We start from the raw sequence: 53,152 nt of genomic DNA on the forward strand, positions 1-53,152 counted from the left end.
CGGCATCGTTGGCCCGGTCATCGGTGATGGTCAGGCTGACGAAGCGCGGCTGGATGCGCTCCGACACGTTGGAGCCGTTGACCGTGATGCGCCAGATCGGCGTGAGGTGCGCGGCGGGGCGCCGGCCGTAGTTGCTGGCGCCGCTGACGGTGACGGTGGGCAGCGTGCCGGCGATGGTGTCGACGTCGGACATTCGCTCAGTCGCCGCTCACGCCCAGCGCCTGGCCGAGCGTGCCGCTCGCGTCCTGCAGGATGGCGCCCAGGTCGCCCATGGCGTCGGAGATCAGCTGCTGTGCGACTTCCTTCTCGTCTTGGTCCACGCGCTGCAGCGTGACGCTGAACTCGATGCGGCGCGCCTCGCCGTTGGAATGGAAGAGCGTGCGGGTTTCCTGCAGCTCGGTGATGACGAACGCACCGTAGATGGTGCCGGTGCCTTCGACCAGCACCCAGGCCGCGCCCTGGTCGGCCATGAGGCGCAGCACCGTGAGGCTGGCGGGCATGCCTGCGAATTCGGGAATCACCACGCCATTGAGCGTGATGATGTCGTCGCCCGGCCCCAGGTACTGCATGGCGTTGCGGGCACCGACGAGCGCCTGCGACGCGTGCTTCCAGCTGCTGCGGCGCTGCAGCTCCTGATAGCTCAAGGTATCGAGGGTGAAGACGAAGAGGCCGAGGCACAGCATGGCAGCGATCAGTTGTCGTAGTCGATGAAGGAACCGCGCATGCGGGCCCGCTTGTCGGCATCGCGCCTGTCCAGCTCTGCGCGGATAGCTCGGGCGAGGGCTGGCGCATCGGCGCCGGGCGCCGCGGTGATGTGGATGGTGATGGTGTCGCCCTGCACCACCACGCCGGCGCCCGCACGACCAGAAGCGGAGGCGGAAAGGGGCGGGCGGCTGTCGAAGCTGCCGGCCGCGAGCGGAAAGTCGCCGGCCATCGCAGGCATGGCCCCGGCTGCGGCACCGGCGAGGCCGAGCGCCGCGGCCCGAAGCATCGGACGGCTGCGGTCGATGCCGATGGCTGCTCCCTCGACGATGTTGTCGCCGGCTTCCATGAACACGCGCGACGGGCTGCGGATGCCGAGCTTTTCCTTGAACCAGTTGACCGTGGATTCGGCCGCGCCGCTGATGGCCTCGCGCACCACGCTGAGCGCGGTGGTGATGCCGTTGACCATGCCTTGCATCATCTGCCCGCCGAAGGTCGTGAACTTCGCAGGCAGCTCGACGCCGAACCACTGCATCACGGCAGCGAAGGCCCGATAAAAGAGCCCGATGGGCGACCAGTTGAGGATCGCCGCGCTCACGGTCGCCAGTGCGGCGGGAATCGATCCCCCAAGGTATTGCCAGAACGACGAGAAGGCGGTCTTGACACGGTCCCATAGCCCGATGAAAAACCCGCTGATCGGCCCCCAGAACTTGTAGATCAGAAACGCTGCAGCGGCGATGCCTGTCACCGCGAGGCCGATGGGATTCATCAGCAGCGCGCGACCGAGCCACATTACTGCCGACGCCGCGAATCCGAGCGTGCGCGTGAGCAGCCCAAGCACGGGCGACAGCACGGCCGCCTTGATGCCGAACAGGCCGAGGCCGTAGCGCACCACGGCGAAAGGACCGAGCAGCGCAGCAGCGCCCAAGCTGAGCGCGCCGAAGCCCGCGGCTAGCAGACCAACCCACAGCACGGCCTTGCCAATGAAGGAGGCAAGCATGGGGTTCTCGCGCGCGAAGTTGCTGACGCCCTGCATGGCACTGGTCACCGTCTCAAGCAGACTTAGATAGGTGGGCAGGATCGCCTGCCCCGCTTCCTTCATGGCGTCGTGGTAACGAGCCATGGTTTCCACCTCGCGACCGCTGAGCGCGTTGCGCGCGCTGGCGTCGAGCTGATCGATGCCAAACGCGCCGGCGTTGAGCTTGGCGTTCTTGTGGATCTGCTCGCGCATCTGGAACATCATCCCGAACAGACCCGAGGCCGTGCGGTTGCTGAAGATGCCGCCGATGGCGTCGAGAACCTGCTTCTCGCCGGTGATGCCTTTCTCTGCCAGCGTGGGCAGTAGCACCTTTTCCATCCATTCGAATTGGCTCTTCTGGAATAGCTCCGCGCCCTTGATCGCACCGACGCCGAGCTGCGCGATCTGGCCGGCCTTGTCGTGCGTGACCTTGGACGGGTCGGCGATCAGGCCGAGTGATTCCATCATGTTGGCCGCCCGCTTCGTCGTCTTGCCCTGGTACACGTTCTGGTAGGCCGACATCGTCGCCGTGCCCACGCGGTTGCCGCCCATCGCCTGCACCAGCGGCTCCAGCTGGTAGTACATGGCATCGTCGCGCAGGCCGCGCGCGGCCAGGCCGCCGGTCTTGAGGAAGTCGAGCCACTGCGTTGAGTCCACGCGTCCACCGGTGGCCGTGATGACGCGCTGGACCATGTCGGCCTGCTTGATGAAGTCGGCTTCGCTGTTCAGGCCGTTGCGCGCCTCGATGACCTTCAGCATGTCCATGAACTTGGCTTCGTTCTCCTGCCCGTTCTCGGCGCCGAAGACGGCCTTGTTGGCGAATTTCATCTTGGCCAGCGTCGGCATGACCATCTCGGCGTGGTGCACGTCAGCAAAGGCGGTCGTGGCGTCCAGCATCAACCCCATGTTGTCATTCATGCTGGTGCCGAAGGTCTTCATTCGCTTGGCGTACTCGATGGCCTTGGCCGTGTCTTCCGGCTTCAGACCGAGCGCCGCAATCCGCGTCGTGCTGGTGTCGAACTCGCGGATCTGATTCAGCGGCTCGGTAACGGCGCGGCGCACGCCGTAGCCCGTGGCCAAGCCGCTGGCGCCCGCCATGGCCAGATGGCCAGCCGTGGCGCGTGTGTTGTTGAAGCCCTGGCGTAGCTGCGCCTTGCGCGCGCTGACATTGGCCAGGGCTTCGAGCCGCGCCTTCTGCTGCGCGATGCTGGTGTTGGTCGACGTGATCTCGCTGCGCAGCCGGCTCTGATCGGCCGTGAGGTTCTGGATGCCGCTGGCGGTGGCTGCGGTGCGCAGCTGGATCAGTGAGCGCCGTTGCTTGTCATAAGAGGCGGTGGCCTTGTCGACCTGCGCCTGCAGCGCTCGCGCCTGGTCGCTGTTGGCGCCGTAGGTGCGCGTGACGCTATCGAGGTTGGTGCGCAGCACCTTCAAGGCGTTGCCCTGGCTGGCCAGCTCGGCCTGGTGCTTGCGCAGACCCGTGACCTGTGCAGCCTGGGCGTTCAGCATCTTGAGCGCGTCGCGCGCCTGCTTCAGCCCGGCCGCCGCGGCGCGGCTCTGCTGGTCGAGCGGCTTGAGTTCCGCAGCCGCCTTGGCGGCCCCGGCCAGGATGAGCTTGAGGGTGAGCGGGGATGCCATGGCGGTGGTGATGCGTGTGTGTCAGTCGTCGTGCTTGCTCGGGGCGTAGCGGCGGCGGGCGCCCTCGCGCCGATCCATCAGCTCGGCCAGGCTCATGCTTTCCATGTCGACCGGCCGCCAGTGGAAGACGAACGCCAGGTCATCCATGGCGTCTTCTACGTGGTCGACAAGACCGCGTCCCGTACTGCTTTCTTCAGCAAAAAACTGATGACCACGCCCCCGGCTTCGGAAAGGTCGGCCGGGTCGAGCTGCGCGCATTCGTGCGGCGTCAGGCTGGGCAGCGTGATGCGCGGCAGCAGCTTGAGCAGTTCATCGGCGTCGGCCTGGTGCAAGCGCTGCAGCGACAGGCCGCGCAGCTCGCCCGCGTTCGGCTTGCGCAGGGTGATCTCGGCGATGGTGGTGCTCCCTCGCTGGATCGGCACGTCAAGCGTGATGGTGTTGGGGACGATGGCGGCCGGCGCGGGGGGCGCCGCGACGGGGATCGTTTGCATGTGCGCGCCGGCGCCAGGGACGCTGACGTCATGGTGGTGGTCGTTGCGGCCGAGATCGTGGCTGCCGGCGTCGGCGGTCTGGTGGGCGTGGTTCATGGTGGAGTCTCAGAGGGTGGGAGGTTGGGCGGCGGGCGTGTGCGGTGGCCTGGGCTTCAGAGCGAGACGCCCATGCCGATGGCGAGGCGAATGGCGCTGTAGACGTCGGACCCGCCGACCTTGAACACCATCCCGGGCACATCGATCTCGAGCAGGTCCGCGCCGTCGACGGTGACCTTGTAGTAGCTCAGCGAGACGGTGAAGTCGTGGTCGTTGTTCTCGCCGGCCTGCGCTTCGTTCGGGTTCCACTCGCGCAGCCGGCCGCGGGCGATCACCTCGACCGCACTGACCAAGCCCGTGGCGTCATCTTGGTAGGCACCGGCGAAACGGAACACGTTGGCGCCGACGGTCTGACTGCCGAGCATCGCAATCAGTTGGGTCTTGAGGCCGCCGGCCTTGATGCCGAGTTCCAGCTTCTCGTGGCCGAGGTCCACTTCCACCGGGCCGTGCATGCCGCCCGCGCGGTATTCCTCCATCTTCTTGGTGATGGTGGGCAGGGTGGTGCTCGGGATCTCGCCGACCCAGCTTTCGCCGTCGCCGAAGAGAGCGAAGTTCTTGAGTTTCTTGGGCATGCCCATGGTGTGCTCCTATGCGGTGTGCGGTGTGTCGATCACGCGGCCTGGACGGCTGCGGCGAAGTTGGCGAGGAAGTCGTCGGTGATGGTCTGGTTGAAGCCCAGGTCTTCCAGCGGCGGCACGGGCGTGTAGCGGTAGCTGATGCGCAGCCGACCCTGGGCCAGCTCTTCCTTCGGATTGAGATCCGGATTCAGGAAGGCTTCGAAGCCGATGAGATAGCCACCGTTGACGAGGTCACGGCCCTTGGCGTTGATGCTGGCGAGCATGTCTTTCACCAGGCTCGGGTGCATCGGCTTGTCGACGAAGCTGAAGTGCGCCTCGGCCATCGTGTCGGCCAGCACCTGCGCGGTGCGGGTGTAGTTCTCGAAGAAGAACTTTCCGCCTTGTGCCTCGGTCGTGCGGTTGCCCCAGAAGCGGTAGCCGCTGCGGTTGACGATGGTGGTGACTTCGAGGCTGTTGAGGTAGGTGGTGTCGCTGCTCGGGCTCTGCAGGTCGAAGAAGACGTCGCTGGTCATGCCCTGCGGGCCGTTGACCACGATGTTGGACAGCGTCTTGTGCCAGCCGATCTGCTGGTCGAGCTTGGCGCGCAGGCCCAGCGCGTAGGCCGTGGCAGGCACCGCGTCGGCTTCATTGGTGGTGATGTTCCAGGCCAGGAAATTCGGCCAGATGATCATCAGTTCGCGCTTGCCGAAGGTAGCGCGGTACGCGGTGGCTTCTTCCTTCGTCGTGGCGTAGGCCATGCCGTCTTCCTTGCGCGCTGCGACGTAGCCAAAGCCGCGCAGCTGCTCTGCAACGGTGCCGATCTCGACGGCGACGGCTTCGGTGTCCAGGCCCGGCGCGCCGATGATCCGCGGCTTGACGCCCAGCTGGCCCTGCGCCGCAAGCAGTGCCTGCAGCCCGGTCTTCTGGCCGGCCGCGGTGGTCGTGCCGATGACGTTGCTGGTGGTAGCTGCAGCGTCGACGCCTGGCTCGACGCGCACGACGATGGTGAGCGCCTGCGCCTGCTGGCTGATGGCCTTGAGCGCTTGCGCCAAGGTGCCAGTGGCGCCGGCCTTGCCGACGCTGCCGGCCGGGTTGGTCAGCAGCACAGGCGTGTTGAGCGGGAACGCCTCGATGTCGGCAGCTGGCGCCGTGGCGACGATGCCGATGATGGCCGTCGACACGACACGGATGGTGGCGCCGCCTTCGTCGACTTCGAAGACGCGTACGCCGTGGTGATATTCGGTGGACATAGGTAGCTACTCCTGATGGGAAGTGGTGGCGTCGATGAGGGCCGAGACGTCGGGGTTGGAAGCGAGGAAGGCAGCGAGCTTTTCAGCGGCGCTGGGTGCGGCGGTGATCGTGGCGGCGGGGCGTGCAACCAGTTCCCACGCATGCCCGTTGTGGCGAGGCCATTTGTCGTCTGGCCAATGCACGAAGCAGGTGTAGAAGCCGGCATCGTTGCGCGTGACGGTCATCCAGCCTTCGGGCATCGGGTCGATGACCGCGCCACTCGGCACGTGATAGATGCCCTGGCCGCGCTCGGAATCGGCGATGGATTCGAGCGCCGGCACCACGTCGATGAACAGCCCGGCGCCGTTCAGCTGGTAGGCCGGTACGCGGTCGGCTGGGTCGAAGGTGTTGGGCATGTTCAGAGGGCGCGAATGATGGGCACGTAGGAGCGGGTGTTGGGGCGCGCATGGGCTTCGCCGGACGGGTTGGCCGTGGCCGTGTGCTTGTGCAAGCCGTTCGGAGATGCAGTGGCTTCGTGTCCGTGGTCGCCCGCTTCGGTGGTGCCCGAGCTGACGATTCCGGCGCCGGCGCCGAGGGTGGCGGGGAACGGGAGCGGCCCGCCCGTCGCGTTGTAGAAAACGCTTGAGGTGTTGAGCTGGTGCGAGTGTCTGCCGCCCGGCTTGACCGATACCGCATGGTCATGCCATCCGGCGTTCTCCATGGTCACGCTGTGCCAGTGCATTTTGTTCTGGCTGTCGATCCTGACGCCGAGCGCCATGGCCGGGTCGAGCCCGCGCCCCATGTCCGCGCCGCCGTCGAAGTGGCCACGATCATCAGGCACGTTGAAGGTGGTGAAGCCGTCGCCCTCGCCGTAGAAGGTGCCCAGTACGGCAAACAGCGCCGGAAAGGCGGCGCGACTTAGGGCGGCACCGTTGCGGATGACCCAGCCCGCGGGAAGGTTCGCCGTCGGCCAGTGCGCCGGCATGCCGATGGGGCCGGCGCGATCTGACTCGGCCTTGCTGTAGACGCCGAGGTTGGCGCGCGCAGTGGGGGCGTTGTCGAGGTCAGACAGGTTTTTGCTGCGCAGCAGCGGATCTGGCGCGTTGCCGGTGGGCTCGTTCTGCGCGGCGATGAGCTTGGTGCCTGCGGGATAGCTCACAGCCAGCGTCAGCCGGCTGGCAATCGTCGGGTCTTTGGTCCACTCGTCTGCACGCAGCCGCACGCCGTCGATGTACACGGCCAAGCCGCGCGTGGTCGTTGCAGTGAGGTCAATGACGGTTTGCAGGTCGGCGAGGGTTTGGGTTTCTTCGATGGTGTCGACGGTGACATTGATGGCGTCGATGTCCTGCCAATCTGCATCCCCGTCAGCATTGCTTTGCTTCGTGAGCACCTGGCCCGTGAAGCCACCCGGGAAGACAGTGGCCCCGGTGGTGTAGTTGATCACCCAGCTTTGCGTGGCGATGGTGACGTTGGGGTCGATCTGCAGCACGACCGTGTCCGCATTGCCCGGTTGAAAGGCGATGCGGATGGTGATGTCGCTGGCCGTTCCTTCACTGGGCAGCGGCTTGTAGCTGTCAGGCAGGTTGCAGACGGTGAACAGTGCGCCGGTGCTGTCGATGAGACCGCCTTCGCGGATGGTCCAGCCGCCGGCTGCTGCGGGTATGAGCGCTTCGGCGATGTAGAGCGTGGGGTCAACCGGGTCCGGGTAGACACGGTTGATGGCGCCGCGCCAACGCTCTCGAACGAGCGCAATCATTTCTACGTTCGGCGTGATCGGGTTGCCGCCCCCGTCGCCAATGACCACTTCCACCAACTCGATCTGCGAGCTGGTCGCAATAGCCCGCGCTGTTTCGCGCAGTCCGTGCGTGGTGTGGATGCTGGTGAATGCCATGCACCTAATGTGCCGAGGTCTTCTCGTGTGCGCGAGGGCCTGCATGTGTGCAGGTGGCGAGCACGGCATTCACCTCGCGAGCGACGCCATCGGACGCCAGCCCACGACGGTTCACTCATCGCATGAAGTTGTCAGCCTCGGCAAAGGAGGTGTAAGCGTTCTTGAGATACGCGTTCGTCACTGCCTGGATCGATACGTTGCTCATGACGACAGCGGTGGTCGTGTTGCTGTAGTTGTAGTTGTACTTGAAGAAGCTGACCGTGTTCCCGATGGCCTCGGTGTCGTTCAGCATCGAAATGCCCTGGCCGGTCGAGGTTCCGGGTGCTGCCGTCGACGTGACGCGACTGTTCTTGATGCTAGAGCCGACGCCACTCGTGATGCCATCCGTTCCAGCGGAGATGGTGCAGTTGCTGATGCGGCCGATGGCTGACGCATTGCCGCTGGAGTGATACAGGTTGACGCCGCGCCCGCCAGCGACGACGGTGGTCCCTTTGAGGTTCACGACTAACGCTGAGTTGCCCGCGCGGAAGACACCATCGACTGCGGCAACGATAGAACTGCTCTCGATGGATACGGTGCCCGTCGACGTGGTCTCAAAGGCGACGCCGTATTCCACTCCGCTGATATCGCAGTTGGACAGCTTCAGGTTGGTGGCGCCCAGGCACCGAACCCCTGTGCCTTGGCCGAACGTGTTCTTGATCACGACCTTCGAAAGAGACACGGCGTTCTCGGCGAAAACGCACGCTCTCAGGGTCTTGTCGGTCGGAATGGCAGCGTTGTATACGAAGGTGCTGTCGGATACCTGCGTGTTGTCCGCCGCCGGGTAAATGCGCAATGGCGCAAAGCTGGTGCTGTCGCCGTAGAAGCCGGAAATGACGCAGTTGACGCCATTCACCGAGATGCAGGTCGCCCCGGAGTTGTAGGCCTTCGAATTCGTGATCCGAGTGTTGGGGGAGAAGGTCGCATAGCTTTCGTAGCACTGCCCATTTACGACGCAGCCATCCACCACCGCGTTGGCCGCCTGCACCTTGAAGCCGCGGCCCATCGAATCCTTGACCACGCAATTTTCAATTCGAAAGATGCCACCCGCGCCGACGGCTGCATGGTCGACCTGCACCAGCCCGATACCGTCCGCGTCCTCTCCAAAAGGGGATGGGCCGCTTGTGATTCCTTCGACGTAGCAGTCGCGGATTCTGACCTGCGGCCTGCATCCCGCTCCGTTGAACGAGACGCCGATCCCGCGTGCGGCACCTGCGGCGTCTCCGACGTTTCCGTTTGCCGTCGCATGCACGCCAATGACCGTTGCCTTGATATCGAAATCGCCATCGAGGACCGGTGACCCCGAGAGCCGCACGACGATGAACCCATACGCCGGCTCCACGTTGCTGTTGTTGGAGACGTTCTTGACGGTGAGGTCGTACCGGCAGGGGCGCGTCTGCTGAAAGTCAGCGTTGACCCACACCCCGGCGCGGCAATTCGGAACGCCCGCGGCGTCAATCGTGAGGCCCGTGATGTCGCCCTGCGCCGTCTGATACATGCACGCGTTGGCAGCTCCCCCCATAGATTCGCCGACAAAGTTGAGCGTTGCCCCCGGCCCGGAAAGATTGCCACGCAGCAGCAGACCTGCTGTGCACCTGTACACCCCGGGATCTATGACCGCAGAGCCGCCGGCGGCCGCATCGAGCAGCGCCTGCATGGCCGCGGTGTCATCCACGATACCGCCGCCGACGGCTTCGAACCACGCGGAATGCATGTCGCCCGAGAACTGGCGCTCCCACGCGCCGACGCCCGAGGCGTGAGCGAAACGCGTGCCGCCGTTGCTGGCGTTCGGCGCGGCCGGGTTGTACTGAAAGACCCCGACTCTCCCGTCGGGCTTTGCGGTCACGTACACACCCGTAAGGCGGATGCCGGTCGCTCGGCCCTCGTACGCCAGTAACTCGGCGTAGTCCGTGAGAGGCAGAGAGTTGTCAAAGATCCGCTGCGCCTCTTCTGCGGTGAACGCGAAGGCCGGCAGCGTGGCCGCCGACGCCAGTTCGCTCTTCTTTGCACGCCCATCAAGCGCATCCTGCACCGTGCCGTCAGGCGTTCCGACACGCGTCGCGCCCTCCGGCAACGCCAGACCTTCCGCATCGATGTTCGGGATGAGCCATCCACCCCCAACCCGAAGATGCTCATAGGCGACGCCGCCCACAAGGATCACGCAGCGATCACCGTCTTCAGGCGGCAGTCCGCTGTGTGGCTTGGCGGTGGGCGGTGTGCTGTAGACGCCCGGGTAGATTCGATCCTCGATCGCATAGGCAGCCCCACTGGCGGTGTCTGCCGCAATCCCCCGCAACTCGTTCGCGAGCTTGCGTAGGTTTGGCATCGGCCCTTCATCGGTGTCGAGGTCGCCGGCGGCCGCGTTCAGGAACGCGTGAAGCTTGTCCACGACCTGGCCAAAGGGCACGATCTTTCCGTCGATTGGTGAGGTCATAGGTCAGTGGGAATGGTGAGCTTGGAAGGCATGGCGTTGAGAATGGCGCGCAACTCATCGGTGGCCGCTGCGGTCTCGGCATATCCGTTGACCGCCCCGTCCACCATGAGGTCCAGCGCGCTGATGCCATCGCCGTACCGTGGCGTTCCGTCGCGGACCGCCGTTTCTGTTCCCGTGAGAACGATTGATGCTGGTCTCGGCCCTCCCGTGGTGCGCACGAAGATGTCGACGCCCGCCAGGTGTGAGCGCTTGTTCTTGTAGGCGTCCACGACGCGGCGGATCTGCGAGAGTTGATTGGCGAGGAAGCCGGTCTGCTCGGCCTCGATGCGAATGCGAAAGGTGTACGGATCACCGGCAGGGCTCTGCTGAAACCACTCCTGTGTCTGGACTGGTAAGCCCATGGCTTCCAAGGCGCGCTGCACTCCGCCCGGTGTCCCTTTGGTGCGCTTGACCTCCAGAGATTGCGCGATCACCTCGCGCTTGATGTCCGTGTTCCACGTTTCGTCCCATTCGTCTACCGAGTAGGCGAAGGCGAGCCAGGGCAGGATATCGGCGGGGCAGGCGTAGGGGTTCCATACGTCGCGCAGCGGCGTGGGCGTATCGGAGATCCGCGCATCGGCCGCGGCGACAGCTCGCTCAAGCGCAGTAGCGCTGCTGGGCAGCAGAGTGGCGGCGTCGGTCATTCTTCAATCGTTGCCGTGATGACGATACCCGCGCAGTAGGCGGCCTGGCCGACGCTCATCATGATGTCAGCCTCCGGCTGGACGAGCACTGCGCGCAGCACGCCAGGCTGATGCAGCGCCCGATAGTTGCCGCTGATGCTGGGGTCGGCATCGAGGCGATGCACGCTTTCCGCATAGGCCTGTGTCGCGGTCAGAGCGGCTTGCCGCACGACCTCCGAGTCGCTTCCCCTATCGACGATGAGTTCCGCCTCGATGGTGTAGTGCACAACGCTGGCAGAAAGGATGCTGACGTTGTCCGTCAGCGGCCGCACCGTCCGACTGGACAGAGCGCCGCGCACCTTCTCGAGCAGTTCCTCGCCCGTCGTTCCGTCTCCCTCGCGCGAAAGCACGTACACCACGACATAGCCCGGCGTGGGGCTTTCAACAGAAACGTCGCGCACTTGGCCGCTGGCAGAGAGCGCGTGATACATGTACGCGGCTTCGCTGCCGGCCGTAGTGAAGGCTTCCAGTCTGAGCAGGATGCGGCGCCGGAAGTCCGCATTGGTTTCCATGACGGCTTCGACCGGTGGCAGCGCCGTCTCGTCGGCCGGCGTGACAACGAGGCGGACGACGCCCCAGTTGGCGCCGAGTTGGTCGAGATCACCGTCTACAGCATGGGCGAGCATCACGGCGCGCGCCGCGTCGTTGACACGCTGGCGCAGCAGAATCTCGCGATAAGCGCTGACCTGCAGCCACTTGTTCAGTGGCTCGGATTCCAGCGACAGCACACTCTGAATGGCTCCGCGCTGTTCTTCGGGAATTGCTTCCAGCAGTTCAGCCTTGCGCTCGGCGAGCAGCGACTCGAAGTCCAGCGGCTCGATGACGTTGGGCGCTGGGATTTGGGATAGATCGATCATGCGCCGGCTTACAGGTTGATGGTCGACGTGACGCTGTCACTGCCGCCGAGATCTCGACGCACGATGTGCAGACCGCAGCGGCCCTGCGCGTCGACGTTGACGTTGACGCGCTGCACGCGGGTGCGCGGCTCCCATTTCATGATTGCCTGCGCCGTGGCGGCGATGAGGCGCAAGCGGTTGGCCTCGGTCGCGGGGTGGTCGATCAGCTGCGGGACGTAGCTGCCGTAGTTGCGGCGCATGACCCGTTCGCCGATGGGCGTGGTGATGATGTCGGCCACCGACTGGGTGATGTGGGCGCTTCGCGCGATCTGCCGACCGACGATGTTGGATACACCGGTCATTGGGGGCCGCCCGACTGGTCGCCGCCTCGCACCACCTCGCCGTGCACGTGGGTCTTGACGCTGATGGCGCCGGCGGTGATGTCGCCATCTGCGTGCATGGTGCTGGTGGTCGTGATCTCGCGCGTGGAATTGATCGGCAGGTCCAGCCGGGCCTCTGCGGAAGCCCCCGGAACGCTGCTGCCGGCCGTACCCGCCATGCCGCCCATGAAGGAAAAAAGTCCCATCACGGTCACATTGCCTGTGGCCAGGGTCTGCGGCGCGTCGAGCGTGATCTGTCGCGCTTCGAGGGTGATTTGCTGCGAGTGGACGGTCGCGCTTTCGCTCGCGGTGACGTCCGCGGTCTTGCAGTGAACGGTGATGGAGTCGGGGACGGTGATGTCTGCCGTTCCGTCGCCGGGCAGCGTGACTTTGAGCGCATGGGCATCGTGGTCGTACTCGACGACAGCGCCGTCGGGGTACTTCGTGACGGTCTTGTTGGGGTCGGAGCTTGGCGCCGGGCGGTTCGCTGTGGGCAGGCCCGCCAGGGCGATGCCGCCTTCCGTCAGGCCGCCAGGCGAGAAGAGCAGCACGCATTCGCCAACGGTGGGTGGGTTCCACGTCCCCGTGTTGCCCGCCCGCAGCTCGATGTAGGGCCGCCAGTCGGTTCGGACGCTGTCGGTGAGCTGCACGCGCACCAGCGGCGGTGTCGCGCCGTGATCGACTTCGGCGATGGCCCCCACGCGAATGATGTTCGCGATCTGGCGCTGCAGGTCGGCGAGCAGTTGATTCGTGTCGATAGGTCCGGGCATGCGTTCACTGTGCCGGGCCTCTCGCGCGTGTGCGAGCTGCGCTATGTGTGCAGGTGGCGGGGACGGTCGCGCGTTGACGAAAGCGCGATGCCGGCGAGCTTCAGCCGCCGGCGGTGATGTGCTGCAGCAGGATGTCGGTGATGGCGTCGACGTCGGCGCCGGTGAAGCCGAGCAGTTCGCGCTGGGGGTACTTCACGACCGGGCTGCGCGGGCGGCGCCAGTCGACTTTGTCGCGCAGGCCCCGCTGGTGGACCAGCGCGATGCGTGCACTGCGCCCGCCGATTGTGAGAACGGCGGTCCCCGGGGTGGCCGACTTCTTCAGGTGCTTGGCTTGGCGCAGCTTTTCGAACATGGTTCGCCGGATGCTGCCCTTCTTGGCGCGCAGGCGTGGCTTGCGCGGTTCGTAGCCCGACCCGTCAGGGTTGCGCTGTTCGGCGATGCGTTGCGCGTTGCTGCGGCGCATGTACGTCGCGACCTGCACCATGGCTGCGCGCCGGCGCGGCACAGACAGCCCAGCGAGAAGCGGGGCGACCCAGTCGGCAAGGCGGGACAGTTCTTCAGACACGGTCAGCCCTCGATCAGTGGCTGAATGCGCCACTCAGCGGCGAGATCGAGCGCCGTTTCGACCTGGCTTGCATCCGCGAGCAGCGGCTCGCCGATGTGGCGTGTGGTGAGCCGGTTGATGCCGTCCACGGTCGAGCCCTGCACGGCCACAGCCTCTGTAAGGTCGATCTCGATGCTGATGTCGGCGGTGTCGTGGTCGATGATTTCAGACTCGAAGCGAAAGCCCTTTTCCCGGCGATCCGGGTTGTCGAAGAGGTCCGGCTGATGGCGCTTGAGCCAGGCAACGATGGGAACGATCAACACGTCGGTGCTGTCGGGCCAGTCGGTGACGACGATGTTGACCGTGTAGCGGTATTCGAACGACAGGGCCGGCGTGCCGGTGTGCACGACGTTGCCGCGCTCAATGAAGACGGTCAGCTTGTCCGGGTTGGTGGCCAGGTCCGGGCAGGCGAGGGTGATGTGATCGCGCAGCAGCTGCGGCTTCTTCATGGCTCAGGGCTCGGGTTCATCGGTTGGGCCACTCGGGTATCCCGCAAGGGCGCGATCTGCCCGGACGACGTCGGCGAGTAAGCGGAGCTGCTGGTCTCGCTCGACAACAGTTGCCCGGAGCTGTTCAGCCACGCGTCGGCCGTCTGCAAGACTGGCGTCGAGTCGGGCCGCATGGCTTGCGAGACGGCTGCGCTCGGTGTTGCCGGCCTGGGACATAGCAAGGTACTGAGCTGCGCGGCCCTCGGCGGTGCGCTGCAGGCGCTCAGCACGAGCAATGCGCTCAGCAGCATCAGCAGCGGCAGGGGCGCGTGCAGCCTGATAGGTGTCGACGGCTTCGGTGATCTGGTCGGCATGGGCGGATTCCTTGGTGCGGGTGGTGGTGGCCTGGTCTGCTTCGGCCTGCGCCTGCGTGGTCTTGTCGCCGTCCCATTGCTGCTGCACGCTGGCGGCGCCGTCATTTCGCCCGGTGCCGTAGCCGATGGCGCCCGAGGCGGCAGCGATGAGGACGGCCACGGCGGCCAGCGTGATCTTGTTCATGCGGTCGCCGGCATGGAGAGCAACGCGGCGAGCGCGCGATTGCAGCGGTCGACGCGGTCTGCATGACCCACCATTTCGGGATTGATTCCGCGGGTGACGGCTTCGAGGTTCCATGCGTCAGCGTGGGCGTTGAGGCCGTTGGCCGCCCAGTACCAAGCGCCCGTGAGCGTGGCGCCCTGGTGCTCGGCGACGATGTCGGGCTTGGCTTCGCAAGGCAGGCCGGTGCCGGCGGCGGCGCGCCGATAGTTGCCGCGTCCAGTAATCTGAATGAGCCCCCGGCCGCGGTAGGTCCAGCCGTCGCCCGACTCGACGCCGCCGTTTCCATTGCGGTCGGCGTAGGCGACGTTGGCCATGGCCTTGGGCTGTCGGACGAAGGCGCGGGCTTTCTCGACCGGGCGCAAGGCTTTGAACATCTTGGCGATGCGGACCGGGTCGGTGTAGTACAGGTTCTCTTCGAGTCGCGTGAAGGCGCTGGACTCGTGCCCGCACTGGCCGATGAATGCAGCCATGCGGCGCGGGGTGCCGATGTCGAACCGCTCGAAGGCGGCGGCCAGGTGCGGCAGGAAGGCACGCGCCACGGCGGGCGTGATGCCGGTTGCGATGAGCTGGGCGAGGGTGATGGTCATGGGGTTCGAATCTGGTGAGGACGGGGCGAAGTCACTGGGTTCCACCGGCGCACTGGCCGTAGAGGCGCGCGAGCTTTGCGGTGTAGGCGTCGAGCTGCTGCGCCGTCGGCCGCACCGGCGGCTCTGGCAACAGGGGGCAGCGTGGCGGGTTGACCGCGACCTGCGTTGTGCAGCCAGCAACCAGAGCGGCCAGGATGCAGACCATGGCAAGGGGTTTCATTTCCGGCTCTCCTGCAATCTGCGATTGGTTTCCTGCACCTGTCGCGTCACGAGGGCGGACGGTGCCGCTTGCGGACGCGTCGCCTGCTGCACGCTGGTGACGGCGGCGCCGACCTTCGCGGCGGCTGCGCTGGTCTTGTCGGCCGCCTTGCCTGCTCGCAGTGCGGCTTCGTCGACCTTGTCTGCGGCCTCGCTCGCGGTATCGGCGGCCTGCTGGGCGGTCGCGACAGCCTCCTGCACTTGGCTCGCGATAGGCCCGAGGCGGTCGATGGCCTTGCCAAGCAATACCTGCAGGTTCTGGATCTCGCTCACGCGTTCGGCGCGTTCTTGCTGGACGCCGAACCAATGGCCGACGCCCAGTCCCGCCAGCCCGCCGGCGAGCGCGAAGCACGCGATAACGACGAGCATCAAGACGTTCTTGTGTCGCTCGATCCAGCGCGCGCGGCGGGCCTCTTTCTCAAGGCTCGCGAGCTGGCTATCCGTGATTGTTGCCATCGATCTGCCCTCTCATCAGTTCCAGTTCCTGCCGCACTCGCGCGAGTTCGGCCGTCATGGCTTGCATCCGCCCGCTGAGTTCGCCCACCTGTTGCAGGGCGTCGCGGAGTTCGCGCGCGAATTGATCGGCGCGCGTTTCGGCCGCGACACGCGCCTCGCGCTCGGCCTTGAGCATTTCCTCGCGCGTCTCGCGCTCAGCCTTCAGCATTTCCTTGTAGACAGCGAGGGCCTGAATCTGGCCATCCGCGTCGGCGCCCGACATTCGCTGTTGGTTGCGCGCGAGCATCCAGTAGATGGCGGTGCCCAGGCCGATGATGACCAGGACAACGACGTAGCCGACGATGCCGTATCTGGCGCCAGCGGCTTCGGCGATGGCGAGAGTGGTGGTTGCTTCTGGCATGGCTGAATCAATCCCAGAGCTGCACGGTCTCGACGCGCGCGGTGTTGGCTGGAAGGTCGGGCAGGATGACTGCGCGGCCGAGCGGAAGGATTGGGCCGATATCGGCGAGTCCTGGGTTCAGCCGATACGCGGCTTCCGTGACGCCGGCCGTGGCGCCGAGGTGGCGCAGGCAAAGCAGGTCGACGGTGTCGTGTTGCTGAGCGATGACGGTGCGCGGCATGGCTAGATCAGCTCCACGGTGAGGCGGGTGGTGCCGAGGATGTCGCGCACGGACCATGTGGCATCGCGCCGGTGCTGCTCGGCCTGGCCTTCGCGGGTTTCTTCCTGATCGTCCTTGCGGGCGCGGCCCGTGGTGTCGTAGTCGCTGTAGCGCTCCAATAGGTTGGCTTTGGCGTGGCTGTAGACCGCGCGCCGGAAGCGTTGCACGTTGATCGACTCGCTGTCGATCTGCAGCGCGGGCACGACGGCCAGCGATGCATGGCCTTCGGCCTCGCGCTCGGAGGCCCAGATGCTGAGCAGGCCGATGGTGGTGGCCATGGCCTCCTGCACGGCGGGCAGCAGTCGCTGGGGCGTGATGGTCCCATCGAGTCGCATCGCGTCGCGCAACTTGGCCAGGTCGATCTCGGGCCACCAGCTGCCGGCCGTGACGATGCCGAGCGGCGCCGGGTCGCTGGGCGGCGTGGTGCGCACGAGTGGCGGGGCTGCGGCGATGAGGGACATGGTGGCTCGGCGGGTGTTGATAGGTGGGCGGTGGCCGTGGCGCGTTGTGGTGAGGGGTCAACTTTTCACGCTGCGCCACGGGCCGCCCGGCACGTGGGGTGCTCGGTGGCGCTACTTGCCGGCCGCACGCTTGCGCGCGGCGGGTGCCTTCTTCGCCGCGGCAGTGGTCTTGCGCGTGGCTTTCGGCGTGGCAGTAGCGGTTTGTGGGGTGTCGCCGGCGGGCGGTGCGTCGGACTTCGCTTCGCTGGCCAGGGTCGCGGCCTTGTCGGCCTTGGCGAGCGCACGCTCGATGCGCTCGATGTCTTTCTTCACACCGGAATTGCTGTCGAGTTCCAGAGCGCGCTGCAGTCGTGCCAGGGCGAGGCGCAGCGCCTCGGGCTCGATGGCCGCGAGGTCGGGCTCGTCGGCCGTCTGTACCTTGCCCAGCGCGGCGTACGCAATGGCCTTGTGCAGCTTGGCCCGCGCCTGGTCAGGTGCGTCTTGATCCGCGGTGAGCGTTTCGGCCTCGATCAGCAGCGCTGCAGCTTGCGCTCGCGCCGCGCTGTTCTCGTTGGCGTCCAGCACCACGGCCACGAGCTGCCGCGTACCGTCTTCTCCAGCCGTCACCACCACTGGCGACCATTGGCCCTTGAGGTAGGCATTGGACAGCTCGTCGATGACGATGGCCGCCGGACTGCGCTTGTAGTCGTCGGCCATCGGCATGCGGTGCTGAATGACATAGGCCGCGATCTGCAGGCCCAGCGCGTAGGCGCCGGCGTCGAAGGCCCACACCATCAGCGTGGTGAGCACCTGGTCTTGCGCACCGTTGCCGGTGTTGAGCGAGGTGTCGACCCAGTCGAAGTACTCGGGCAGCAGTCGGGCTTTCAGCTCGGCGCGGCGCTCGTGCGACTGGATCTGAGAGATGCGGCCCTTGTCTTGCGAGAGCTTGACACGCATTAGCCCGTAGGCGTCGCCCTGCAGCTCGACACCGTAGGGACTGGCGGCCTGGGCCTGTTCTTGCAGGATGCGCGCGCGGTGGCGCTGTGCGGGGCTGAGTGGGCGCATGGTGGTGTGCTTGTCTGGTGGGATGAGTGCGCGGGCCGGGTGAGGCCCGCGCGACGGACTTTCGTCAGACTTTTGGCGCGCTTAGGCGGCCAACTCGATCTTCTCGACCAGAGCCGCGCGACCGTTGTCCTCGACCACATACGCGTCGTTGCTCGACTCGTAGTTCTCGATCTGGCTGCGCTTCGGGTTGTCGATGATGTGGCGCCGGCGACCGCCTTCCTGCCAGTAGAGCGACAGGTTGTCGTACGTGGTGATCATCAGCGCGTTCGCCGGGAAATACGGTACGGCTGCGGCCTGCAGGCCGCCCACGCGCTTCTGGCTGATGACGATGTCGGCCGCGAGCATTTCCGATGGGGCCTGGTCGATGTCGACCAGCGGGAAGTACTTGTCATGCATCAGCTCGCGCCCGAGGATGACGATGAGATCGGGGTCCTGTTGATGCCAGGGGTCCAGCAGGGTGATGGCATCCATCACCGCAGCATCGAGATTGGCGAAGTCGCGGGTAGCTGCCGCACCGCCAATGATGATCTTGCCGGCGGTCTTGCCCGAACTCAGCACGTTCTGCGGCGCGTCTTCGCGCAGGTGCTGCAGCCAACCCTTGTTCACGTCCTGCAGCATGGGATTCACAACAGGGTCGGTTTGCGCTGCAGCACTGACGCCGTTGAAGCCGATCATGATGCGGTCCAGCGCTTGACGCTTCAGGATCGAATTTGCAACTCGGACCTGGAAGTCCTTGAACTTCGCCCAGGCGTCGATCTTCGCGTACTTGAGGTGCGTGTCGAAGTCGGTATGGACACAGAGGTAGCCCTTGGAGTCGATCGTGCTCAGATCCTTCGTCTGGCGGTCGGTGACATTCGTGTTGGTGCGGCTGGCCACCGGACCGGACACACCGATCCCGAGCTTTTCGCCCATCTGTTCATCGACCCCGACGACGTTGATCTTCGAGAGAAACGCGCTCGATTCCTGTTGCTTGGTCTCCAGCGTTTGCTGCACCGAGGGATCGACGCTGAAGGTCTTGCAGGTGTCGCTCACGCCGACGGCGTTGATCGTTGCCACGCGGGCCAGGTATTCGTTGAACTTGACTCGGGAAGTGTTTTTCATGGTCAGTGCTCGCTGGGAGTTGATCGAAGTTGTTGGAGAGGATTGACTTAGAAGTCGGTCTGAACGGAGCCGCTGCCGCCGGTGGCGTGGGGGCGTTTCGTACCCACGGGGGTGGTGTCGAGTGCGGCGTACTTGGCCTGCAGGTCATCGAGCTGTTTCTTCAGCTCGCCGATGGTCTTGTCGGCAGTGCTCAGCTTGGCGGTGGTGTCGGCAGCGTGCTGTTCGAAGGCTTCTCCGATCTGCTGGAAGCCGTCTACGACGGCGGCGAAGCGCGCGTCGTCGGTGTTTGCCTTGGTGCCGAACTTGGCCAGCGCGCCGCTGATGGCCGTGCGCAGCTTGGTCAGCGCGCCGTCTTCTGCAGCGTCCTCGAATTCGAGGGTGACTTCTTCGGCCGACGTGAAGAGATCGTCGGGCTGTTCCTTGCGCGCGGCGAACGGACTCGCGTCCGGGTTCTTCGCGGCAAACTCGAGCACTTCGGTCCCCAGGCTGGCAGGGTTGTCGGTGACGGCGAGGCCGACGAGATAGGCCTTTTCGGTGTCGGCGAACTTGGGTCGCACTTCCATCGACGTATAGATCTTCTGGCGCTTCTTGTTGATGGCGACCAGCTCATCGGTGGGCGAGATCTGAGCGAAGAGGGCAAGCTTCTTCGCGCCGCCGATTTCTACCTCTTCGGTCTTGAGGGCCAGAACGTCGCCGTAGGCGCGGAAGTCGCTGTTCGGGCTGTAGCCACGCATGTGCTCGACGTTGATGCGCGCGCCGTACACGGTCGGGTTGTAGCTGGCGGCCATCTGTTCGAGCCAGGCCCGGTCGATGGTGCGGCCGTCGCTGGTGGCGCCTTCGACGCCGACGCGGAAGAACTTGGAAACCGGCTTTTTCGCGGTGGTGGACATTGGCTTGACTCGCTGCTGGTTGATGGGTTGCCGCACTGGTGTTGCGACGTGCCAGCCAATGGTGTCCGGGGTGTCGTGCGCGCTCAAGCCGCTGCGCGTGTGGCAGTGGCGGGGACTGTTGGACGTGGTGGCGATGCTTCGCGCGCGCGGGCAACCTCGGTGTCATGCCCCTTAAATCCGCTGCGCCCGGCCGCGCTCGCCGGTCTGTCTCCGCTGCTGCGAAGTCCGCGCCGCACAAGCGTGGGCGGGTTGCGAGCGCTGTCAAAGTGGCGTCGCCTGCTGTCGTTGCTGACAGCGTCGCGAGCACTGAGACGGGCCAGATTGCCACGTTGACGCCGCAGGCGCAACCCCGCACCGCGGCGCGCTTCCTTGCTTGGACCGGCTGGAAGGTCAAGCAGATCGCCGAGCACCTGGGCGTGCCAGCGTCGACCGTGTACGGCTGGAAGGAGGCGGACAAGTGGGATGACGCGCAACCGCTCGACCGCGTCAATGGTGCGCTCGAAGTGCGGCTGATCCAGCTCATCCTGAAGACGGAGAAGACCGGCGGCGACTACAAGGAAATCGACCTGTTGGGGCGGCAGCTGGAGCGCACCGCGCGCGTGGAGAAGTACCAGCAGACCGGGCGCGAAGGCGATCTGAATCCGAACATCGCCGCGCGCAACGCTGCACCGAAACGTAAGCCCAAGCGCAACGAGTTCAGCGAAGACCAAATCGCGCTGCTCGAAACGAAGCTGCGCGAGTCGAACTTTCCCTTTCATCAAACGTGGTTCGATCAGCAATACCAGCGCCTGCGCGCGATCCTTAAGGCGCGGCAGATCGGGGCGACGTTCTATTTCTCTCGCGAAGCGCTGCTGTCAGCTGCGAAAGAGGGGCGCAACAAGCTTTTCCTGTCGGCCTCGAAGGCGCAGGCCCACCAGTTCCGCAGCTACATCGTCGACTTCGCGAAAGAGGTGGACGTCGAGCTCAAGGGCGAGAACATCAAGCTGTGGAACGGTGCAGAGCTGATGTTCCTGGGCACGAACGCGATGACGGCCCAGTCGTACCACGGCGACTTCTACTTCGATGAATTCTTTTGGGTTCCGCGCTTCAGGACCATCAACAAGCTGGCCAGCGCGATGGCCTCGCACAAGCACTGGCGAAAGACCTACTTCAGCACGCCATCGGCGATGTCGCACGAAGCCTATGGCTTCTGGACCGGCGACGACAGGAACAAGGGTCGGGCGAAGAAAGACCACGTTCGCATCGACACGACCCACAAGGCGCTGCGCGGCGGCGCCCTGGGGTTGGATCGCAAGTGGCGCGACATCGTCACGGTGGAAGACGCGGTGGCGATGGGCTTCGACCTGTTCGACATCGCCGAGCTGCGCGAGGAATACAGCCTCGACGAGTTCGCGAACCTCTTCATGTGCCAGTTCATCGACGACAGCCTGTCGCTGTTCACGTTGGCGCAGATGCAGGCATGCATGGTCGACAGCTGGGAGACGTGGAGTGACGTCAAGCCGCTTTGGCTTCGGCCCTACGCCCACAACCCCGTCTGGGTGGGCTATGACCCCTCGGACAAGGGCGACGCCGCCGCGCTCGTGGTGGTCGCTCCGCCGCGCACCCCTGGCGGCAAGTTCCGCATCCTGCACCGCGAGCAGTTCAAGGGCTCCGACTTCGAGGCCCAGGCCGAGGCGATCCGGCGCATCACCCAGCAATACAACGTCGTGCACATCGGCATCGACAAGACCGGCCTCGGCGAAGGCGTGCACCAGATCGTCAAGAAGTTCTTTCCCCAGGTGAAGGGCTACCAGTACAGCATCGAGGTGAAACAGCGCCTCGTGCTCAAGGCACAGCAGGTGATCCACAAGGGCCGTCTGGAGTTTGACGCCGGCTGGACCGACATCGCTGCGGCCTTCATGGCCATCAAACGCGTGCTGACGGCCAGCGGCCGGAACGTGACATACGACTCGGGGCGCTCCGAAGTGACGGGCCACGCAGATCTTGCGTGGGCAACGATGCACGCGCTCGACAACGAAACACTGGCCGGCGACGTGGTCGGCGGCAACTCTCGCATGGAGATTTTTGGATGAGCAAACGCAAGAACGGCCACGGCCGCGAATTGGTCCGCACCCCGCCGGCGGTCACGGCCGCCACGCTGATGACGCAGAGCGATGGAAGCACCGTCGAGGCGTTCAGCTTCGGCGATCCTGAGCCGGTGAGCCGCATCCAGCTGCTGGACTATGTCGAGAGCATGTTCAACGGCCGCTGGTACGAGCCGCCATTGCCGTGGGAAGGGCTGGCGAGCGCATTCCGCGCGTCGCCGCACCACGGCTCGGCGATCTACCTGAAGCGCAACCTGCTGAAGTCGCTGTTCATGCCGCATCCGCGGCTGTCGGCCGCGACGTTCGGCGCCATGGCGCTGGACTTTCTTGTCTTCGGCAATGCATACGTCGAGCAGCCGCGCGCCTACACGGGGCGGCCGTTGGAGCTGCGGCACGCGCTCGCGAAGTTCACCCGGCGCGGCCAGGAGGCAGGCCACTATTTCTTCGTGCGCGGCTGGCTTCAAGAGCACGAGTTTCCAACCGGCTCGGTCTTCCACCTGCGCGAGGACGATGTCAATCAAGAGATCTATGGCCTGCCCGAGTACATCAGCGCGCTGCAGTCGGCCTGGCTGAACGAGGCGGCCACGATGTTCCGGCGCAAGTACTACGCGAACGGCTCGCACGCGGGCTTCATCCTCTATCTGACCGAGGGGCAGGTCGACAACGATGACGCGAACGCGCTGCGCAAGGCGTTGAAGGACTCGAAGGGGCCGGGCAACTTCCGCAATCTGTTCCTGCACATGCCGGGCGGCAAGGCCGACGGGCTGAAGTTGATCCCCGTGAGCGAGGTGGCGGCCAAGGACGACTTCGCTGCGATCAAGAACGTGAGCAAGGATGACGTGCTGGCCGCACACCGCGTGCCGCCGGGCCTGCTGGGCATGGTGCCGACCAATGCCGGCGGCTTCGGCAATGCGCCCCAGGCTCTGGCCGTGTTCATCGAGAACGAGATCCGGCCGCTCATGCAGCGCTTCCGCGAGCTGAACGACTGGGCCGGCGAGGAACTGGTGCGGTTCATCGAGCCGCCAGGTGTGGCCGCCGCGGCCTGAAGCCGCCATCAACCAACCCCAAGGGCGCACGCAGCGCCCTTTTTTTCGTCCCGGTGTCTCCGCGCCCTGCCGCCGCGCACTCGGCGCGTCTACGGGCCTGCCAGGCCCCTTCGCGGACCCCTCCCGCCTTGACCGAGGCCGGCCATGGCCAGCGGGCCGCCTGCACCCCCTGGCGCGCGGTCTAGCCCCCACCGAGCCCGCGCGCTTCGGGTCGCGGTTTTTACGACCCGGTCGGCGAGTCGCCAACCCGCGGCACGACTGGGTTGGCGATCGCTTTCACATGGTGAATTTATTACGGATTCTTACGGGTTTTATGTTCTTGGAGATATAAAGGCGCCCACATTTGGAGGTTCTATGAGTGCAGAGGTCTGGGCGGCGTTTGTCGGTGGGGTGTCGGGGGTGATGTCGGCGTGGCTTACCTCGCGTCTCACGACGCGCGGAGCAGTTGCTGCGTCAGCGCGCGATGACCGGCGCCGGTCTCAGTACCTTGCTGTGCAGGTCTCGCCAGCTCTCGTAGAGTTCGCCACCATCTGCCTGACCGCAAGCTATGACGACGGATATGACGAAGGACGCCCGGCGGGGGTCGGAGGGATATGTGAGCCCACAGTTCACGTCGATGCCTTCAAGCCGGACGAGATTCAAGGCGTCGACTGGCAGTCTCTTCCTGCAGTCCTGATGGTTGACGTTCTCACGTTCGAAGAGAAGCACAAAGCCATCCGCGTCGATCTGAGCGACTGGCACACCTACTACGACCCCCCGGACCATCCTGAATATTTCTCAGATCGGCAGTGGCACTACGTTGGTCTCGGGATCGATGCTGTGCAGCTGGGCATCAGGCTTTTTAAGGAGACGGGGCACACGTCCAGTCTCCCTGGTGCCGCGGCGCTCCATGAGAGATTGCAAGCACGCAAGAATGAACTGGACAAGGAACGACAAGAGCACGCTCAGCGTGTCGCTTCATACCAGCCGCCTCCCTTGCCGCCAGCGCCTCCGACCTCGGAGCCAGCAGCCTCAATCTAGAAGAGGTCGAGCTGCGGCGGTGGCTGCGTCGGCGTACCTTTGGCTGCGCGCTTGGGCTCCCGCTCGCCGGCAGGCCTTTCTTTCTTCGGCCGCGGCGCCAATGGTGCGGGGTAGGTGTCGAGCTGGCCCATCCACTGCTGAAGGAACTGCGGTGCGTGGTGCACCGGACAGGTCAGCCAGTCGTCGTAGTCCTCAGGGTCGAGGATGACCACCATCCGCTTCTCGTCGTCGGGCCTGTGAAAGCGCGACATTACGGGGTGTCCATCTGCGTTGATCGTGATCATCGCGAAGCTGAATAGCACTTCGCCCGTTTCCGGGTTGGGCCACTTTTCCCAGATCCCCGCGAGGCCGAGCGGCACCTCGCCAGGTTGCTGGATGCGATATCGCACGGGCTTGCTTTCGGCGGTCTCGTAGTAGGGCTCGAAGATGGCTTCGGCGGGAATCACGCAGCGTTGCCCGAGGCGCCATGCGCTCCGGTAGCTGGGCAGCTTCGCGATGGTCTCGGCCTTCGCGTTGTAGGTCTTGCGCCCGTATGCCAGCTCTTTGGCGAAGCCGGGCAGCAGTCCGAACGCGCCGTCGTCGACGCGCCGGTTTCCCGATCCGTCCTCGGCCAGCCGGATAAAGGGTGCCATGCCGGTCGGCCAGGTGAGCACGGGCCGCTCATCGTCTTCACGGATGACTCCGAAGAACGACAGCAAGCGGTCTGCGCGGCTGACGGTTTCATAGTTGCTGCACATGGCGACTCAAAAGTACCCCGGCGAGCGACCGCAGGCCGTCGCGGGGTCATAGGGCATCCGGCGCGTCGGCCTCTTCGTCAGTGTCTCGGCGATGCTCCGCGCCTCAAGCGATTGCTCAAGCTCGCGTTCGCGCGCTTGGCGCCTCGATTCGGCAGGGTTGCCATACCGCTCCGCATCATCGTCAAACCCGCCACGTGGAATTACGACCGGTCGGCAAAACCACGTCTGCGGGTAGTCGTCGGACTTGATGTTTTTCGAGCCGATGCCGCGCGGCTTGATCTCGATGCCGGATATCAGGATGCCGCCCTGAATCTTCCGCAGCCGCGCCCGGTCGAGCGCTGGGATGACGTACGTTTCGCCGTCCGGCTGAAGGAGCGTCGCGAGGTAGATGCTGCGACCTGGCCGCGGGTCGTAGACGCGTTCCATGTAGTTGAGGTTGCCGACCCTGCGGGTGTGCTTGATCGCCTCCGCAGACTGGAGCTTTCCACCCTCGAAGCGGGTGCGGAAGACCTCGTAGGCGATGAGCGTTGACACTGGATAAATATACAGTACTATTTAATCCATGGACGACGAGATTCCTACCGACATATGGGTCTACTACTGCGCCCAACGCCTGAAGTCCCACTGGCGCACGGTGGACACCCAGCAGCTCGAAGAGTTGGCTGCGGATCTGGCTCGCGACGCGCATCTGCGAGCGCTTTCGCCTCAGGCAGCTGCAGCTCGTTTCCTTGAGCCCGTCGCCCACCCCGAAGATCCGGCGTAGGCGGCCGTCTCAGCGACCGCGCGCGCTGCTGTTGGGGATCGCGACAAGTCTCTCTTGTCCAAATCCCCCTCGCGCAACCAATTTAAAAGGCCCTTTGAGAAATCAAAGGGCCTTTTTCTTTGGCCGAATTCTTTTGGAAATTTCCAGTCGAAATTCGACACAAAAAAAGCCCTCGCGAAGAGGGCTTTTCTGTTTCCGGACGAGCCCCACAAAGAGGCCGGTCTCGAGAACGTGCGTCGCAGCAGCACCTGAAGACTGCGCTGACGCACAGCCCAAGCGCAGGATCAGTCCGGAATGACCGCCGTCACCTCGATCTCCACCTTCGCGCGATGCTCCACCAGCGCCGCCACCTGCACGCAGGTCATGGCCGGGAAGTTGCGGCCCAGCGCGTCGCGGTAGACCGGGCCGAGCTCGGACAGGCGCCGGCTGTACTCGTCGCGGTCCGTCACGTACCAGGTCATGCGCACCATGTGCTCGGGGCCGGCACCGGCTTCGCGCAGCACCTCGGCGATGTTGCGCAGCGCCTGGCCGCACTGGTCGATGAAGTCGTCGGATTCGAACTGCTGCTGGGCATTCCAGCCGATCTGGCCGCCGACGAACACCTGGGTGCCGCGCGCCGCGATGCCGTTTGCATAGCCCTTCGGGGGCAGCCAGCCCGGGGGCTGAATGAGTTTGTTCGTCATGATGGTGTGTTGCTGTTGAGTTGTCTCAATTTGAAGCGCTGGAGTTTGCCGGTTTCGGTGCGCGGCAGCGCCGTCACGAACTCGATCTCCCGCGGGTACTTGAAGGGGGCGATGGTGGCTTTCACGTGGTCCTGGAGGGCCTTCACCATCGCTGCGTCGCCGGTGTTGCCGGGCTTGAGCACGCAGAAGGCCTTCACGATCATGCCCCGGTCGGTGTCGGGCTTGCCGATCACGCCGCACTCGGCCACGGCCGGGTGCTTGAGCAGCGCATCCTCCACCTCCGGGCCGCCGACGTTGTAGCCGGCCGTGATGATCATGTCGTCCGCACGCGCCTGATAGAAGAAGTAGCCGTCGTCATCCTGCACGAACGAGTCGCCGGGGTAGTTCCAGCCGTTCTTCACGTAGTCGGCCTGGCGCGGATCGTCGAGGTAGCGGCAACCGACCGGGCCTTGCAGCGCCAGCTTGCCGACCGTGCCGCGCGGCACGTCGTTGCCCTGGTCGTCGACCACCTTGGCGGTGAACCCCGGCACCGCCTTGCCGACGGCGCCGCGGCGCACTTCGTCGCCGGCGGCCGAGATGTAGATGTGGAACACCTCGGTGCCGCCGATGCCGTCGAGCATCTCGATGCCGGTGGTCTCCTTCCAGAGCTGGCGCGTGGCGTCGGGAAGCGCCTCGCCTGCGCTCACGCAGATGCGCAGGCTCGGCGCCCCGTGCTGCCGGACGAAGGGCGCCATCTGGCGATAGAAGGTGGGCGCGGTGTAGCAGATGGTCGCGCCGACCTCGTTGATGAGCTTCACGAGCGCCTCGGGCGAGAAAGCGCCCTCGGGAAAGTACACCGAAGCACCAGCCCACATCGGGAAGATCAGCAAGCCGCCGAGCCCGAAGGTGAAGGCCAGCGGCGGCGTGCCGACCACGATGTCGTCGCTGCGCGCGCGCAGCACGTGGCGCGGCCAGGTCTGGCACATGGCGACCACGTCGCGGTGCGTGGTGACGGGTGCCTTGGGCTTGCCCGTGGTGCCCGAGGTGAAGGCCAGCAGCGCGATGTCGTCGGCCGCCGTGGGGCAGGCGGGGAACACACCGCTCTTGCTTGCCGCGCGGGCCGACAGCGAATCGGGCGCGTCGGGCTGGTTGAAGGCAATCACCGTCGCGAGCACCGGGTGCGCCTTCTGCGCGGCCACCAGCTCCTCGAGCAGGCGGCCTTCGCACAACGCGGCCACGGGCTGCGATTTTTCGATGATCTCGCCGAGCTCCTTGGCGCGCAGCAGCGGCATGGTCGCCACCGCGATCAGCCCGGCCTTGACCACGGCGAGCCACGAGAGCGCCATCCACACCGAGTTGCCGCCGCGCAGCAGCACGCGGTTGCCGGGCACGAGCCCGAGATCCTCGACCAGCACCTGGGCGATGCGGTTCACCTCGACGCCCGCCTGGGCGTAGGTGAGCACGCCGGCGGGCGAGCGCAGCATCGGCCGGTCGCCGAAGCCCTTGGCGACCGCCTTGTCCAGCAGCTCCTCGACCAGGTTCAGCTGGTCGGGGAACTGCAGCTCGGGCAGGTCGTAGCGAAAGACCGGCAGCTGCGCGGCAGGCGGCAGGCGGTCATGAACGAAGCGATCGACTTGGGCAGACACGGTTTCACCCCCGCAAAACGGATTTGCCGATGATCAGTTGCTGGACTTCCGTTGCGCCTTCATAGATGCGCAGCGAGCGGATGTCCCGGTACAGGCTTTCGATCTTGGTGCCGACCTTCACGCCGAGGCCACCATGCATCTGCAGCGCCATGTCGATCACGCGGCTCGCGTTCTCGGTGGCGCACATCTTGGCCATGGCCGCAGCGGCCGACACGTCGCCGACTGCCGGCGCGCCGCGGCGCTCCGCGTCGTCGCGCATCCAGGCGGCGCGGTAGGTGAGCAGCGCGGCGCTGTCGATCAGCGCGGCCATCTCGCCGAGCTTGGCCTGCGTGAGCTGGAAGTCGGCCAGCGTCTGGCCGAACATGCGGCGACCCTTGGCATGCGCGATGGCTTCGGCCAGCGCGCGGCGCCCCATGCCGAGCGCGGCGGCGGCCACCGAGGCGCGGAAGATGTCGAGCGTGCGCATCGCGAGCTTGAAGCCGCCGTTCAGCGTGCCCAGCTGCGCCGTGCGCGGCACGACGCAGTTGTCGAAGCGCAGGGTGGCCAGCGGGTGCGGCGCCATCACGTCGATGTGGGCCGAGGTGTCGAGCCCCGGCGTCGTCGCGTCGACGATGAACACCGTGATGCCGCGCGTGCCGGCCGTGGGGTCGGTCTTGGCGAACACGCAGTAGAAGTCGGCGATGCCGCCGTTGCTGATCCAGGTCTTCTCGCCGTTCAGGCGCCAGCCGTCGGCGGTGGGCTCGGCGCGCATCGCCATCGCTGCGACGTCGGAGCCGGCTTCGGGTTCGCTGAGCGCGAAGGCCGCGATCTTCTTGCCCTGGCCCACGGCCGTGAGGTAATGCGACTGCTGCTCGGGCGTGCCGTCCAGCGTGATCGCACCGCTGCCCAGGCCCTGCATCGCGAACGCGAAGTCGGCCAGTGGCGAGTGGTAGCCGAGCGTTTCGCGCAGCAGCACGAGCGCGCGTGAATCGAGGCGCTCGAGCGCGCCGCCGGCACTGCCGGGCACCGCGTAGCGCAGCCAGCCGGCGTCGCCGAGGCGGCGCACCCATTCGCGGCAGGCCGCGCGGTCGTCGCGCTCATCGATCTCCTGGGCGGCGCACCAGGGCAGCAGGTCGTTGGCGAGCGCGCGGTGCGCGTCGTCGAAGAACGGCAGCGCGAGGTGCGCGGTCGAAGGTGGGGCGGGGATCTTGGTCATCATGATGCGCATCAGTCTCCGCCGAACACCGGCTTGCGCTTGGCCGCGAAGGCCTCGTAGGCGCGCTTGAAGTCTTCGGTCTGCATGCAGATCGCCTGCGCCTGCGCTTCGGCCTCGATGGCCTGGTCGATGGTCATCGACCACTCTTGCGCGAGCATCGTCTTGGTCATGCCGTGCGCGAAGCTCGGGCCTTCGGCCAGGTCGCGCGCGACCTTGGTGGCGGCGTCGAGCAGCGAGGCGCTGTCGTGCAGTGCGTTGAAGAAGCCCCAGGCCTGGCCTTCGTCGGCGGTCATGGCGCGGCCGGTGAACAGCAGCTCCGAGGCGCGGCCCTGGCCGATCACGCGCGGCAGCAGCGCGCAGGCGCCCATGTCGGCGCCGGCCAGGCCCACGCGGGTGAAGAGGAAGGCGGTGCGCGTGGCGGGCGTGCCGTAGCGCAGGTCGCAGGCCAGCGCGATCATCGCGCCGGCGCCGGCGCACACGCCGTCGATCGCGCCGACGATGGGCTGCGGGCAGTTGCGGATGGCCTTCACGAGGTCGCCCGTCATGCGCGTGAACTCGAGCAGCTCGGGCATGCGCATGCCGGTCAGCGGGCCGATGATTTCATGCACGTCGCCGCCCGAGCAGAAGTTGCCGCCAGCGCCGGTGACGACGATCACCTTCACGTCGGTCGCGTAGGTCAGCGCGCGGAACAGGTCGCGCAGCTCGGCGTACGAATCGAAGGTCAGCGGGTTCTTGCGCTCGGGGCGGTTCAGCGTGATGGTGCCGACGCCGGCCTCGTAGCGCCAGGCAAAGTGCTCGGCCTTGTAGTCGGCCTTGGGTTCGAATTGCGCGCGCATGGGATTGCTTGCGCCGATGTAGTGCTTCATGCGGTCTCCGCCAATTGGCTGCTGTGGGAATGTTGCTTGACCTTGCCGAGCAGCTTGTGAAGCTGCGCGATCTCCTTGGGGTTGAGGCTCGAGAAAGCCTCGACGATCCAGTCTTCGTGCTGCTGCGCCATCTCGTTGAAGAGCTTGCGTCCGCGCGGCGTGAGGCGCACGCGCCAGGCGCGGCGGTCGCCCTCGACGTTGATGCGCTCCACCAGCCCTTCGGTCACGAGCTGGTCGGTGATGCCGGTGACGTTGCCGCCCGTGACCATCATGCGGCGCGAGAGCTCGTTCATCTTCAGCCCGTCGGGCGAGCGCTCGAGTTGCGACATGAGATCGAAGCGCGGCAGCGTGGTGGCGAACTGCGCGCGCAGGCCGTTGCGCACCTGCTTTTCCACCAGCTGCGTGCAGGTGAGCAGGCGCAGCCAGAGGCGCAGCGCCTCGGGGTGCTCGCTGTGGGCGCGTGCTTCGAGGTCCATGTCAGTGTGTCTCTTCGGCGTCGGCCGCGCGGCCTGCGGCAGCGGTGGCTGCGGCGATCTGCTGCTGCTTGGCGATCTCGCGGTACATCTGGTCGCGGCCGCTCAGGTACTGCTTGGGCCAATCGACGTCGCGGCTTTGCAGCTTGGCGGCCTCGTGCAGCGTCCAGGCCGGGTCGGCCAGGTGCGGGCGCGCCACGGCGCACAGGTCGGCGCGGCCGGCCGCGATGATGCTGTTGGCCTGGTCGGCGTCGGTGATGGCGCCCACCGCGATGGTTGAGATGCCGACCTCGTTGCGGATGCGGTCGGCGAACGGCGTCTGGTACATGCGACCGTACACGGGCTTGGCGGCGCGCGTGGTCTGGCCCGAGGACACGTCGATGAAGTCGGCACCGGCCTCCTTGAAGAGGCGCGCGACCACCACGGCATCGGCATCGGTGTTGCCGCCAGGCGCCCAGTCGTGGGCCGAGATGCGCACGCTCATCGGCTTGTCGGCCGGCCACACGGCGCGCATCGCGCGGAACACTTCGAGCGGGTAGCGGCAGCGTGCTTCGATGTCGCCGCCGTACTCGTCGGTGCGCAGGTTGGTGAGCGGGCTGATGAAGGCCGACAGCAGGTAGCCGTGCGCGCAGTGCAGCTCGAGCCAGTCGAAGCCGCACTCGACCGCCCGGCGTGTCGAGTCGACGAACTGGTCGCGCAGCGTGTCCATCTCGGCACGCGTGATCGCGGCCGGCAGCTGGTTCTGTTCACCGTAGGGCAGGGCGCTCGCGCCGAGCACCGGCCAGTTGCCGCTTTCGAGGGGTTCGTCGGTGCCTTCCCAGCCCACGCGCGTCGAGCCCTTGGGGCCGCTGTGGCCGAGCTGCATCGCGATCTTGGCGCTCGACTGCGTGTGCACGAAGTCGACGATGCGCTTGAACGCGGCCTGCTGCGTGTCGTTGTACAGGCCCGTGCAAGCCGGCGTGATGCGGCCTTCGGGCGTCGGGCTCGTCATCTCGACGCACACCATCGCGGCGCCGCCGAGCGCGCGCGCGCCCAGGTGCACCAGCAGGAAATCCTGCGGCACGCCGTCGACCGCGCTGTAGGTCGCCATCGGCGAGACCACGATGCGGTTCTTGAGTTCGAGGCCGCGCACCTTCAGCGGCATCAGCATCGGCGCCATCGCCTTGCCGCCTGCCAGCCACTGCTCGTAGCCGCCGAGCCATTGCGTGTCGCGCACGCGCAGGTTCTCGTGGCTGATGCGCTGCGAGCGCGTGAGCAGCGAGTAGGCGAACTGCTCGATCTCCATGCCCGTGTAGCGTGGCACGTTCTCGAACCACTCGGTCGAGTTGCGCGCGGCGTTCTGGATCTTCAGCACCTCGACGCTGCGTCGTGCTTCATAGCCTTCGAGCACATGGTCGAGCGTGCCGCCCTGTTCGAATTCGTTGGCCAGGTCGATCGCGTCTTCGAGCGCGAGCTTGGTGCCCGAGCCAATCGAGAAGTGTGCCGTGTGCGCGGCGTCGCCCATGAGCACGACGGGCACCGAGCGGCCTTCGACGTCGATGCGGTGCGTCCAGCGCTCGCAGACCACGCGCGGAAAGCGGATCCAGTTGGCCGAGCCGCGCAGGTGCGTGGCGTTGCTGATGAGCGCGTGGCCGCCCAGGTACTTGGCGAACAGCTTCTCGCAGAAGGCGATGGCCTCGGGCTGCTCCATCTGGTCGAGGCCGTGGGCCTTCCACACGGCCTCGGGCGTCTCGACGATGAAGGTCGAGGTCTTGTCGTCGAACTGGTAGGCGTGCGCCTGGAACCAGCCGTGCTCGGTCTGTTCGAAGGCGAAGGTGAAGGCGTCGAAGGTCTGGTGCGTGCCCAGCCACACGAAGCGGCAGTTGCGCAGGTCGATGTCGGGCTTGAACACGTCGGCATAGCGCTGGCGGATGCGGCTGTTGAGGCCGTCGCTCGCAATGACGAGGTCGGCCTTGTACTGCGCGGCAATGGCCTGGTCGTCGGTGGCGTCGGTTTCGAAGACCAGCTCCACGCCGAGTTCGAGGCAGCGTTCCTGCAGGATGTTCAGGAGGCGCTTGCGGCCGATGCCGCAGAAGCCGTGGCCGCCCGAGCGCACCTGGCGGTCCTTGAAGAAGACCTGGATGTCGTCCCAGTGGTGGAACTCGTTGCCGATGAGCGCGGCAGTCGGGCCGTCGGCTTCGCGCAGGTTGCCCAGCGTCTGGTCGCTGAGCACCACGCCCCAGCCGAAGGTGTCGAAGGGGCGGTTGCGTTCGACCACGGTGATCTGCAGCGCCGGGTTGCGGGCCTTCATCAGCAGGGCGAAATACAGGCCGGCTGGACCCCCACCGATGCACAGGATGCGCTGGAGGTCCGAGGCGGGCGCGAGGCGGGGGGAGGTCAAGCTGTTCATGGTTGAATAGTTTAGGCATAAACAATCTGTTGTCAACGAGGGCTTCTCTGCAGAGGCCTGCGGCCCGCGCGGCTGCGCGATGTCATGCAAATCCTTGGAAAAATCAATACCATGGACGCATGCAACACTTGATACCCAAGATCGAGTCGCAGCTGGCCTCGCTGCCCGTGCCCATCGCACTGGAGCTGCCCGACGGGCGCCGGGTCGCCCAGGCGGGTTCACGCGTGACGCTGGCTTTCAAGGAGTGGTCGGTGCTGGCCAAGCTGGCCGGCCGGCAGGTCGGGGCCATCGGCGAGGCCTACGTCGAGGGCAAGGTGCAGATCGAGGGCGCCATGCGCGACCTGATCGACGCCACCGTCGGCCTGTTGCCCGGCAACCCGGCCGAGACCGACACCACCTGGTGGAGCCGCCTGCAGCGCCGCGCCAAGTCGCGCGGCTCGCACTCGCTGCGCAAGGACGCCGCGCAGATCGAGTTCCACTACGACGTCTCCGACGATTTCTACGCGCTGTGGCTGGACCCGCGCCGCGTCTATTCATGCGCCTACTTCCGTACGCCCGAACTCACGCTGGCGCAGGCGCAGGAGGCCAAGCTCGACCACATCTGCCGCAAGCTCATGCTGCAGCCCGGCGAGCGCTACCTGGACATCGGCTCGGGCTGGGGCGCGCTGCTGCTGTGGGCGGCCGAGCACTACGGCGTGGACGCCACGGGCATCACGCTGTCGAAGAACCAGCACGCGCATGTGCAGCGGCTCATCGAGGAAAAAGGGCTGCAGGGTCGCGTGCGCGTGGAGCTGCGCGACTACCGCGAACTGCCCGACGACCAGCCCTTCGACAAGATCTCGTCGGTGGGCATGTTCGAGCACGTGGGCGCGGCCAACATGCCGACCTATTTCCACAAGATCCACACCTTGCTCAAGCCGGGCGGGCTGGTGCTCAACCACGGCATCACCTCGGGCGAGCTGAACTACCGCCAGCTCGGCGCGGGCATGGGCGACTTCATCGAGAAGTACATCTTCCCCGGCGGCGAGCTGCTGCACGTGACGCACGTGCTGCGCGAGACCGCGGCGGCCGGGCTGGAGATGGTCGACACCGAGAGCCTGCGCCCGCACTACGCGCGCACGCTGTGGGCGTGGTCCGACGCCCTCGAGGCGCAGCTCGATGCCGCGCGCGAAGTGCTGGGCCGCAGCGGCGGGCGCCAGGGCGAGAACGCCGAGCGCATTCTTCGCGCCTACCGCCTGTACCTCGCGGGCTCGGCGATGAGCTTCGAGCAGGGCTGGATCTCGCTGCACCAGATGCTGTCGACCAAGCCCGACGGCAAGGTCGAACACGGTGCCTTGCGCGGTGCGCAATCGGTGTACCCTTTTGCCCGTGACTACATCTACAAATAAGTGAGGACACCACCACCATGCTCTACCGCTTCAAATCCCGGGCCGCCCCAGACTTCGTGATGCTCGAGGTGCATGCGCGCCAGCTGCTCGACATCGTCGGCAAGCCGGCCGCGCCGCAGGGCATCATCACGGTCGAGCAGATCCCCGGCGCCATTGCCGCCCTCGAAGCCGCACTGGCGCTCGAAAGCAGCAAGCCCGCGCCGCACAACCACGACGAACACGTCGTCGAAGGCCACGACGCCGATGCCGAGAAGCAGCATGTCGGCCTGCACCAGCGCGCCGCGCCGCTGCTGCACATGCTCAAGGACTCGCAGGCCGAGAGCAAGGATGTGACTTGGGGGACCTGAGCCCCCCGGTCCAGACGATCAGTCCACTTTCGCGCCCGAATCTTTCACGACTTTGGCCCACTTCACATGCTCACTCGCAATGAGCTTCGTGAAGTCCGCCGGCGAATTGCCGCTCGGGATCGCGCCCTGGGCCAGCATCTTTTCCTTGATCGCCGGCGTGCCCAGCGACTTGGCCACTTCCTGCTGGATGCGGTTCACGATCTCCGGCGACGTGCCGGCCGGCGCCAGCAGCCCGAACCATGAGCTCGCCTCGTAGCCCTTGAGCGCGGGGCCGCCGGCTTCTGCCACCGTCGGCACATCGGGCAGCGCGGGCGAGCGCTGGGCGCTGGTCACGGCCAGCGGCGTGAGCTTGCCGCCCTTGATCTGCGCCATCGACGAAGGCAGGTTGTCGAACATCAGGTCGGCGCTGCCGCCCACCAGGTCGAGCAGCGCCGGGCCCGAGCCCCGGTACGGGATGTGCGTCATGAAGGTGCCCGTCATGCTCTTGAACAGCTCGCCCGCCAGGTGGATCGACGTGCCGCTGCCGCTCGAGGCCATGTTGAGCTTGCCCGGGTTGGCCTTGGCGTACTTGAGGAAGTCCTGCACGTTGCGGATGTTCAGCGACTTGGCCTTTTCGGCGTTCATCTCCATCACGTTCGGCACCGCGGCCACCAGGGTGATCGGCACGAAGTCCTTGATCGGGTCGAAGGGCAGCTTGGGGTACAGCGCGCGGTTGATGCCGTGCGTGCCCACCGTGCCCATCAGCAGCGTGTAGCCGTCGTTGGCCGAGCGCGCGACGATCTCGGCGCCCACGTTGCCGCCCGCGCCCGCGCGGTTGTCCACGATGAACTGCTGGCCGAAGGCCTTCGAGAGTTCGGGCGCCACGGCGCGCGCCAGGATGTCGGTGGTGCCGCCGGCCGCGAAGGGCACGACGATGCGCACCGGCTTGGTCGGCCAGGTGGCCTGCGCGTGTGCGGTGCCGCCCAGCAGCGCAAGGGTGGCCGCCGCCGTGGCGACGAGCGCGAAGCGGCGGGTGGATGAAGTGACGGAAGAAGAAGAGCGGGAGATGGAAGTCATGCGCGCCTTTGTACAGGGGGGCGCCAAAGGCGTCGCGAGTAAAAACCCCGGCCTTCGATGGACATCGCCGCTCAGCCCACCTGCATCCGCTGCGCGAACTGCGCCTCGCGAAAGCGCGCCAGCACGAAGTCGACGAACACCCGCGTCTTGGGCGGCAGCAGCTTCTTGCTCGGGTAGTAGATCCACACGGCGCCCGAATCCTGGTACCACCCGGGCAGCAGCCGCACCAGCGCCCCGCTGCGCAGGCCGCGTTCCACGAAGGGCATCGGCAGCATCGCCACGCCGAGCCCCAGCAGCGCCGCCTGCGCGATCGCCTCGGGGTCGTTGAAGATCGCGCGCGGGCGCGCCGGCAGGTCGACCATGGTTTCCTCGCCGCTCGCATGCCGCAGCGTCCACGGCCGCAGCCGGCCCGTGGGCGAGGAGCGGCGCAGCAGCACGTCGAAGCGCGCCAGCTCGGACGGGTGCGCGGGCAGCGCACGCCCCGCCAGGTAGGCCGGCGCCGCCACCGCGACCACGTGGATGCGCGCCAGCTCGCGCGCCACCACGCCGGGCGACAGCGCAATGCCGCCGCCGATGGCCGCGTCGAAGCCCTCGCCGACCAGGTCGACCTGCTGGTTGTCGAAATGCCAGTCGGGCACGATGCCCGGGTAGCGCGCCAGGAAGTCGCCCATGAACGGCAGCACATGCTCGCGCCCGAAGGCCTGGCCCATGCTCACCTTCAGCGTGCCCGAGGGCTGGCCATCGTCCTGCGCGAGGCCGGCCACCGCGTCCTGCAGCGTGGCCAGCGCGCCGCCGACCTGCGCCAGGAAGCGCTCCCCGGCCTCGGTCAGCGTGAGCCGCCGCGTGCTGCGCTGGAACAGCCGCACGCCCAGCCGCGTCTCGAGCCGCGCCACGTTCTTGCTGACCGCCGCGGGCGTGAGCCCCAGGCGCCGCGCGGCCGCCGAGAAGCTGCCGCCCTCGGCGCTCTGCACGAAGGATTCGAGGTGATTGAGCGGTTCCATGCCGTGATTCTGTCGCTCATCTTCAACTTTGGGTTGAATCTGATCGGGCCGATTGATGGCTACCGCAAAGGGAATGGAATTCCGACACTGAAGGCCTTCCTCCTCCAACTGATCGGAAAAATCATGGCTTCCACCTCTGTTTCCTCCTCCCCCGTCCTGGCCGGCAAGGTCGCCTTCGTCACCGGCGGCTCGCGCGGCATCGGCGCCGCCATCGTGCGCCGGCTGGCGCGCGACGGCGCGGCCGTGGCCTTCACCTACGTCAGCGCCCAAGCCGAAGCCGACAAGCTCGCCGGCGAGATCCAGGCCGCCGGCGGCCGCGCGCTGGCCATCCGTGCCGACGCCGGCGACGCCGCCGCGCTCACGGCCGCCATTGCCCAGGGCGCGCGCGCCTTCGAGCGGCTCGACATCCTGGTGAACAACGCCGGCGTGTACCTCGGCGGCGAGCTCGACACCTTCTCGCTCGAAGACTTCGACCGCACCATCGACGTCAACGTGCGCGCCACCTTCGTGGCCGTCCAGGCCGCCGCGCGCCACATGGGCGACGGCACGGGCCGCATCGTCAACATCGGCAGCATCAACGCCGAGCGCGTGCTGGACGCGGGCGCCAGCGTCTACGCGATGAGCAAGGCCGCCATCGTCGGCCTCACGCGTGGCCTGGCGCGCGACCTCGGCGCGCGCGGCATCACGGTGAACAACGTGCAGCCCGGCCCGATCGACACCGCCATGAACCCCGCCACCGGCCCGCGCGCCGCTTCGATGCACGACGTGATGGTGCTGCCGCGCCACGGCCGCGCCGAAGAAATCGCCGGCATGGTTGCCTACCTCGTGGGCCCGGACGGCGGCTTCGTCACCGGCGCCAACCTGAGCGTGGACGGCGGCTACACCGTCTGATCGGTCGCGCCGGGATCGGGCGCGCGTTCCACCGCGCGGATCAGCGTGTCGAGCGTGTCGCTCAGGCGGGCCAGCTCGCCCGCATCGACGCCCGCGAACAGCTCGGCCTCGCGCTGCCGGCCCAGCGCGCCGACGGTGGCGTGCAGCGCCTTGCCGGCGGCCGTGAGGTACAGGCGGCTGCAGCGCTGGTCGGTCGGGTCGCTGCGGCGCTGCACGCGCTGGTGGCGCTTCAGGCCCGCCAGCGCGCGGCTCACGGCCATCTTGTCCAGGCCGGTGAGGTCGGCGACCTGTGTGGCGCTGAGCCCCGGCTGCGCGGCCAGCACGGCCATTGCGCGCCACTCGTTCAGCGTGAGCTGGTGCTCGCGCCCCACGCGCTCATGGAACGGCCGCGCCGTGAGATTGACGACCCGCACCAGCTTGAAGAAGAGCGGGTCCATGGCCGTTCGTGCCTTTGTGGGTCAGCCGGCCAGCTTCTTTGCCGCCGCCACGATCGCGTCCACGCCCACGCGCGACTGCGCCTCCAGCACCGGCGCGTAGCCGACGGGAATGCGCGGCGCGCCCAGCCGCGCGACGCGGCAGCCCGTGGCCTCGGCCGCGCTCGCGGCGATCTCGGCGCCGAAGCCCGCGGCCTGCACCGCCTCGTGCACCACCAGCAGCCGCCCCGTGCGCGCGCACGACGACAGCACCGTCTCGCGGTCCCACGGCCACAGTGTGCGCAGGTCGATCAGATCGACCGCGATGCCCTCGGCCGCCAGCGCGTCGCAGGCCGCGGCGCAAGGCTGCATCTGCTTGCTCCAGCTCACGAGCGTGAGCGCGTTGCCTTCGCGCACGCGCGCCGCCTGGCCCAGTGGCACGGCCAGTGTGTCGTCCACCTCGCCGCGCAGGCCCCACAGCGTCTTGTGCTCGATGTAGACCACCGGGTCGCCGCACTGCAGCGCCGCACGCAGCAGGCCGTGGTTGTCCTGTGGCGTCGAGGGGCTCACCACCACCACGCCCGGCAGGTGCGCGAACCACGCCTCGAGCGATTGCGAATGCTGCGCGGCCGAGGCGTCCCAGATGCCGCCCGGCATCCGCGCCACCAGCGGCACGCGGCCTTGGCCGCCGAACATGAAGCGGTTCTTCGCGGCCTGGTTCACCAGCTCGTCCATGCCGCACAGCGCGAAGTCGACCACGCGCATCTCGACCACGGGGCGCAGCCCCGCGAGCGCCATGCCCACGCCGGCGCCCATGATCGCGGCCTCGCTGATCGGCGTGTCGATCACGCGTTCGGCGCCGTACTGCTGCTGCAGCCCCTTGTACTGGCCGAAGATGCCGCCGCGGCCCACGTCCTCGCCGAGCACGACCACGCGCGGGTCGGCGTCCATCTCCTGCTGCAGCGCGCGCACGGCGGCTTCGGAATAACTCAGCGTCGTCACAGCCATTGGCCTGCTCCCGTGGTCTGCACGTCGGTGAAGGCGGCGCTCGCCTCGGGCCAGGGCGCCGCGTCGGCCACGGCCAGGGCCGTGTCCACCTCGTCGCGCGCGGCGTTCTCGATGGCGTCCAGCGTTGCGGCGGCCACGCCGGTGTCCAGCAGGTGGCCGCGGGCGCGCGCGATCGGGTCGGTCTCCAGCGCGGCGGCCAGCTCGGCCGGGTCGCGGTAGGCCGCGAGATCGACCGACACATGGCCCTTCACGCGGTAGGTGAGCGCGTGCAGCAGGCGCGGCCCCGCGCCGCTGCGCACCTCGGCCACCAGACGCGCGGCGGCGGCATGCACCGCGAACACGTCGTTGCCGTCGACCTGCGTGGCCGCGATGTCCATCGACGCGGCGCGCGCCGAGGCGCCGTCGCCGGCCGTCATCGGGCCGCTCGCGGTGGTGGCGCTCCAGCGGTTGTCCTCGCAGACGAAGAGCACGGGCAGGTCGTACACGCGGGCCCAGTTCAGCGCTTCGAGGAACGGGCCGCGGTTGATCGCGCCGTCGCCGAAAAAGCAGACCGTGATGTCGTCGCCGTGCTTCAAGAGCTTTTGCGCATGCGCCGCACCGACCGCGATCGGTAGCCCCGCCGCGACCACGCCGTTGGCGCCCAGCATGCCCACCGAGAAGTCCGCGATGTGCATCGAGCCGCCCTTGCCGCCGTTGAAGCCCGTGGCCTTGCCGAACAGCTCGCACATCATCCGCGTGAGGTCCGCGCCCTTGGCCAGCGTGTGGCCGTGGCCGCGGTGCGTGGAGGTGAGGTAGTCGCTCGCGCGCAGGTGGGCGCACACGCCCGCCGGCACCGCTTCCTGCCCGGTTGACAGGTGCAGCGGCCCGCGCACCCTGGCGGCGCCGCCCGCCTGCTGGCCGTAGGCGCTGACCCCGCCCTGGCTGGCGGTTTCGGCGGCGTTCTCGAAGGCGCGGATGCGCACCATGAGGCGGTACAGCGCCTCGCCGGCGCCTGGAGGGTTGCTCGGGTCCATCTTGTCTCCAACGCCCTGGGGATCGGCGCTTTGAGAAAAATCGTATCAACCGAGACAGATTCGACCTACCGGGCTAACCCTTCGACCCCTCGCCCGGCCTCTTTTTCGGGCGCGGGCTTCCTGCTCTCTTCTCTATTTATTCTTCTTATTTAAGTTAGTAGTAGTAGATAAGGGTAAACCCGCCCTGTGGACAGGGCACTTTTTCCCTTGCCTGACAACAACTTGTCACACCCCGGACACTGTGTGCTCCTGTGCTTTCGCGGTGCTATCAAAACAGGAACAACTTGGGCGAGGTCGCTCCCGCTGTGGATAACAGGGGGCTTGTCCGGAAACTGTCCCCAGAGTTTTCCTGTGAGGAGGCCGGGCCCTGCCGCCCGGCCTCCGGGTCAGAGCGAAATGTCCGCGACGATGCGTGAGACCTGGCGTTCCACGAGGCTGTGTTCCGCGGCCAGCGCGCGGATGGACTTGCCCGTGCTGTAGTCCGTGCGGATCTGTTCGTTGCGGATGGCGTCGAGGGCCCGTTGGGCCTTGGGCAGCACGAAGCGAAGCCCCGTGCCGTCGACGGCGTACTCGGCGCTGAGGGCGCGCAGGTTGTCGAAGCCGATCAGCGCGGCGAACGGATGGTCGGGGGCCGGATTCGCCGGAATGTAGATCCGCAGTCCGCCGTAGCGCGCGACGAAGGACATGGTGGCCGACAACCCGATCAGGCGGGCGAACTCCCGCAACCGGGGCGGCAGCAGGTCGCGCGCCGGCGCGGCCCGGCGCGGCCACGGCGCGATCGTGTGCGTTGGAAACGGCACGGTGCTGACGAACTCGGGAGGGCTCATGGGATGGGGCTCCGTTTCAGATGTCGGTGGGGCCGATCTGCACCTTGGCGTGCGGGCGCTCCCGCATCGCCGAAGGTTCGACCAGGCCCGCGGCTTCGAGTTGCGGCCGGCAGGCGTCGCAGGCGATCTCGTGCAGGCTGGCGCCGGGCGCCATGCACCAGGCGCAGAAAGAGGGATCGGTGATGTGCATGCTCATACGGCGGCCACGTCCAGGTTGATCGGCGTGTACTCGCCGGTGACGTCGTTGCGCTCGTAGAAGCGGATGTAGGGCTTGGTGCTGGCGATGCGCATGCTGTCGCCGATCGCCCTCATCGCCTGCTGCCACTTTGCATCGGCGATGTCGTGCCGGCGCAGGCCGAGCACGCGGGCGGTGCTGATCTTGCCCTGCTGGTCGACGTGGAATGCATCGTTCACCAGCACCTTGATGTTGGCGTTGCTGCCCTTGCTCCAGCTCTGGATGCACTCGTCGATGAGCGCCTTGGCCGCCTGCAGCCGTTCGTCGAAGACGACGGTGTCCTGCATCCGGCGTTCCACCTTGTGCTTGCCGTCGAAGCTCACGAGCGTGACGTTGCCCTTGCGGCCGCCCTGCTTCACGTCGTAGGCCGCCAGGCTGCGCTCGATGAACGCATGCACCGCGTTCATGGCAGCCACCTTGAAACCGATCAGCGCCGCGCTCTGCTGGCGGGCCTGCTCGCAGAGTTCGCTGACGACGGCATGGCGGTCCTTGTCGATGGGCTTGATCTTCGACACCGGGATCAGCGCGTCGTTGGCGTCTTTCCAGTAACCCGGGTGGTGTGCGATGGCTTCTTGCATGGAATGTCCTCTCAGGAGTTGGCGTTGTTCTTGGGGGTGTCGTTGTCGGAAAGGGCGAGCTGCCCGAGCAGGGCCGCCAGCGACACCTGGCGCAGCCGGCTTTCGATGCGCAGGCCGGAGACGGCACGGCTGCGCAGGTAGCGGCAGGTCTCGTCGAGCTCGGCCGCCGTGGCGGCCATGAAGTAGCCGGTGTCAGGCTTGCCGCAGATGTGCTCGCCCTGCAGCCGCAGCGCGGCGACGTGTTCGCGCGCGCGGCGTTCCTGGGCGGGCGCCGGTGTCGAGCGGCCGGTGATGCGGGCGACGAGATCGCGCACGTGCAGGCCGTGCGCGCGCCCGACGCAGGTCCGCAGTTCGGCCAGCACCTGGGCGGCGGTGAGGGTCGGGTCGGCGCTGCTCATTGCGCGGACCCCCAGTAGCCGAACCGCGTGCCGAGCAGCAGGCTCGGCACCCGCGTGAAGTCGAGCGCGCCCGGCCGCACCACGGGGCTGTGCACGGGCATGTAGACGCTGGTGTCGAGCCGCGTCACGCGGCGCGCCGAGGCCATGCGCTCGGCCACGGGCCCGGGGCCGCATCGCCAGCGCCGCCGGCCGCCGACCGTCACGGCGTGGACGTGGCCGCCGTCCGCCAGCCGCGCCAGTTGCCGGCGAAGCGCCGGGCTGCCCGGCTCGGGCCGGTAGCCCGCGAGGTGGTGCGCCAGCATGCGGTCGAGTTCCCCGGCCGATGCCGTGCCGTGCGCTTCGAGGTGCGCTGCAACGGCCCGTGCGAGTCGCTGCTCCCATGCGCGATCCGTGCGATCTGCCTGGTCCGTGGTGTCGTTCATGCGGGGTGTCCTTCCCTGGCCGTGCGCTGCGGCGGCGTGGCGCCCACGTCGCGCTGAAGCACGTAGCGCTTCAACCCGTCGACGCGGCGCGCGCCGATGCGCACGTCCTTCGGGCGCTGCCGCGACCAGGACAGCATCAGTGCGCCGGCCTGGCGCCGGGTCTCGGCCACGTCGTCGTCCGCATCGGCCAGTAGGCTCGCGGCTTCGTCGGCGGTCAGTGCGCGGCGGATGCGCAGCAGGTGCCACAGGCGTTCGGCGAAAGGGGCGCCGTCGCCCGCCATCGGCTCGGCCGTGTCGTCGGGCGGCGGTGGCGGCGCGGCCGCTTCGGCCTGCGCGTTCGCAATGCGTTGCTCGGCGAGCGCCAGCAAGGCCTTGGCGACGAACCATTCGGAGGAAGAGGCGGTGTCCTGCATCACGCACCTCCTGCCAGTCGTTCGAAGCGCATCGCGCCGTCGAACACGGTCTTTTTCTCGGTCTTGACGAAGCCTTTTCTCACAGTACATTTCTCCTCGCTCGTGGCACTGCTCAGTTCACTGGCACGCCCGGTGAAGGCTGCAACCTTCATCGGGCACTCTTGAAATCACGCGTCTCTTCTTCTTCCTGCGCACACGCCAAGCCCTGGCGTGCCATGCCGGGCAACCCGGCCGCATCCCGTGCGACGAGCCCGCCGGCCACGCTCAGTCCGGTCCTTCGCCGGGAGGTGCCAGCGCATGCGGATTGCGCGTCATCGCAATGCCGCGGTGGCGCGGACGCCGGTAACGGCTGGGCCAGATCGCTTCGGGCTCGAGGGCCAGCGCGCGGGCCACGATGCGCTCCGCCGCAACCCAGGGGCGGTACAGAACTTCATTGATGTGCGCGTATTTGTGTTCTTTGGCCAACTTCGACAGGTTGGTTCCGACCATTGCAAGTGCAGCTTTAACCTGAGCCGGGTGCCAGTCCATCGAAAAATCTCGTTTTGTGTTGATGACTTCGATTATGCACACAAAACAGGTTTTGACAATCTAAAAAAACACGCAGGGCGATATTTCTTGTCGGTGAAACACTTTTTGGGTTGAGAAAGTACCTTTGTGTGTTTAATATGTGCGCCTTCGCACAAAGCAGAGTGATCGTGACGTCGCCCACCCCTACCCCTTTCGACGACACCCAGGTGACCGCCCGCGTCAATGAGCTGGCCCTTGCACAGGGCGCGCGGTTACGGGATCTGCGCAAGCGCAAGGGCCTCACCATCGACGACCTCGCGCAGCGCAGCGGTCTTCACTTCAATACGGTGGGGCGCATCGAGCGGGGCGTCAGCGACGCCAGCCTCGCGCAGCTGTATGTGATGGCCCTGGCGCTGGGCGTCGATCCGGCGGAGCTGAATCCTTTTCAGTCCGCCCAGCCGGCCAGCCCGCTGTCGAACGGGCTCGACGACGAGACCTTCGTGCTGGTGGAACTGCTCGACGTGCGCGTGAGCGCCGGCGGGGGCTCGTACAACGGCTCGCAGGAAGACATGGGCCGCTTCGCGTTCAACCGGGCCTGGATGGCGCGCAAGGGCGTGAAGCCGGCCTATGCCCGCATCGTCCATGCGCGAGGCGATTCGATGGCCGACAAGATCAACAACGGCGACATCCTGCTGGTCGACACCGCCACCAAGTCGCTCGACCAGGACGGCGTGTACGTGATCCAGCTCGACGGCCACGACTACGTGAAGGTGCTGCAGCGCGACTTCTCGACCGGCGGCCTGCAGATCATCAGCTACAACCCCGCCTACAAGCCGCAGGTGCTCAGCGCCGAGCAGGCGGCCGAACTGCACATCAGCGGCCGCGTCGTCTGGCACGGCGGCGAGATCTGACCCGCGCGTTCCCGCGATCGGCGGGCAGGCCAGTGTAGGCAGCGCCCCGCGCGGAAAAGGAGGTTGGCGGATGTCGACCTCAGCCGATCGGCCCCCGCGCCCGACCATCAGGGCATGGGCAATGACATCTTTCGAAGGTTCCGGCGGCGACCTGCGTCCGCCGAAAAAGGGGGCGCGTCCCCGCGCCAACTGCTGACCGTCCTCGCGCTCAGCGCGGCCGGGCTGGTGGGCATCGTCGCGCGCGAGGGCTACAGCGACAAGGCGTACCCCGATCCCGTGCATGGCACCGCGGTGCCGACCATCGGCTTCGGTACCACCGGCGGCGTGCGCATGGGCGACACCACGGCGCCCGTGCCCGCGCTGCAGCGCGCGTTGCGCGATGTGCAGACGTATGAAAGCGCGCTCAAGCAGTGCGTGCAAGTGCCGCTGCACCAACACGAGTACGACGCCTATGTGAGCCTGGCCTACAACATCGGCACCTTCAACTTCTGCACGGGCGGCCGCGCGGGCCACACCTCGGTGCTGGTGCAGCGGCTCAACCGCGGGGACTACGCAGGTGCATGCGACGCCATCCTTGGCTGGAAGTACGCGGGCAAAACCGATTGCTCCGCGCCCGGCAACAAGACCTGCGGCGGACTCTGGCAAGACCGTCTGCGCCTGCATGCGCAATGCCAGGGGAATGTGCCATGACCTTCGGCACACGACTTTCCGTGATCGCCGTGGCCGTCGGTGCGGGCGCATTGCTGCTCGCCGTCGGCGGATGGGCGGTGCACGACGCAGGCCGCACCAAGGAGCGTGTCCTCTGGCAGGACAAGGAGGCACAGCGCGCCGCGCAATTCGCGAAAGACCTCGAAGCCGAGTACGCGCGCGGGCGCGCCGCATCGACCCGCTACCAGCTCGGCGCCAGCGCCCTGCAGGCCCGCTACTTCACCCTCGAAGGCCCGTCCCATGATCTACGCCGGCGCGTTTCTCTTGTCGTTCCTCCTGCTGTTCCTGATCGCCGCGCTGAGCGGCCTGGCGATCCTGCGCGACCTGTCGCGCCGCGAGCGGACCCGGATGCTGTCGCGCCTGGCGATGCACAGCGCGACCCTGTCGACCGCGGTCATCGCCTCAGCCTTGCTGCTGTCTGGCTGTGGAACAGCGCCCTCGCGGGCACGGACGTTCCCGCCGGTGCCTGCGGACTTGCTGACACCTCCGTCGAAGCCTGTGCTGCTGACGCCGGTCTCACCGTCGACGACGCCTGGGACAACCACCACCTCAACGCGAAATCCTGCGCGGCCGATCGCCTCCGGCATCGCGCGCTGATCGAGTTCATCACAGAAAGGCCCGCCCCATGAGCGACTCCCACGCCCGCGCACAGGAACTGCTGTTGCTCGGCCAGATCCACGGCCTCGTGCAAGCCCTGAAGGAGGGGCAGGACCAGCAGAACCGGCGCATGGACAGCTTCGATGCGCGCTTCGATGCACTCGACGGAAGGCTGCGTGCCGTCGAGCAGCGCGCGGCCGTGTTCGGCGCCGCCTCAGGCGGCGCGATGGCCATCGGCACCGCGCTGCTCATCGAGGCCATCAAGCAGTGGTTTCGCGGTGGGGGTCCCGGTGCGAACTGAACGCATGAACGGAGGCGCGCGCCGCCGTCTTTTCGCACCAGGGGCCGACAGATGTCGGCCTTTTGCATTTCGGGCCCGGCCGCGACAGTTGATTCACCAACCAACGCAGCAAACGATGCACACCACTTCCATCCACACGATCTTCACGCCGCTGCATTCGGCCGGAGCCGCGGCATGAGCGCCCTCGACACCCTGCGCGCGGCCATTGTCCAGACGCTGAACGGCGTGCCGCAGATCGGCCGCGTTCACGACCGCGAGCGTTTCGCGAGCGACGAGGCCGGGCTGCGCGCGCTCTACCTTCACACGCTGCCCGGCGGCGCACAGCAGCTGCGCGGCTGGTGGCTGCGCCGTGACGCCACCGAGGAGCGCAGCCTCAATGTCGGACGCACCCTCAGCGTCGACACCTGGACCTTGCACGGCTACATGGCCGTCGACGACGCCGCCGCTTCGGAGCTCGCCTTCGACGCGTTGATCGAGGCCGTGCGCGACGCCGTGCGCGCCGACCCGAGCTTCGGCGGTGCATGCGCACCCAGCCCGATCAAGGACGAGAAAGCCACCGACGGCATGCAGGTCGGCGGCACCGGTGCGGTCAGTTTTTGCGGCGTGCAGTGCCACGGCGCCTCCCTGCAGTTGCGGACCTGGCGCTACCTCTGAGCCAGACCCTCTGTTCATCAGTCCCTTCCTTCCATCAACCAACCAACCAATCAACGGAGAACGCCGACATGGCAAAACTCATGCGCAAGATGGCTATCCTGGCCAAGGCTGAAACGGTACGCGGTACCGACGCCCTTCCGACCGGTGCGGCCAACGCCATCCTGGTCAGCGAAGTCACCCTGACGCCCATCGAAGGCGATGTGGTCCAGCGCGACAACGTGCGACCCTACTTCGGCTCGCGTGGCTCCGTGCTGGTGACCCAGTACAGCAAGATCGCCTTCTCGGTCGAGATCGCGGGCGTCGCCGCCGCCGGCGACGTGCCGGCCTATGCCGCGCTCATGCGCGGCTGTGCCATCGCCGTCACCACGGCCGCCGGCGTCAGCACCACCTTCGCCCCGGCCACCGACGGCCTCGAGTCGCTCACCATCTACGGCAACGTCGACGGCACCGTCTACAAGATGACCGACGCGCACGGCAACGTGAAGGCCACCATCGACGCCAAGGGCATCCCGAAGTGGCAGTTCGAGTTCACGGGCCTGTTCGTGCCTGCCGCCGATGCACCGCTGCCCACGGCCGACTACACCAAGTTCATGGACCCGCTGGGCGTGAACAAGGCCAACACCACCCTCACGCTCGACGGCCTGGGCGTGGCGGCCAGCGCCTTCAGCTTCGATGCCGGCAACACCGTCGTGAAGCGCGACCTCATGACCGTCGACTCGGTCGAGATCACCGCCCGCGTTTCCACCGGCTCGGTCACTTTCGAGAACACCTCGGTGGCTACCAAGGACTGGATCGGCATGGCGCGTTCGAGCAAGCGCGTGCCCCTGGCCCTCAAGCACGGCCAGGGCGCGACCAACGTGGTCGAGTTCCTCTCGCCGCGCGCGCAGATCGGCAAGCCCACCTACAGCGACGTCGACGGCGTGCAGATGGTCACCGTGCCGCTCGAGTTCGTGCCCAGCGGCTCGGGCAACGACGAGTGGTCGATCGTCGTGCGCTGAGCACGGCCTTCTTCTTCATTCGCTGACCCACTCATTCATTCAAGACTCAAGGAAGAGAACCCGATGCCCCAGAAGCTCAAGATCGCCGTGAAGCCCACCTTCATCGCCCCCGTGGTGATGCGTGTGCCCGGTGACGGCCAGGTCGAGGAGGTGCGTTTCGACGCCGTCTTCAAGCGCCTGTCCAAGACCGACAACGAAACGCTGCAGGCGCGGCTGGACGCGCGCAGCCTCACCGACCGCGAACTGCTCGACATGGTGCTGGCCGACTGGAAGGGCCTGGAGGGCGAAGACAACGCGCCCTTCATCTGCACGCCCGACAACCGCGCCGCAGCGGCCGAGGACTGGCCGACCTTCGAGGCGGCCATTGCCTACAGCTACTTCGAGCACGCGTACCCGGCCGCCGTAAAAAACTGAGGGGCGCCGCGCGCTTCGTGCTCGGAGTCGCGCATCGCGTCCATGACGAGCTGGACGACGATCTCCGCAGCCAGTGCGCGTCGCTCGGCCTCGACCCGAGAAAGCTCGTCTCCTCGACGGCGAACGGGGACGGCCCGCCGCCATTCGAGTTGTGGCCGGAACACCAGGAAGCCTTCGAGGTGTTCCACGCCTGCCGCACGCAATGGCGAGTGGTCGCCGGTGCGGCAGGCGCGTGGTTCCAGGGGCTCGACTTCGGCGCGGTCGACGTGGCGATGCGGCGCCTGGGCATTCCGCGTGTGCGCCAGCGTGAAGTGTTCCTGCAGTTGCAGGTGATGGAAGACGAGGGCATTGCGGCGCTGAACGTCTAGCGCGAGGAAGGCCGCAGGCGATTGAAGAAGCATGAGGCCGGCGAATGTCGGCCTCATTTTTTCCCCCTACCGAACGGACCATACAGACATGGCTGCTGAACAAAAAACAGGAATCCCCGCAACGACAGGCGCTTCGCTGGTGCTGAAAGAAGCGCCCGCCGCAACGCAAGCACTGAAAGACCTCACCGGCGCCGCCAACTTGGCGAACCTGGCAATCAAGAAAATCCCGGGAGGTCCAATTGTCAAGGCCGGTCTCAAGACGGCGGAGTATCTGGGGAAGCGCACCATCGAAGGCTTGAGGGAGGACGCGGCGTATTCCGAGGCGAGGACGCTCAGCAACAACTACGCAGGCGTGACGAATGACCAGTTGCGAAGGATCGAGCGTGAGAACGCAGGCGCCACCGGGTCTCGTGCGAAAGAAGCACAGGCGTTGCAGATGCTCGTTGCAGATGGGCACGTGCAAGGCCAAGTTCTAAAGGAGACCGGAGCCGCCCTCACAACCCTGAACCGAGTATTGGGTACGCCCATGAAAGAGGTCGCGGACGAGTTCCGCGAACTGGCGAATGAGCCATTCAAGAAATCCGCTGAGCTCAACAAGAAGTACGGATACCTCAGTGGAGCAGAACTCACGGAGATCGGCCGGCTAGAGGACGCAGGGCAGCGCCAGGCCGCAGAGGCCCTCGCGCAAAAGTCGTATGCCGTCGAAAGGACGCGCAGAGCCAAACAAGGCGAGAAAGACAGGCTCTTGGTCGATCGCGTGAAGCCGTGGGTGACCGATTTTCGAGATTTCTTAGAAGATATTCCTCGCAACCTAGGGCGCGGAAGCACGTTGCAGGAGAAAGCGGAGCAAGCCTCGAAAAAACTCGAAAACCGTCGTCGTCGAGATGGCGGGGCGGGAACTCCGTTTGCCGAAACAGGGGAAGGGGCTGCTGTCGGCCTCCTGGTGCGTCCCATGTCTTCGACATGGAGCGATCGGGCTGAAAACCTAAGGGAAATGCAACGGCATGACGCCAAGTCTGCGGCGACGCAGGCAGCAAATGCCAGCACCAAGATCTCTGAAACCGATGCGGTCACGAAGGAGCGCACAGAAAGTGAGCAGAAAAAGAACGCGATAGAGAGTGCGAAACAGGTTGTTGTCGAGCTGGAGAAAAAGGGCGCACTTGTTCGATCAGGATCTGCTTCGGTGGGCCGCGTCGAAGGGTCACCTCGGAACCCGACTGCTTCTCGTGGCTCGAGCGCCGGCATTCAGCAAGCTCAGATCGCGGGTCTTCAGTTGCAGATCGAGATTGCTTGTGCGCCTTGCAAAGAAGAGTCGGGGAGTTCTCGTCAAGATTTTTGCTCCGCGCTTCAAGGCACTGAAGAGACGAAAGACGAGAAATGGACGGGTGAAAACGTCCTGTCTGAGAGGAATCGTCTGAACATGCCCAGCGACACCGAAGGTGTCGAAGCGGGTGACAAGGCAAAGAACCAGCGGGACGAAAAAAGCCGCAAGCTGTCGGACGACCTGAATGGGGCATTCCGAGAGGGTTTTACGGGCTTTCTGCAGGGCGACGACAAGGCCTTCGACAAGATGGGCGAGTCGCTCAAGAAAAAGATCGTTTCGTCGATAGCGGACGCGCTCTACGACACATCGCTGAAGCCAGCCGTCGAGGCATTTTCCGGATGGTTCTCGGGCCTGTTCAAGGGCGGATCTTCGGGTGGTGGGGCTCTTGGAGGCGAAAGCTCCGGCAGCAACTGGTTGGGCAGCCTCGTGAACGGCGTGATGAAGTTCTTCGTCACGAGCGCCAACGGCAACGTCTTCGCCTCGCCCGGCCTGCACACCTACGCCAACAGCGTGGTCGGCAAGCCCACCTTCTTCCCCTTCGCCAACGGCATCGGCCTCATGGGCGAGGCGGGGCCCGAAGCCATCATGCCCTTGCGCCGTGGTTCCGACGGCCGCCTTGGCGTGAGCGCTCAAGGTGCGAGTGGCGGCGGCGCGCTGCACTACGCACCCTCCACTGTCTTCCACATCGATTCGAGGTCCGATCGCGGCGCCGTGATGGCCGATCTGGACCGTGCACTTCAAGCAAACAACCAAGGCCAAATGGAACAACTCAAGCGTATGCGGGTGGTGCCCCAATGAGCATCATCACCTTGCCCCCCACTTTGCCTGTCAAGCGGCAGGACTTCGGCATCCAGACCTTCGACCTGAGCTTCAGCAGTGGCGACACCGGCTCGTCGCAGGTTGCCGTGCTGGCACCGCCGCGCCGTACCTGTGCGCTCGTGAGCGAAGAGCGCATCCCTCTGATGAACGAGGCCGCGATGTGGCGCAGCCTGGTGCATGCGCTGCGCGGCCAGGTCAACGTGCTCGCGGTCAGCGACATGTTGCAGCCGGCCCCGCGCGGTAGCGCGCGGGGCACATGGACGGCACTGGCCGCTGCAGCGGGCGCGTCGTCGCTGTCGATCCAGATGGGTGCGGCCCAGGCCGGCAAGACCCTGCTGCAGGGCGACTGGATCGGCGTCAACCAGGGATCGATCCAGCGACAGCTGCTGCACGTGCAGGCCGATGCCGTGGCGAACGCGTCGGGGCTGATCGTGGTGTCGGTCGAGCCGGTGTTGCGCGTGGCCGTGGCTGCCGGCAGCGCCGTGGTCTGGGATCGTCCGACCTGCCTCATGCGCAAGGTCGATGCCAAGAACAACTGGTCGTCGGAGTCACGCACGCAGGGCGGCTTCAGCCTCGATCTCATGGAGTCCTGGGAATGACAGTCACCACCAACAGCGGCTTTCAGGCCACCGCCAGCGCCGGCGCCTATGGCGAACTCGCACTGGTCGAACTGCAACTGCGCTCGGGCACGGCGCGCTTCACGAACTGGCCGCTCAGCGTCCAGGTCATGGGCGAGACCTGGCAGGGCGTGGGCAACCTCGGCTCCATCGGCGAGCTGCACGAGAGCGAAGACGGTGCGGCCGAGAAGCTCACGCTGACGCTCTCGCCGGTGGACATCGGAACGCGTGCCCTGGCGCTGGGCGATCCCGCCGACTACCAGGACCGTCGTGTGCGGGTCTGGATCGCCATGCTCGATGCCAACACGCTGCAGATCACCGGCGCGCCCGTGCTGCGCTTCGTCGGCGTGATGGACCAGATGAAGATCGCTCGCGATGGCAACAACGCCTCGATCAGCATGGACTGCCGCACCGCCAGCTACGACGTGCGCAGCAATCCCGCCGCGCTGCGCATGAACAACGCGCAGCACCAGGCACGGCATCCGGGTGAGCTGGGCTTCGTCTATCTCACCAGCCTGATCGGCAACCCGGCCGTCTGGGTCGGCAAGTGGCTGCAGGCCAATCTTCAATATCGACAGAACCTGGGTGTGCACAGCAAATGAGCATTGATCTCGACACTTTCATCGACGCGCGACGCCACATCGGCTTCGCCTACTTCGAGCACGACTGCGCGACCATTGCAGCGGATTGGGTGCGCGAGCAACGCGGAACCGACCCGCTCGAGCCGCTGCGCGCGCAAGGCGGCGCGTTGGCGCCCAAAAGGCTGCTGACGGCGCTCAGGCACGTGCGTGCGGTCGGCGGCTTTCAAGCCGCTGCATCCACCCTTCTCGGGCCGGCGCTGCCCGGCCTGCGGGCTCAGCGCGGAGATGTGGTGCTGGCGCGAAGCGGCGGCCGTGTGGGCCGTGTGTCGGGCCACAGTTTTGGCATCTGCACCGGCTCGAACATCGTGGCGCCTGGCAAGGATCGCCTCCAATTTTTGCCTTTGACGGCGGGGGTGGCAGCATGGCGCGTCTGATTCGTTTTTTCCTGGTCCTTGGCGCCCTTCTGGGCGTCTGTACCGCTGCAATGGCGGATCCTGTGAGCTTCTTTACGGCAATCGGTACGGCTGTTGGCGCCAGCGCAGGGGCGGCGGCCGCGGTTGGCGGCTTGATCGTCAGCACCGCGATTTCCATGGTCAGCAACGCCTACGCGTCCTCGCAGGCCAAGAAGAAGGCGCGACAAGCCGCTGCCCGCAAGTTCGCGGAAGACGTGGCCAACCTGCGTGACCGTACGGCCACGCTGGTCAGTTCCGAAGCGCCTTGGGCCACGGTCTACGGCGCGCCCGCACGTGTCGGCGGGTCCATCGTTGCGGTGCTCGACAGCGGGCCGATGGCCCAGTTCAAGCACATCGTGATGGTCTTCGCATCGCACGAATGCGAGGCGATCGACGAGATCTTCATCGACGGCACATCGGTGGGGCGGCCCAATGAGTTCGGTTGGACCGACGGCTCGGAATTCCAGATGCCACCACTGTTCACGGGCTGGCCTTCAGAGGGCCCGGCAGTGAACGTGCAGTTCCACACGTCGCCCGGTGGCGTGGACACAGCCGATGCATTCCTTCGCTGGAATGTCGACCAGACCCTTCCGGGTGCCAATCTCTGGACGGAGCAGCACAAGCTGAGCGGCTGCACCTATGCGGTGGTGACGCTCAACATGCTGTTTGAGCGCTTCCAGGGCGGCCTTCCCGAGATCACGGCCAGGCTGCGCGGCAAGAAGGTCTACGACCCCCGCACCGGCCAGACCGCCTACTCGCGCAACCCGGCGCTGTGCCTGGCAGACTTCCTTCGCTCGGAGACCGGCTACCTCGCGGCCGCCGACCAGATCGACGAAAACGCGCTGATTGCAGCGGCCAATGCCTGCGACCAGGAGGTCTACAGCGCCGTCGATGCCGTCAACCATGGTGGCTCCAAGGCACGGTATGTCTGCGACGGCATGTTCCGTTCGGACCAGGACCGCGAGTCGACACGGCAACAGCTCGAGGATTCGATGGCGGGCTTCAGCCTCGAGTCGGGTGGTGTCTGGCGCATCCAGGCCGGTGCCTGGTCGACACCGGTGCTCAACCTCACCGACGAGGACATGCTGGCGCCCACGGCCGTGATGCAAACCTCCAACCCTGGCGCGAGCCGCTTCAATGGCAT

At 66.4% G+C, this 53,152-nt stretch carries 67 protein-coding genes (2 of these 67 cut by a window edge); 20 read left to right on the forward strand and 47 right to left on the reverse strand.

All coding sequences use genetic code 11. The features are described 5' to 3' along the window. From AC07YS_RS12005 to AC07YS_RS12130, 26 genes are all read right to left on the reverse strand, one after another. Positions 1-193, reverse strand: partial view of a contractile injection system protein, VgrG/Pvc8 family gene (locus AC07YS_RS12005; RefSeq protein ID WP_495267966.1) — the 5' end (the start) only. It extends 962 nt beyond the left edge of the window; 193 of the gene's 1,155 nt are visible here — the first part of the coding sequence; its start codon is at positions 191-193; its stop codon lies beyond the left edge, outside the window. 4 nt (positions 194-197) lie between these two features. Beyond that, the gene (locus tag AC07YS_RS12010) at positions 198-683 is read right to left on the reverse strand and encodes a phage tail protein (protein WP_495267965.1); all 486 of its coding nucleotides are present in this window, start codon (positions 681-683) and stop codon (positions 198-200) included. Positions 684-691: 8 nt separating this feature from the next. Beyond that, complete coding sequence (locus AC07YS_RS12015) at positions 692-3,355, reverse strand: phage tail tape measure protein (protein WP_495267964.1); 2,664 nt, start codon at positions 3,353-3,355, stop codon at positions 692-694. A gap of 21 nt (positions 3,356-3,376) precedes the next feature. After that, entirely contained in the window at positions 3,377-3,502 is a 126-nt protein-coding gene (locus tag AC07YS_RS12020; protein WP_447779378.1) for a GpE family phage tail protein, read from the reverse strand. Positions 3,503-3,510: 8 nt separating this feature from the next. Next, a complete protein-coding gene (locus AC07YS_RS12025) occupies positions 3,511-3,942 on the reverse strand; it encodes a phage tail assembly protein (RefSeq protein ID WP_495267963.1) in 432 nt (143 codons plus the stop codon). Positions 3,943-3,998: 56 nt separating this feature from the next. Next, a complete protein-coding gene (locus AC07YS_RS12030; RefSeq protein ID WP_487847533.1) occupies positions 3,999-4,520 on the reverse strand; it encodes a phage major tail tube protein in 522 nt (173 codons plus the stop codon). Between the two features lie 32 nt (positions 4,521-4,552). Continuing rightward, positions 4,553-5,749 (reverse strand): phage tail sheath protein, encoded by a 1,197-nt coding sequence (locus AC07YS_RS12035; protein ID WP_495267962.1) that lies wholly within the window; start codon positions 5,747-5,749, stop codon positions 4,553-4,555. Between the two features lie 6 nt (positions 5,750-5,755). Continuing rightward, positions 5,756-6,145, reverse strand: coding sequence for a hypothetical protein (locus AC07YS_RS12040; RefSeq protein ID WP_495267961.1), 390 nt, complete (start codon positions 6,143-6,145; stop codon positions 5,756-5,758). A gap of 2 nt (positions 6,146-6,147) precedes the next feature. Continuing rightward, positions 6,148-7,620 carry a phage tail-collar fiber domain-containing protein gene (locus AC07YS_RS12045; RefSeq protein WP_495267960.1) on the reverse strand — a complete coding sequence of 491 codons (1,473 nt, stop codon included), beginning with the start codon at positions 7,618-7,620 and terminating at the stop codon, positions 6,148-6,150. Positions 7,621-7,735: 115 nt separating this feature from the next. Next, positions 7,736-10,093, reverse strand: a complete 2,358-nt coding sequence (locus AC07YS_RS12050) for a hypothetical protein (RefSeq protein WP_495267959.1) — start codon at positions 10,091-10,093, stop codon at positions 7,736-7,738. Then, positions 10,090-10,776 carry a phage tail protein I gene (locus AC07YS_RS12055; protein WP_495267958.1) on the reverse strand — a complete coding sequence of 229 codons (687 nt, stop codon included), beginning with the start codon at positions 10,774-10,776 and terminating at the stop codon, positions 10,090-10,092. The genes AC07YS_RS12050 and AC07YS_RS12055 overlap by 4 nt, the downstream gene beginning before the upstream one ends. Then, positions 10,773-11,672 (reverse strand): baseplate assembly protein, encoded by a 900-nt coding sequence (locus AC07YS_RS12060; protein ID WP_495267957.1) that lies wholly within the window; start codon positions 11,670-11,672, stop codon positions 10,773-10,775. Before AC07YS_RS12060 ends, AC07YS_RS12055 begins: the two co-directional genes overlap by 4 nt. Positions 11,673-11,680: 8 nt before the next feature. Then, the gene (locus AC07YS_RS12065; RefSeq protein WP_495267956.1) at positions 11,681-12,013 is read right to left on the reverse strand and encodes a GPW/gp25 family protein; all 333 of its coding nucleotides are present in this window, start codon (positions 12,011-12,013) and stop codon (positions 11,681-11,683) included. Then, positions 12,010-12,801, reverse strand: a complete 792-nt coding sequence (locus tag AC07YS_RS12070; RefSeq protein ID WP_495267955.1) for a phage baseplate assembly protein V — start codon at positions 12,799-12,801, stop codon at positions 12,010-12,012. The genes AC07YS_RS12065 and AC07YS_RS12070 overlap by 4 nt, the downstream gene beginning before the upstream one ends. A gap of 100 nt (positions 12,802-12,901) precedes the next feature. Continuing rightward, positions 12,902-13,366 carry a phage virion morphogenesis protein gene (locus AC07YS_RS12075; protein WP_492737298.1) on the reverse strand — a complete coding sequence of 155 codons (465 nt, stop codon included), beginning with the start codon at positions 13,364-13,366 and terminating at the stop codon, positions 12,902-12,904. 2 nt (positions 13,367-13,368) lie between these two features. Then, entirely contained in the window at positions 13,369-13,854 is a 486-nt protein-coding gene (locus tag AC07YS_RS12080; RefSeq protein WP_495267954.1) for a phage tail protein, read from the reverse strand. A gap of 3 nt (positions 13,855-13,857) precedes the next feature. After that, a complete protein-coding gene (locus AC07YS_RS12085) occupies positions 13,858-14,391 on the reverse strand; it encodes a hypothetical protein (protein WP_495267953.1) in 534 nt (177 codons plus the stop codon). Then, positions 14,388-15,017, reverse strand: coding sequence for a glycoside hydrolase family 19 protein (locus tag AC07YS_RS12090; protein WP_495267952.1), 630 nt, complete (start codon positions 15,015-15,017; stop codon positions 14,388-14,390). Before AC07YS_RS12090 ends, AC07YS_RS12085 begins: the two co-directional genes overlap by 4 nt. Before the next feature lie 31 nt (positions 15,018-15,048). Next, positions 15,049-15,237, reverse strand: a complete 189-nt coding sequence (locus tag AC07YS_RS12095; protein WP_495267951.1) for a hypothetical protein — start codon at positions 15,235-15,237, stop codon at positions 15,049-15,051. Then, positions 15,234-15,731 carry a hypothetical protein gene (locus AC07YS_RS12100; protein WP_495267950.1) on the reverse strand — a complete coding sequence of 166 codons (498 nt, stop codon included), beginning with the start codon at positions 15,729-15,731 and terminating at the stop codon, positions 15,234-15,236. The genes AC07YS_RS12095 and AC07YS_RS12100 overlap by 4 nt, the downstream gene beginning before the upstream one ends. Next, positions 15,712-16,131, reverse strand: coding sequence for a hypothetical protein (locus AC07YS_RS12105; RefSeq protein ID WP_495267949.1), 420 nt, complete (start codon positions 16,129-16,131; stop codon positions 15,712-15,714). Before AC07YS_RS12105 ends, AC07YS_RS12100 begins: the two co-directional genes overlap by 20 nt. A 7-nt stretch (positions 16,132-16,138) precedes the next feature. Continuing rightward, positions 16,139-16,351 (reverse strand): tail protein X, encoded by a 213-nt coding sequence (locus AC07YS_RS12110; RefSeq protein WP_447779348.1) that lies wholly within the window; start codon positions 16,349-16,351, stop codon positions 16,139-16,141. 2 nt (positions 16,352-16,353) lie between these two features. Beyond that, positions 16,354-16,851 (reverse strand): head completion/stabilization protein, encoded by a 498-nt coding sequence (locus AC07YS_RS12115; RefSeq protein ID WP_495267948.1) that lies wholly within the window; start codon positions 16,849-16,851, stop codon positions 16,354-16,356. Positions 16,852-16,962: 111 nt separating this feature from the next. Continuing rightward, the gene (gpM, locus tag AC07YS_RS12120; protein ID WP_495267947.1) at positions 16,963-17,895 is read right to left on the reverse strand and encodes a phage terminase small subunit; all 933 of its coding nucleotides are present in this window, start codon (positions 17,893-17,895) and stop codon (positions 16,963-16,965) included. Between the two features lie 81 nt (positions 17,896-17,976). Further along, positions 17,977-18,996, reverse strand: coding sequence for a phage major capsid protein, P2 family (locus tag AC07YS_RS12125; protein ID WP_495267946.1), 1,020 nt, complete (start codon positions 18,994-18,996; stop codon positions 17,977-17,979). Positions 18,997-19,043: 47 nt separating this feature from the next. Next, positions 19,044-19,973, reverse strand: a complete 930-nt coding sequence (locus tag AC07YS_RS12130) for a GPO family capsid scaffolding protein (RefSeq protein WP_495267945.1) — start codon at positions 19,971-19,973, stop codon at positions 19,044-19,046. Here AC07YS_RS12130 and AC07YS_RS12135 point away from each other — a divergent pair. The 3 genes from AC07YS_RS12135 (at position 19,925) to AC07YS_RS12145 (ending at position 24,036) form a co-directional block, all read left to right on the forward strand. After that, positions 19,925-21,958: a terminase large subunit domain-containing protein gene (locus AC07YS_RS12135; RefSeq protein ID WP_495273889.1), complete on the forward strand. Its 2,034-nt coding sequence runs from the start codon at positions 19,925-19,927 to the stop codon at positions 21,956-21,958. The genes AC07YS_RS12130 and AC07YS_RS12135 overlap by 49 nt on opposite strands. Beyond that, complete coding sequence (locus AC07YS_RS12140; protein ID WP_495267943.1) at positions 21,955-23,016, forward strand: phage portal protein; 1,062 nt, start codon at positions 21,955-21,957, stop codon at positions 23,014-23,016. Before AC07YS_RS12135 ends, AC07YS_RS12140 begins: the two co-directional genes overlap by 4 nt. A gap of 354 nt (positions 23,017-23,370) precedes the next feature. Next, positions 23,371-24,036: a hypothetical protein gene (locus AC07YS_RS12145; protein WP_495267942.1), complete on the forward strand. Its 666-nt coding sequence runs from the start codon at positions 23,371-23,373 to the stop codon at positions 24,034-24,036. On the opposite strand, the gene AC07YS_RS12150 is transcribed toward AC07YS_RS12145, so the two are convergent. Both AC07YS_RS12150 and AC07YS_RS12155 read right to left on the reverse strand, forming a co-directional pair. Continuing rightward, a complete protein-coding gene (locus AC07YS_RS12150) occupies positions 24,033-24,773 on the reverse strand; it encodes an SOS response-associated peptidase (protein WP_495267941.1) in 741 nt (246 codons plus the stop codon). The two genes, AC07YS_RS12145 and AC07YS_RS12150, sit on opposite strands and share 4 nt — an antisense overlap. 6 nt (positions 24,774-24,779) lie before the next feature. Next, the gene (locus tag AC07YS_RS12155) at positions 24,780-25,307 is read right to left on the reverse strand and encodes a hypothetical protein (RefSeq protein ID WP_495267940.1); all 528 of its coding nucleotides are present in this window, start codon (positions 25,305-25,307) and stop codon (positions 24,780-24,782) included. Positions 25,308-25,335: 28 nt separating this feature from the next. On the opposite strand from AC07YS_RS12155, the gene AC07YS_RS12160 reads away from it, so the two are divergent. Beyond that, positions 25,336-25,536, forward strand: coding sequence for a hypothetical protein (locus AC07YS_RS12160; protein ID WP_495267939.1), 201 nt, complete (start codon positions 25,336-25,338; stop codon positions 25,534-25,536). Positions 25,537-25,820: 284 nt separating this feature from the next. Here AC07YS_RS12160 and AC07YS_RS12165 read toward each other — a convergent pair whose 3' ends face one another. The 6 genes from AC07YS_RS12165 to AC07YS_RS12190 are packed head-to-tail and all read right to left on the reverse strand — an operon-like array spanning position 25,821 to position 32,767. Beyond that, entirely contained in the window at positions 25,821-26,219 is a 399-nt protein-coding gene (locus AC07YS_RS12165; RefSeq protein ID WP_056576966.1) for a RidA family protein, read from the reverse strand. Then, on the reverse strand, positions 26,216-27,844 hold the full coding sequence (locus AC07YS_RS12170; RefSeq protein ID WP_495267938.1) for an AMP-binding protein: 1,629 nt from the start codon (positions 27,842-27,844) through the stop codon (positions 26,216-26,218). The genes AC07YS_RS12165 and AC07YS_RS12170 overlap by 4 nt, the downstream gene beginning before the upstream one ends. 4 nt (positions 27,845-27,848) lie before the next feature. Further along, a complete protein-coding gene (locus tag AC07YS_RS12175; RefSeq protein WP_495267937.1) occupies positions 27,849-29,042 on the reverse strand; it encodes an acyl-CoA dehydrogenase family protein in 1,194 nt (397 codons plus the stop codon). Positions 29,043-29,050: 8 nt separating this feature from the next. Then, on the reverse strand, positions 29,051-29,905 hold the full coding sequence (locus AC07YS_RS12180) for an enoyl-CoA hydratase family protein (RefSeq protein ID WP_062474826.1): 855 nt from the start codon (positions 29,903-29,905) through the stop codon (positions 29,051-29,053). Then, positions 29,902-30,381, reverse strand: coding sequence for a MarR family winged helix-turn-helix transcriptional regulator (locus AC07YS_RS12185; protein WP_056576953.1), 480 nt, complete (start codon positions 30,379-30,381; stop codon positions 29,902-29,904). Before AC07YS_RS12185 ends, AC07YS_RS12180 begins: the two co-directional genes overlap by 4 nt. 1 nt (position 30,382) lies before the next feature. Then, positions 30,383-32,767 (reverse strand): bifunctional salicylyl-CoA 5-hydroxylase/oxidoreductase, encoded by a 2,385-nt coding sequence (locus AC07YS_RS12190; protein WP_495267936.1) that lies wholly within the window; start codon positions 32,765-32,767, stop codon positions 30,383-30,385. 119 nt (positions 32,768-32,886) lie between these two features. Here AC07YS_RS12190 and AC07YS_RS12195 point away from each other — a divergent pair, with 119 nt between their 5' ends. After that, positions 32,887-34,155: a class I SAM-dependent methyltransferase gene (locus AC07YS_RS12195; RefSeq protein WP_062474832.1), complete on the forward strand. Its 1,269-nt coding sequence runs from the start codon at positions 32,887-32,889 to the stop codon at positions 34,153-34,155. Between the two features lie 17 nt (positions 34,156-34,172). Continuing rightward, positions 34,173-34,502, forward strand: a complete 330-nt coding sequence (locus tag AC07YS_RS12200) for a DUF1840 domain-containing protein (protein WP_070062980.1) — start codon at positions 34,173-34,175, stop codon at positions 34,500-34,502. Between the two features lie 18 nt (positions 34,503-34,520). Here the strand turns inward: AC07YS_RS12200 and AC07YS_RS12205 are convergent, their stop codons facing one another. After that, a complete protein-coding gene (locus AC07YS_RS12205; protein ID WP_495267935.1) occupies positions 34,521-35,558 on the reverse strand; it encodes a Bug family tripartite tricarboxylate transporter substrate binding protein in 1,038 nt (345 codons plus the stop codon). Positions 35,559-35,629: 71 nt separating this feature from the next. Next, a complete protein-coding gene (locus tag AC07YS_RS12210; RefSeq protein WP_492730420.1) occupies positions 35,630-36,559 on the reverse strand; it encodes a LysR family transcriptional regulator in 930 nt (309 codons plus the stop codon). Positions 36,560-36,682: 123 nt separating this feature from the next. On the opposite strand from AC07YS_RS12210, the gene AC07YS_RS12215 reads away from it, so the two are divergent. Next, positions 36,683-37,450 (forward strand): SDR family oxidoreductase, encoded by a 768-nt coding sequence (locus AC07YS_RS12215; protein ID WP_062474843.1) that lies wholly within the window; start codon positions 36,683-36,685, stop codon positions 37,448-37,450. On the opposite strand, the gene AC07YS_RS12220 is transcribed toward AC07YS_RS12215, so the two are convergent. From AC07YS_RS12220 to AC07YS_RS12270, 11 genes are all read right to left on the reverse strand, one after another. Beyond that, entirely contained in the window at positions 37,438-37,887 is a 450-nt protein-coding gene (locus AC07YS_RS12220; RefSeq protein ID WP_095747150.1) for a MarR family winged helix-turn-helix transcriptional regulator, read from the reverse strand. The two genes, AC07YS_RS12215 and AC07YS_RS12220, sit on opposite strands and share 13 nt — an antisense overlap. Positions 37,888-37,908: 21 nt before the next feature. Continuing rightward, positions 37,909-38,871 (reverse strand): alpha-ketoacid dehydrogenase subunit beta, encoded by a 963-nt coding sequence (locus AC07YS_RS12225; RefSeq protein WP_159274838.1) that lies wholly within the window; start codon positions 38,869-38,871, stop codon positions 37,909-37,911. Next, complete coding sequence (locus AC07YS_RS12230; protein ID WP_495267934.1) at positions 38,862-39,884, reverse strand: thiamine pyrophosphate-dependent dehydrogenase E1 component subunit alpha; 1,023 nt, start codon at positions 39,882-39,884, stop codon at positions 38,862-38,864. The genes AC07YS_RS12225 and AC07YS_RS12230 overlap by 10 nt, the downstream gene beginning before the upstream one ends. 386 nt (positions 39,885-40,270) lie before the next feature. Then, a complete protein-coding gene (locus AC07YS_RS12235) occupies positions 40,271-40,711 on the reverse strand; it encodes a Mor transcription activator family protein (RefSeq protein ID WP_492741839.1) in 441 nt (146 codons plus the stop codon). A gap of 16 nt (positions 40,712-40,727) precedes the next feature. Then, positions 40,728-40,907: a hypothetical protein gene (locus AC07YS_RS12240; protein WP_495267933.1), complete on the reverse strand. Its 180-nt coding sequence runs from the start codon at positions 40,905-40,907 to the stop codon at positions 40,728-40,730. Then, on the reverse strand, positions 40,904-41,524 hold the full coding sequence (locus tag AC07YS_RS12245) for a DUF3164 family protein (protein ID WP_095950404.1): 621 nt from the start codon (positions 41,522-41,524) through the stop codon (positions 40,904-40,906). The genes AC07YS_RS12240 and AC07YS_RS12245 overlap by 4 nt, the downstream gene beginning before the upstream one ends. Before the next feature lie 11 nt (positions 41,525-41,535). Continuing rightward, positions 41,536-41,922 (reverse strand): hypothetical protein, encoded by a 387-nt coding sequence (locus tag AC07YS_RS12250; protein WP_139700595.1) that lies wholly within the window; start codon positions 41,920-41,922, stop codon positions 41,536-41,538. Continuing rightward, positions 41,919-42,344, reverse strand: coding sequence for a hypothetical protein (locus AC07YS_RS12255; protein ID WP_139700593.1), 426 nt, complete (start codon positions 42,342-42,344; stop codon positions 41,919-41,921). Before AC07YS_RS12255 ends, AC07YS_RS12250 begins: the two co-directional genes overlap by 4 nt. After that, on the reverse strand, positions 42,341-42,757 hold the full coding sequence (locus AC07YS_RS12260) for a hypothetical protein (RefSeq protein WP_495267932.1): 417 nt from the start codon (positions 42,755-42,757) through the stop codon (positions 42,341-42,343). Before AC07YS_RS12260 ends, AC07YS_RS12255 begins: the two co-directional genes overlap by 4 nt. Next, a complete protein-coding gene (locus tag AC07YS_RS12265; protein WP_495267931.1) occupies positions 42,757-42,909 on the reverse strand; it encodes a hypothetical protein in 153 nt (50 codons plus the stop codon). The genes AC07YS_RS12260 and AC07YS_RS12265 overlap by 1 nt, the downstream gene beginning before the upstream one ends. 112 nt (positions 42,910-43,021) lie before the next feature. Further along, the gene (locus tag AC07YS_RS12270) at positions 43,022-43,285 is read right to left on the reverse strand and encodes a helix-turn-helix domain-containing protein (RefSeq protein WP_159274832.1); all 264 of its coding nucleotides are present in this window, start codon (positions 43,283-43,285) and stop codon (positions 43,022-43,024) included. 167 nt (positions 43,286-43,452) lie between these two features. On the opposite strand from AC07YS_RS12270, the gene AC07YS_RS12275 reads away from it, so the two are divergent. The 13 genes from AC07YS_RS12275 to AC07YS_RS12335 form a co-directional block, all read left to right on the forward strand. Continuing rightward, entirely contained in the window at positions 43,453-44,175 is a 723-nt protein-coding gene (locus AC07YS_RS12275) for an XRE family transcriptional regulator (RefSeq protein WP_221937729.1), read from the forward strand. Positions 44,176-44,289: 114 nt separating this feature from the next. Further along, the gene (locus tag AC07YS_RS12280; RefSeq protein ID WP_495267930.1) at positions 44,290-44,865 is read left to right on the forward strand and encodes a lysozyme; all 576 of its coding nucleotides are present in this window, start codon (positions 44,290-44,292) and stop codon (positions 44,863-44,865) included. Further along, on the forward strand, positions 44,862-45,512 hold the full coding sequence (locus AC07YS_RS12285) for a hypothetical protein (protein ID WP_235944288.1): 651 nt from the start codon (positions 44,862-44,864) through the stop codon (positions 45,510-45,512). Before AC07YS_RS12280 ends, AC07YS_RS12285 begins: the two co-directional genes overlap by 4 nt. Beyond that, positions 45,509-45,781: a hypothetical protein gene (locus AC07YS_RS12290; protein ID WP_235944287.1), complete on the forward strand. Its 273-nt coding sequence runs from the start codon at positions 45,509-45,511 to the stop codon at positions 45,779-45,781. The genes AC07YS_RS12285 and AC07YS_RS12290 overlap by 4 nt, the downstream gene beginning before the upstream one ends. Before the next feature lie 174 nt (positions 45,782-45,955). Then, complete coding sequence (locus AC07YS_RS12295) at positions 45,956-46,435, forward strand: hypothetical protein (RefSeq protein ID WP_495267929.1); 480 nt, start codon at positions 45,956-45,958, stop codon at positions 46,433-46,435. Positions 46,436-46,503: 68 nt separating this feature from the next. Further along, positions 46,504-47,433 carry a hypothetical protein gene (locus tag AC07YS_RS12300; protein ID WP_139700588.1) on the forward strand — a complete coding sequence of 310 codons (930 nt, stop codon included), beginning with the start codon at positions 46,504-46,506 and terminating at the stop codon, positions 47,431-47,433. 63 nt (positions 47,434-47,496) lie between these two features. Beyond that, entirely contained in the window at positions 47,497-47,847 is a 351-nt protein-coding gene (locus tag AC07YS_RS12305) for a hypothetical protein (protein WP_095950412.1), read from the forward strand. Between the two features lie 17 nt (positions 47,848-47,864). Continuing rightward, positions 47,865-48,215, forward strand: a complete 351-nt coding sequence (locus AC07YS_RS12310; protein WP_495267928.1) for a DUF1799 domain-containing protein — start codon at positions 47,865-47,867, stop codon at positions 48,213-48,215. 88 nt (positions 48,216-48,303) lie between these two features. Next, a complete protein-coding gene (locus AC07YS_RS12315) occupies positions 48,304-50,337 on the forward strand; it encodes a phage tail length tape measure family protein (RefSeq protein WP_495267927.1) in 2,034 nt (677 codons plus the stop codon). After that, positions 50,334-50,957: a hypothetical protein gene (locus AC07YS_RS12320; protein WP_139700583.1), complete on the forward strand. Its 624-nt coding sequence runs from the start codon at positions 50,334-50,336 to the stop codon at positions 50,955-50,957. The genes AC07YS_RS12315 and AC07YS_RS12320 overlap by 4 nt, the downstream gene beginning before the upstream one ends. Continuing rightward, positions 50,954-51,577 carry a hypothetical protein gene (locus tag AC07YS_RS12325; RefSeq protein ID WP_095950416.1) on the forward strand — a complete coding sequence of 208 codons (624 nt, stop codon included), beginning with the start codon at positions 50,954-50,956 and terminating at the stop codon, positions 51,575-51,577. Before AC07YS_RS12320 ends, AC07YS_RS12325 begins: the two co-directional genes overlap by 4 nt. Continuing rightward, positions 51,574-51,990: a DUF6950 family protein gene (locus tag AC07YS_RS12330; protein WP_139700579.1), complete on the forward strand. Its 417-nt coding sequence runs from the start codon at positions 51,574-51,576 to the stop codon at positions 51,988-51,990. The genes AC07YS_RS12325 and AC07YS_RS12330 overlap by 4 nt, the downstream gene beginning before the upstream one ends. Continuing rightward, positions 51,978-53,152, forward strand: the start of a protein-coding gene (locus AC07YS_RS12335; RefSeq protein WP_495267926.1) for a phage tail protein. Its footprint extends 5,554 nt past the window's final position; only the first 1,175 of its 6,729 coding nucleotides appear in the window; its start codon is at positions 51,978-51,980; its stop codon lies beyond the right edge, outside the window. Before AC07YS_RS12330 ends, AC07YS_RS12335 begins: the two co-directional genes overlap by 13 nt.

Source organism: Variovorax sp. GW458-11-26-14-LB1 (genome assembly GCF_059423965.1).

Bases quoted from the DNA above. Each gene is read 5' to 3' on its own strand.
- AC07YS_RS12010 (WP_495267965.1), bottom strand. From the start codon at position 683: ATGCTGTGCCTCGGCCTCTTCGTCTTCACCCTCGATACCTTGAGCTAT.
- AC07YS_RS12015 (WP_495267964.1), bottom strand. From the start codon at position 3,355: ATGGCATCCCCGCTCACCCTCAAGCTCATCCTGGCCGGGGCCGCCAAG.
- AC07YS_RS12020 (WP_447779378.1), bottom strand. From the start codon at position 3,502: ATGGATGACCTGGCGTTCGTCTTCCACTGGCGGCCGGTCGACATGGAA.
- AC07YS_RS12025 (WP_495267963.1), bottom strand. From the start codon at position 3,942: ATGAACCACGCCCACCAGACCGCCGACGCCGGCAGCCACGATCTCGGC.
- AC07YS_RS12030 (WP_487847533.1), bottom strand. From the start codon at position 4,520: ATGGGCATGCCCAAGAAACTCAAGAACTTCGCTCTCTTCGGCGACGGC.
- AC07YS_RS12035 (WP_495267962.1), bottom strand. From the start codon at position 5,749: ATGTCCACCGAATATCACCACGGCGTACGCGTCTTCGAAGTCGACGAA.
- AC07YS_RS12040 (WP_495267961.1), bottom strand. From the start codon at position 6,145: ATGCCCAACACCTTCGACCCAGCCGACCGCGTACCGGCCTACCAGCTG.
- AC07YS_RS12045 (WP_495267960.1), bottom strand. From the start codon at position 7,620: ATGGCATTCACCAGCATCCACACCACGCACGGACTGCGCGAAACAGCG.
- AC07YS_RS12050 (WP_495267959.1), bottom strand. From the start codon at position 10,093: ATGACCTCACCAATCGACGGAAAGATCGTGCCCTTTGGCCAGGTCGTG.
- AC07YS_RS12055 (WP_495267958.1), bottom strand. From the start codon at position 10,776: ATGACCGACGCCGCCACTCTGCTGCCCAGCAGCGCTACTGCGCTTGAG.
- AC07YS_RS12060 (WP_495267957.1), bottom strand. From the start codon at position 11,672: ATGATCGATCTATCCCAAATCCCAGCGCCCAACGTCATCGAGCCGCTG.
- AC07YS_RS12065 (WP_495267956.1), bottom strand. From the start codon at position 12,013: ATGACCGGTGTATCCAACATCGTCGGTCGGCAGATCGCGCGAAGCGCC.
- AC07YS_RS12070 (WP_495267955.1), bottom strand. From the start codon at position 12,801: ATGCCCGGACCTATCGACACGAATCAACTGCTCGCCGACCTGCAGCGC.
- AC07YS_RS12080 (WP_495267954.1), bottom strand. From the start codon at position 13,854: ATGAAGAAGCCGCAGCTGCTGCGCGATCACATCACCCTCGCCTGCCCG.
- AC07YS_RS12085 (WP_495267953.1), bottom strand. From the start codon at position 14,391: ATGAACAAGATCACGCTGGCCGCCGTGGCCGTCCTCATCGCTGCCGCC.
- AC07YS_RS12090 (WP_495267952.1), bottom strand. From the start codon at position 15,017: ATGACCATCACCCTCGCCCAGCTCATCGCAACCGGCATCACGCCCGCC.
- AC07YS_RS12095 (WP_495267951.1), bottom strand. From the start codon at position 15,237: ATGAAACCCCTTGCCATGGTCTGCATCCTGGCCGCTCTGGTTGCTGGC.
- AC07YS_RS12100 (WP_495267950.1), bottom strand. From the start codon at position 15,731: ATGGCAACAATCACGGATAGCCAGCTCGCGAGCCTTGAGAAAGAGGCC.
- AC07YS_RS12105 (WP_495267949.1), bottom strand. From the start codon at position 16,131: ATGCCAGAAGCAACCACCACTCTCGCCATCGCCGAAGCCGCTGGCGCC.
- AC07YS_RS12110 (WP_447779348.1), bottom strand. From the start codon at position 16,351: ATGCCGCGCACCGTCATCGCTCAGCAACACGACACCGTCGACCTGCTT.
- AC07YS_RS12115 (WP_495267948.1), bottom strand. From the start codon at position 16,851: ATGTCCCTCATCGCCGCAGCCCCGCCACTCGTGCGCACCACGCCGCCC.
- gpM (WP_495267947.1), bottom strand. From the start codon at position 17,895: ATGCGCCCACTCAGCCCCGCACAGCGCCACCGCGCGCGCATCCTGCAA.
- AC07YS_RS12125 (WP_495267946.1), bottom strand. From the start codon at position 18,996: ATGAAAAACACTTCCCGAGTCAAGTTCAACGAATACCTGGCCCGCGTG.
- AC07YS_RS12140 (WP_495267943.1), top strand. From the start codon at position 21,955: ATGAGCAAACGCAAGAACGGCCACGGCCGCGAATTGGTCCGCACCCCG.
- AC07YS_RS12145 (WP_495267942.1), top strand. From the start codon at position 23,371: ATGAGTGCAGAGGTCTGGGCGGCGTTTGTCGGTGGGGTGTCGGGGGTG.
- AC07YS_RS12150 (WP_495267941.1), bottom strand. From the start codon at position 24,773: ATGTGCAGCAACTATGAAACCGTCAGCCGCGCAGACCGCTTGCTGTCG.
- AC07YS_RS12160 (WP_495267939.1), top strand. From the start codon at position 25,336: ATGGACGACGAGATTCCTACCGACATATGGGTCTACTACTGCGCCCAA.
- AC07YS_RS12165 (WP_056576966.1), bottom strand. From the start codon at position 26,219: ATGACGAACAAACTCATTCAGCCCCCGGGCTGGCTGCCCCCGAAGGGC.
- AC07YS_RS12175 (WP_495267937.1), bottom strand. From the start codon at position 29,042: ATGATGACCAAGATCCCCGCCCCACCTTCGACCGCGCACCTCGCGCTG.
- AC07YS_RS12180 (WP_062474826.1), bottom strand. From the start codon at position 29,905: ATGAAGCACTACATCGGCGCAAGCAATCCCATGCGCGCGCAATTCGAA.
- AC07YS_RS12185 (WP_056576953.1), bottom strand. From the start codon at position 30,381: ATGGACCTCGAAGCACGCGCCCACAGCGAGCACCCCGAGGCGCTGCGC.
- AC07YS_RS12190 (WP_495267936.1), bottom strand. From the start codon at position 32,767: ATGAACAGCTTGACCTCCCCCCGCCTCGCGCCCGCCTCGGACCTCCAG.
- AC07YS_RS12195 (WP_062474832.1), top strand. From the start codon at position 32,887: ATGCAACACTTGATACCCAAGATCGAGTCGCAGCTGGCCTCGCTGCCC.
- AC07YS_RS12200 (WP_070062980.1), top strand. From the start codon at position 34,173: ATGCTCTACCGCTTCAAATCCCGGGCCGCCCCAGACTTCGTGATGCTC.
- AC07YS_RS12205 (WP_495267935.1), bottom strand. From the start codon at position 35,558: ATGACTTCCATCTCCCGCTCTTCTTCTTCCGTCACTTCATCCACCCGC.
- AC07YS_RS12210 (WP_492730420.1), bottom strand. From the start codon at position 36,559: ATGGAACCGCTCAATCACCTCGAATCCTTCGTGCAGAGCGCCGAGGGC.
- AC07YS_RS12215 (WP_062474843.1), top strand. From the start codon at position 36,683: ATGGCTTCCACCTCTGTTTCCTCCTCCCCCGTCCTGGCCGGCAAGGTC.
- AC07YS_RS12220 (WP_095747150.1), bottom strand. From the start codon at position 37,887: ATGGACCCGCTCTTCTTCAAGCTGGTGCGGGTCGTCAATCTCACGGCG.
- AC07YS_RS12225 (WP_159274838.1), bottom strand. From the start codon at position 38,871: ATGGCTGTGACGACGCTGAGTTATTCCGAAGCCGCCGTGCGCGCGCTG.
- AC07YS_RS12230 (WP_495267934.1), bottom strand. From the start codon at position 39,884: ATGGACCCGAGCAACCCTCCAGGCGCCGGCGAGGCGCTGTACCGCCTC.
- AC07YS_RS12235 (WP_492741839.1), bottom strand. From the start codon at position 40,711: ATGAGCCCTCCCGAGTTCGTCAGCACCGTGCCGTTTCCAACGCACACG.
- AC07YS_RS12240 (WP_495267933.1), bottom strand. From the start codon at position 40,907: ATGAGCATGCACATCACCGATCCCTCTTTCTGCGCCTGGTGCATGGCG.
- AC07YS_RS12245 (WP_095950404.1), bottom strand. From the start codon at position 41,524: ATGCAAGAAGCCATCGCACACCACCCGGGTTACTGGAAAGACGCCAAC.
- AC07YS_RS12250 (WP_139700595.1), bottom strand. From the start codon at position 41,922: ATGAGCAGCGCCGACCCGACCCTCACCGCCGCCCAGGTGCTGGCCGAA.
- AC07YS_RS12255 (WP_139700593.1), bottom strand. From the start codon at position 42,344: ATGAACGACACCACGGACCAGGCAGATCGCACGGATCGCGCATGGGAG.
- AC07YS_RS12260 (WP_495267932.1), bottom strand. From the start codon at position 42,757: ATGCAGGACACCGCCTCTTCCTCCGAATGGTTCGTCGCCAAGGCCTTG.
- AC07YS_RS12265 (WP_495267931.1), bottom strand. From the start codon at position 42,909: ATGAAGGTTGCAGCCTTCACCGGGCGTGCCAGTGAACTGAGCAGTGCC.
- AC07YS_RS12270 (WP_159274832.1), bottom strand. From the start codon at position 43,285: ATGGACTGGCACCCGGCTCAGGTTAAAGCTGCACTTGCAATGGTCGGA.
- AC07YS_RS12280 (WP_495267930.1), top strand. From the start codon at position 44,290: ATGGGCAATGACATCTTTCGAAGGTTCCGGCGGCGACCTGCGTCCGCC.
- AC07YS_RS12285 (WP_235944288.1), top strand. From the start codon at position 44,862: ATGACCTTCGGCACACGACTTTCCGTGATCGCCGTGGCCGTCGGTGCG.
- AC07YS_RS12290 (WP_235944287.1), top strand. From the start codon at position 45,509: ATGAGCGACTCCCACGCCCGCGCACAGGAACTGCTGTTGCTCGGCCAG.
- AC07YS_RS12295 (WP_495267929.1), top strand. From the start codon at position 45,956: ATGAGCGCCCTCGACACCCTGCGCGCGGCCATTGTCCAGACGCTGAAC.
- AC07YS_RS12300 (WP_139700588.1), top strand. From the start codon at position 46,504: ATGGCAAAACTCATGCGCAAGATGGCTATCCTGGCCAAGGCTGAAACG.
- AC07YS_RS12305 (WP_095950412.1), top strand. From the start codon at position 47,497: ATGCCCCAGAAGCTCAAGATCGCCGTGAAGCCCACCTTCATCGCCCCC.
- AC07YS_RS12315 (WP_495267927.1), top strand. From the start codon at position 48,304: ATGGCTGCTGAACAAAAAACAGGAATCCCCGCAACGACAGGCGCTTCG.
- AC07YS_RS12320 (WP_139700583.1), top strand. From the start codon at position 50,334: ATGAGCATCATCACCTTGCCCCCCACTTTGCCTGTCAAGCGGCAGGAC.
- AC07YS_RS12325 (WP_095950416.1), top strand. From the start codon at position 50,954: ATGACAGTCACCACCAACAGCGGCTTTCAGGCCACCGCCAGCGCCGGC.
- AC07YS_RS12330 (WP_139700579.1), top strand. From the start codon at position 51,574: ATGAGCATTGATCTCGACACTTTCATCGACGCGCGACGCCACATCGGC.